General features: G+C 44.1%; 53 protein-coding genes, 1 tRNA gene and 1 riboswitch (2 of these 55 running past the window's edge). Of the genes, 30 read left to right on the top strand and 24 right to left on the bottom strand.

Going from position 1 to position 57671, the window contains the following annotated elements; all coding sequences use genetic code 11:
- Nucleotides 1-332 carry the 5' portion of a DUF4920 domain-containing protein gene (locus MVI27_RS06580; protein WP_246960014.1) on the bottom strand. It extends 175 nt beyond the left edge of the window, so the window shows 332 of its 507 coding nt (coding positions 1-332); its start codon is at nt 330-332; its stop codon lies beyond the left edge, outside the window.
- A 97-nt stretch (nt 333-429) separates the two neighbouring features.
- Entirely contained in the window at nt 430-990 is a 561-nt protein-coding gene (locus MVI27_RS11850; RefSeq protein ID WP_266213253.1) for a pentapeptide repeat-containing protein, read from the bottom strand.
- 110 nt (nt 991-1100) lie between these two features.
- Between MVI27_RS11850 and MVI27_RS06570 the strand changes: the two genes are divergently transcribed.
- Together MVI27_RS06570 and MVI27_RS06565 are read left to right on the top strand one after the other, a co-directional pair.
- Nucleotides 1101-1322 carry a hypothetical protein gene (locus MVI27_RS06570; RefSeq protein ID WP_246960012.1) on the top strand — a complete coding sequence of 74 codons (222 nt, stop codon included), beginning with the start codon at nt 1101-1103 and terminating at the stop codon, nt 1320-1322.
- 82 nt (nt 1323-1404) lie between these two features.
- Nucleotides 1405-1590, top strand: a riboswitch (cobalamin riboswitch).
- Nucleotides 1591-1670: 80 nt separating this feature from the next.
- Nucleotides 1671-2057 carry an acyl-CoA thioesterase gene (locus MVI27_RS06565; RefSeq protein WP_246960011.1) on the top strand — a complete coding sequence of 129 codons (387 nt, stop codon included), beginning with the start codon at nt 1671-1673 and terminating at the stop codon, nt 2055-2057.
- A gap of 132 nt (nt 2058-2189) precedes the next feature.
- Here MVI27_RS06565 and MVI27_RS06560 read toward each other — a convergent pair whose 3' ends face one another.
- The 11 genes from MVI27_RS06560 to MVI27_RS06510 form a co-directional block, all read right to left on the bottom strand.
- Complete coding sequence (locus MVI27_RS06560; RefSeq protein WP_246960010.1) at nt 2190-2789, bottom strand: TlpA family protein disulfide reductase; 600 nt, start codon at nt 2787-2789, stop codon at nt 2190-2192.
- Nucleotides 2790-2853: 64 nt separating this feature from the next.
- Complete coding sequence (locus tag MVI27_RS06555) at nt 2854-3213, bottom strand: hypothetical protein (protein ID WP_246960009.1); 360 nt, start codon at nt 3211-3213, stop codon at nt 2854-2856.
- Nucleotides 3214-3330: 117 nt separating this feature from the next.
- Nucleotides 3331-5109, bottom strand: coding sequence for an acyl-CoA dehydrogenase family protein (locus MVI27_RS06550; RefSeq protein WP_246960008.1), 1779 nt, complete (start codon nt 5107-5109; stop codon nt 3331-3333).
- Between the two features lie 107 nt (nt 5110-5216).
- Nucleotides 5217-5582 carry a four helix bundle protein gene (locus MVI27_RS06545; protein WP_246960007.1) on the bottom strand — a complete coding sequence of 122 codons (366 nt, stop codon included), beginning with the start codon at nt 5580-5582 and terminating at the stop codon, nt 5217-5219.
- A gap of 90 nt (nt 5583-5672) precedes the next feature.
- Entirely contained in the window at nt 5673-6851 is a 1179-nt protein-coding gene (locus tag MVI27_RS06540; RefSeq protein ID WP_246960006.1) for a thiolase family protein, read from the bottom strand.
- A 118-nt stretch (nt 6852-6969) separates the two neighbouring features.
- On the bottom strand, nt 6970-7332 hold the full coding sequence (locus tag MVI27_RS06535) for a four helix bundle protein (RefSeq protein ID WP_246960005.1): 363 nt from the start codon (nt 7330-7332) through the stop codon (nt 6970-6972).
- An 86-nt stretch (nt 7333-7418) separates the two neighbouring features.
- A complete protein-coding gene (locus MVI27_RS06530) occupies nt 7419-9812 on the bottom strand; it encodes a 3-hydroxyacyl-CoA dehydrogenase/enoyl-CoA hydratase family protein (protein WP_246960004.1) in 2394 nt (797 codons plus the stop codon).
- A 46-nt stretch (nt 9813-9858) separates the two neighbouring features.
- On the bottom strand, nt 9859-10299 hold the full coding sequence (locus MVI27_RS06525; RefSeq protein WP_246960003.1) for a MarR family winged helix-turn-helix transcriptional regulator: 441 nt from the start codon (nt 10297-10299) through the stop codon (nt 9859-9861).
- A gap of 162 nt (nt 10300-10461) precedes the next feature.
- On the bottom strand, nt 10462-11394 hold the full coding sequence (locus MVI27_RS06520; RefSeq protein WP_246960002.1) for an ABC transporter ATP-binding protein: 933 nt from the start codon (nt 11392-11394) through the stop codon (nt 10462-10464).
- A gap of 3 nt (nt 11395-11397) precedes the next feature.
- Complete coding sequence (locus MVI27_RS06515) at nt 11398-12369, bottom strand: iron ABC transporter permease (RefSeq protein WP_246960001.1); 972 nt, start codon at nt 12367-12369, stop codon at nt 11398-11400.
- 13 nt (nt 12370-12382) lie between these two features.
- Nucleotides 12383-12961: a TlpA family protein disulfide reductase gene (locus tag MVI27_RS06510; RefSeq protein WP_246960000.1), complete on the bottom strand. Its 579-nt coding sequence runs from the start codon at nt 12959-12961 to the stop codon at nt 12383-12385.
- 24 nt (nt 12962-12985) lie between these two features.
- Here MVI27_RS06510 and MVI27_RS06505 point away from each other — a divergent pair, with 24 nt between their 5' ends.
- The 18 genes from MVI27_RS06505 to MVI27_RS06420 all read left to right on the top strand — a co-directional run bounded on the left by MVI27_RS06505 (nt 12986) and on the right by MVI27_RS06420 (nt 30569).
- A complete protein-coding gene (locus tag MVI27_RS06505) occupies nt 12986-14119 on the top strand; it encodes a ferredoxin--NADP reductase (protein ID WP_246959999.1) in 1134 nt (377 codons plus the stop codon).
- A gap of 59 nt (nt 14120-14178) precedes the next feature.
- Complete coding sequence (locus tag MVI27_RS06500) at nt 14179-14736, top strand: SanA/YdcF family protein (RefSeq protein ID WP_246960382.1); 558 nt, start codon at nt 14179-14181, stop codon at nt 14734-14736.
- A 69-nt stretch (nt 14737-14805) separates the two neighbouring features.
- Nucleotides 14806-15423, top strand: coding sequence for a uridine kinase (udk, locus tag MVI27_RS06495; protein WP_246959998.1), 618 nt, complete (start codon nt 14806-14808; stop codon nt 15421-15423).
- The gene (locus MVI27_RS06490) at nt 15416-15775 is read left to right on the top strand and encodes an FtsB family cell division protein (RefSeq protein ID WP_246959997.1); all 360 of its coding nucleotides are present in this window, start codon (nt 15416-15418) and stop codon (nt 15773-15775) included. Before udk ends, MVI27_RS06490 begins: the two co-directional genes overlap by 8 nt.
- A gap of 26 nt (nt 15776-15801) precedes the next feature.
- Nucleotides 15802-16971, top strand: a complete 1170-nt coding sequence (locus tag MVI27_RS06485; RefSeq protein ID WP_246959996.1) for a methylmalonyl-CoA mutase family protein — start codon at nt 15802-15804, stop codon at nt 16969-16971.
- 12 nt (nt 16972-16983) lie between these two features.
- Entirely contained in the window at nt 16984-18138 is a 1155-nt protein-coding gene (locus MVI27_RS06480) for a class I SAM-dependent methyltransferase (protein ID WP_246959995.1), read from the top strand.
- A gap of 76 nt (nt 18139-18214) precedes the next feature.
- Nucleotides 18215-18508, top strand: a complete 294-nt coding sequence (locus tag MVI27_RS06475) for a hypothetical protein (protein ID WP_246959994.1) — start codon at nt 18215-18217, stop codon at nt 18506-18508.
- Between the two features lie 90 nt (nt 18509-18598).
- Complete coding sequence (locus tag MVI27_RS06470; protein WP_246959993.1) at nt 18599-19978, top strand: dipeptidase; 1380 nt, start codon at nt 18599-18601, stop codon at nt 19976-19978.
- Nucleotides 19979-20042: 64 nt separating this feature from the next.
- Nucleotides 20043-20747, top strand: a complete 705-nt coding sequence (locus MVI27_RS06465) for an SDR family oxidoreductase (RefSeq protein WP_246959992.1) — start codon at nt 20043-20045, stop codon at nt 20745-20747.
- Between the two features lie 93 nt (nt 20748-20840).
- A complete protein-coding gene (locus MVI27_RS06460; RefSeq protein ID WP_246959991.1) occupies nt 20841-21584 on the top strand; it encodes an electron transfer flavoprotein subunit beta/FixA family protein in 744 nt (247 codons plus the stop codon).
- A 30-nt stretch (nt 21585-21614) separates the two neighbouring features.
- Nucleotides 21615-22565 carry an electron transfer flavoprotein subunit alpha/FixB family protein gene (locus tag MVI27_RS06455; RefSeq protein WP_246959990.1) on the top strand — a complete coding sequence of 317 codons (951 nt, stop codon included), beginning with the start codon at nt 21615-21617 and terminating at the stop codon, nt 22563-22565.
- Nucleotides 22566-22676: 111 nt separating this feature from the next.
- Complete coding sequence (locus MVI27_RS06450) at nt 22677-23273, top strand: bifunctional nuclease family protein (protein ID WP_246959989.1); 597 nt, start codon at nt 22677-22679, stop codon at nt 23271-23273.
- Nucleotides 23274-23291: 18 nt separating this feature from the next.
- Nucleotides 23292-24614: a nucleoside permease gene (locus MVI27_RS06445; protein WP_246959988.1), complete on the top strand. Its 1323-nt coding sequence runs from the start codon at nt 23292-23294 to the stop codon at nt 24612-24614.
- Nucleotides 24615-24697: 83 nt separating this feature from the next.
- On the top strand, nt 24698-25876 hold the full coding sequence (locus MVI27_RS06440; RefSeq protein WP_246959987.1) for an acetyl-CoA C-acyltransferase: 1179 nt from the start codon (nt 24698-24700) through the stop codon (nt 25874-25876).
- Between the two features lie 97 nt (nt 25877-25973).
- Nucleotides 25974-27464 (top strand): MFS transporter, encoded by a 1491-nt coding sequence (locus tag MVI27_RS06435; protein WP_246959986.1) that lies wholly within the window; start codon nt 25974-25976, stop codon nt 27462-27464.
- 92 nt (nt 27465-27556) lie between these two features.
- Nucleotides 27557-28483: a mevalonate kinase family protein gene (locus tag MVI27_RS06430; protein WP_246960379.1), complete on the top strand. Its 927-nt coding sequence runs from the start codon at nt 27557-27559 to the stop codon at nt 28481-28483.
- 49 nt (nt 28484-28532) lie between these two features.
- Nucleotides 28533-29423 (top strand): UbiA family prenyltransferase, encoded by an 891-nt coding sequence (locus tag MVI27_RS06425; RefSeq protein ID WP_246959985.1) that lies wholly within the window; start codon nt 28533-28535, stop codon nt 29421-29423.
- A gap of 216 nt (nt 29424-29639) precedes the next feature.
- Nucleotides 29640-30569: a pseudouridine synthase gene (locus MVI27_RS06420; RefSeq protein WP_246960376.1), complete on the top strand. Its 930-nt coding sequence runs from the start codon at nt 29640-29642 to the stop codon at nt 30567-30569.
- Nucleotides 30570-30644: 75 nt separating this feature from the next.
- Here MVI27_RS06420 and MVI27_RS06415 read toward each other — a convergent pair whose 3' ends face one another.
- From MVI27_RS06415 to proS, 5 genes are all read right to left on the bottom strand, one after another.
- Nucleotides 30645-32864, bottom strand: coding sequence for an NADP-dependent isocitrate dehydrogenase (locus MVI27_RS06415; protein ID WP_246959984.1), 2220 nt, complete (start codon nt 32862-32864; stop codon nt 30645-30647).
- Nucleotides 32865-32992: 128 nt separating this feature from the next.
- Nucleotides 32993-34108: a molecular chaperone DnaJ gene (dnaJ, locus tag MVI27_RS06410; protein ID WP_246959983.1), complete on the bottom strand. Its 1116-nt coding sequence runs from the start codon at nt 34106-34108 to the stop codon at nt 32993-32995.
- Between the two features lie 50 nt (nt 34109-34158).
- Nucleotides 34159-34698, bottom strand: coding sequence for a nucleotide exchange factor GrpE (locus MVI27_RS06405; RefSeq protein ID WP_246959982.1), 540 nt, complete (start codon nt 34696-34698; stop codon nt 34159-34161).
- A 129-nt stretch (nt 34699-34827) separates the two neighbouring features.
- A complete protein-coding gene (locus MVI27_RS06400; protein ID WP_246959981.1) occupies nt 34828-36171 on the bottom strand; it encodes an OmpA family protein in 1344 nt (447 codons plus the stop codon).
- A 105-nt stretch (nt 36172-36276) separates the two neighbouring features.
- On the bottom strand, nt 36277-37752 hold the full coding sequence (gene proS, locus MVI27_RS06395) for a proline--tRNA ligase (RefSeq protein ID WP_246959980.1): 1476 nt from the start codon (nt 37750-37752) through the stop codon (nt 36277-36279).
- A 144-nt stretch (nt 37753-37896) separates the two neighbouring features.
- On the opposite strand from proS, the gene MVI27_RS06390 reads away from it, so the two are divergent.
- Complete coding sequence (locus tag MVI27_RS06390) at nt 37897-38817, top strand: prolyl-tRNA synthetase (RefSeq protein ID WP_246959979.1); 921 nt, start codon at nt 37897-37899, stop codon at nt 38815-38817.
- Between the two features lie 25 nt (nt 38818-38842).
- Nucleotides 38843-40243 (top strand): OmpP1/FadL family transporter, encoded by a 1401-nt coding sequence (locus MVI27_RS06385; protein WP_246959978.1) that lies wholly within the window; start codon nt 38843-38845, stop codon nt 40241-40243.
- A gap of 52 nt (nt 40244-40295) precedes the next feature.
- Here the strand turns inward: MVI27_RS06385 and MVI27_RS06380 are convergent, their stop codons facing one another.
- Entirely contained in the window at nt 40296-40988 is a 693-nt protein-coding gene (locus tag MVI27_RS06380; protein WP_246959977.1) for a ZIP family metal transporter, read from the bottom strand.
- A 6-nt stretch (nt 40989-40994) separates the two neighbouring features.
- Nucleotides 40995-41729 carry a class I SAM-dependent methyltransferase gene (locus MVI27_RS06375; protein WP_246959976.1) on the bottom strand — a complete coding sequence of 245 codons (735 nt, stop codon included), beginning with the start codon at nt 41727-41729 and terminating at the stop codon, nt 40995-40997.
- An 81-nt stretch (nt 41730-41810) separates the two neighbouring features.
- Between MVI27_RS06375 and MVI27_RS06370 the strand changes: the two genes are divergently transcribed.
- From MVI27_RS06370 to prmA, 3 genes are all read left to right on the top strand, one after another.
- Complete coding sequence (locus tag MVI27_RS06370) at nt 41811-42977, top strand: THUMP domain-containing class I SAM-dependent RNA methyltransferase (RefSeq protein ID WP_246959975.1); 1167 nt, start codon at nt 41811-41813, stop codon at nt 42975-42977.
- Between the two features lie 21 nt (nt 42978-42998).
- Nucleotides 42999-44000 (top strand): glycosyltransferase family 2 protein, encoded by a 1002-nt coding sequence (locus tag MVI27_RS06365; RefSeq protein ID WP_246959974.1) that lies wholly within the window; start codon nt 42999-43001, stop codon nt 43998-44000.
- A gap of 74 nt (nt 44001-44074) precedes the next feature.
- Nucleotides 44075-44902 (top strand): 50S ribosomal protein L11 methyltransferase, encoded by an 828-nt coding sequence (prmA, locus tag MVI27_RS06360; protein WP_246959973.1) that lies wholly within the window; start codon nt 44075-44077, stop codon nt 44900-44902.
- 28 nt (nt 44903-44930) lie between these two features.
- Here prmA and MVI27_RS06355 read toward each other — a convergent pair.
- Nucleotides 44931-45004: transfer RNA gene (locus tag MVI27_RS06355), tRNA-Arg, on the bottom strand.
- A 48-nt stretch (nt 45005-45052) separates the two neighbouring features.
- On the opposite strand from MVI27_RS06355, the gene MVI27_RS06350 reads away from it, so the two are divergent.
- From MVI27_RS06350 to MVI27_RS06340, 3 genes are read left to right on the top strand one after another with little or no spacing between them, the layout of a single operon-like run.
- Nucleotides 45053-46099, top strand: coding sequence for an ABC transporter substrate-binding protein (locus tag MVI27_RS06350; RefSeq protein ID WP_246959972.1), 1047 nt, complete (start codon nt 45053-45055; stop codon nt 46097-46099).
- Nucleotides 46100-46136: 37 nt separating this feature from the next.
- The gene (mtgA, locus tag MVI27_RS06345; protein WP_246959971.1) at nt 46137-46781 is read left to right on the top strand and encodes a monofunctional biosynthetic peptidoglycan transglycosylase; all 645 of its coding nucleotides are present in this window, start codon (nt 46137-46139) and stop codon (nt 46779-46781) included.
- Between the two features lie 18 nt (nt 46782-46799).
- Entirely contained in the window at nt 46800-48830 is a 2031-nt protein-coding gene (locus MVI27_RS06340; RefSeq protein WP_246959970.1) for a site-specific recombinase, read from the top strand.
- On the opposite strand, the gene MVI27_RS06335 is transcribed toward MVI27_RS06340, so the two are convergent.
- The 3 genes from MVI27_RS06335 to MVI27_RS06325 are packed head-to-tail and all read right to left on the bottom strand — an operon-like array spanning nt 48808 to nt 50942.
- On the bottom strand, nt 48808-49101 hold the full coding sequence (locus MVI27_RS06335; protein ID WP_246959969.1) for a DciA family protein: 294 nt from the start codon (nt 49099-49101) through the stop codon (nt 48808-48810). The genes MVI27_RS06340 and MVI27_RS06335 overlap by 23 nt on opposite strands.
- Nucleotides 49098-50180, bottom strand: a complete 1083-nt coding sequence (gene recF / locus MVI27_RS06330) for a DNA replication/repair protein RecF (RefSeq protein WP_246959968.1) — start codon at nt 50178-50180, stop codon at nt 49098-49100. The genes MVI27_RS06335 and recF overlap by 4 nt, the downstream gene beginning before the upstream one ends.
- A gap of 3 nt (nt 50181-50183) precedes the next feature.
- On the bottom strand, nt 50184-50942 hold the full coding sequence (locus tag MVI27_RS06325) for a UbiA prenyltransferase family protein (RefSeq protein WP_246959967.1): 759 nt from the start codon (nt 50940-50942) through the stop codon (nt 50184-50186).
- A gap of 54 nt (nt 50943-50996) precedes the next feature.
- Here MVI27_RS06325 and MVI27_RS06320 point away from each other — a divergent pair, with 54 nt between their 5' ends.
- Nucleotides 50997-56798, top strand: a complete 5802-nt coding sequence (locus MVI27_RS06320; protein ID WP_246959966.1) for an alpha-2-macroglobulin family protein — start codon at nt 50997-50999, stop codon at nt 56796-56798.
- Between the two features lie 171 nt (nt 56799-56969).
- On the top strand, nt 56970-57671 hold the 5' portion of the coding sequence (locus MVI27_RS06315; protein WP_246959965.1) for a TolC family protein. The gene runs 705 nt beyond the window's last position; only the first 702 of its 1407 coding nucleotides appear in the window; it begins with the start codon at nt 56970-56972; the stop codon falls past the right edge of the window.

The following is a 57671-nucleotide window of genomic DNA, read 5'->3' as shown; positions in this document are numbered from 1 at the left end:
GCGGTCGGAACAAAGAAGGCATAATCCTTCATTTTTACAAAAAATTTCTCATCGTTATCGGTCGCGACCGTCATCCAGCAGCCTTTTTTGTCACAAACTTCTGTAACTTTTCCTGTGACAGCCACGTTTGCAATCTTGTCTTCTTTCTTTAATTTCTTGGCCAGTTGCGCAGCCGTCATTGCTTTTTTTTCGGCTCCCGCTTTCACGGTTTGGCCGTAGGTGTCACCAACATTCGCATCGCCGGCAGGAGGACCCATTTTTTTTGCCTGCGACTGTTGTGCGGAAATTGTGCAGGTAATTACCATTGCGCACAGTAAAATTATTTTTTTCATTATCAATATTTTGGCAAATGTAGATATTTTAAATGGAATCCAATCAGAATGTTGCGCGCAGCTGCATTTTTTGTAAATGAGGCAGTAAAGGTAATTTTTATTCTACCTTTATTTTGAAATGTCGAAGAAGCGCCACACTTTGTTGCTGTTGAATTTTTAAGCCGTGAACTTTGTTTTCTTTTATATTGATATCAACATGTTCTGCCGTGCGCACATCGGCGTACTCCAGATTTGTGTGCTGAAATAGGGCACCCGCGAGGTTGCAGTTTATAAATATACCCTGCGTCAGATTCGTATCAGTGAAATCTGTTTCCTGTAATTCACAACTATCGAATCTCTGTTTTTTAAGTGAAAGGCCGTGGAAAGAACTGTGATTTAAATTGCATCCGCAAAAAGAAAAGGAAAGTCCGAAAGAACTGCAGTTGTCAAAGAAAATTCCGAGCATTTTGCAACCGGTAAATTTTGCGTGGCGAAATGAGGTATTGTTACAAATCACCAGACTTAGGTCACATTCTATAAATTCACAATCGATAAATTTTATATCTGATAATGGTAAGGAGGTGAATACGCAATTCTTAAACGTGCAGTTTTCATATTCAGCGAACTCCGGGTTGTGTTCAGTAAAATTAATTCCGATAAAAGTTTGGTCTTCGCACATAAATACAAAAGTACGGCATTCTGTTTTGTATACCTTAACTCCATTGCTTTCATAAAGTTGCACATCTTTTGCTGAAAACAAGTATTCATTAACACTAAAAAAACAATCCTATGAAAAAGTTATTAGTAAGCGCCGCCGTTATTTCTTTGTGTACGGTGGCGTGTTCCAAAAACAGCACCGAAGAAAGTACGCAACATGATTACGGCCCGGAGACGAGCCAGGGGCAGACGCAAAATTCTGAAATGAATTCTGCCTACAGCGACAGCACTGCCTCAGCGAGCGACCAGCCTGCAACGGTTGATTCTGCGGGCACGGAAGCCAATCAGCAGTAAATCGCTTTTGCGCTGTACGTAGCCAAACGATTTGATATCTGCCGCTGTTATTCAGCGGTTTTTCTTTTTAATGCAGTAACATTATATTTGCGCTTCCGTTGGTTGCCGAAGCAGATTGCTGAGGCATGAAAAGGGAACCGGGTTGAAGTCCCGGGCTGTTCCCGCAACTGTAAGCTACTATACTGCTGGTCCAGTGCCACTGCCCCCGGGCGGGAAGGCGGCCAGAACAGATGCAAGCCAGGAGACCTGCCACCGGAAGAAACCAGATAATCCTCGGGTAAAGGAAAAGGTGAGCCGGCAGCTTTCAACTTGTGCCGCAGCTTTTCCCTACCCATAAAACAAATAATTATGACCAGAGAAGAGCGAATCTTAAAGGCTGAAACACGAATTTTCAAAGCCGTATTCCCTAACACAACCAATCATTATGACACGCTGTTCGGCGGAACGGCCATGCAGCTGATGGACGAGGTGGCTTTTATCACCGCGACCCGCTACAGCCGCCAGCGAATGGTAACCGTTTCCAGTGATCGGATTGATTTTACCAAACCTATTGCCGCAGGAACTATTATCGAGTTGGTTGGCCGCGTGACCTACCTGGGGCGCACCAGCCTGAAAGTGCGGGTAGATATTTTCATGGAACAGATGTACAGCGACGTGCGCGAAAAAGCCGTAAGTGGCGAATTCACTTTTGTCGCAATTGACAGCGAGAAAAGACCGGTCGCAATTTTTTCGTAAATCTCCTGAAATACTCATTAATATACTTTTACAAAGTTTCGCAAACCTATGTATTAAAGCTATAAGAATTTCGAAAAAGAAGAAGCCGTTCTCAATTTACTGTGAACGCCTTTCTCATTAATATTAATTAAGCTAGGGGTGCATCGCACGGACTTCATTAAGGAAATCCACGATATCCTGTCCGGAGTAATCCGCCATCCCTTCTGTGATATGGGCAATGTTTCCTTGTTTATCCAAAATCACGGTTGTCGGCAAGCGACCGCGGAAGAATTCCTGCGGAATAGTGCCGGCCGGATAATATACGGGAAGTGTGAGTTTTTTACGTTCCATGAATTTCTCCGCTTTGTCCTTGCTTCCTTCGGCTTCCAGAATAACAAAAGCGACGTCGTCGTTCTCTTTAAATTTATCATATAAATTCTGGATAGACGGCATTTCGGCAATACACGGCGCACACCAGGTTGCCCAGAAATTTATAAAGACTACTTTGCCTTTCAGGTCGTCCAGTGTCACGGTTTTACCGCTCTGGTCTGTGAGGTTCATCGTGAAGTTTCCTGCCGTGGAAACGGTTTCTTTTTCAGCTTTAATTTCAGTAGTTGGCAACTGCGGCTGGAACAGGCCGGTTTTAATTAACGTATGCTGTACGCCAGCTTTCAGTTCGGGCACAAAGGCTACGCCTAATAACAGGGAAAACAGCGAAACGTTCCCTATTTTTTTTATAAGTTGAATATTCATCTTTTCTAAGATTAAAATTAAAGGATAGAGTTAAAAGTAACGGGATGCTGTGAGCATCAATATCTTAGAAAAGGAATGCACGCAACTGCTGATAGAGTATATACAGAGGTACTGACTGTGTTACACCATTGTAGCCCGATACATAATTAAGTAATACACCTAAATATTTCTCTGTATTAAAAAAGAAATGGTGAGAAGTGTTTTGAAGTTTTTGTGAAACTTCATCAGCGGCATTTAGTTGTTCTTTAGCTCGAACAAACTGGCAGCTGTTAATTGATGACCCCGATTTTGCACACAAGTTTTCTGCCTGAAAAACGGTTTTCAAAGACTGCTTTAAGCCGCAGGGCGAAAAGGCGAGTATGATTAAAAAGAACGAAATAATCGCGCGCTGCATTAGTGAAGAATATGTTGTGGGGAACTTCATCTTGGACAAAATTACAATGATAATCTGAGCTAAACGAATTTTTAACAAACCTTAAGTATTGCACTAAAAAAACGTCCCGAATGACTCAGGACGTTTAGAAGATAAATTGCAAACGTTTTAGAATGAACCTTTATCAATATAATGGGCAGCAATTTTTTCTGTAAATGCCACCACGTTCGGCATATTGGTGTATTTCGTAAATCTGCGTAGGCCGGACAGCATCATTCGCTGTTCATCACCCTCTGCAAAGGAAACGATTCCTTCTTTGGCCGCCTGTGTAATGGCTTCCACAGCTTTATACAAATTGAGCTGTGCCATCATAGCTTGCGGTGAATCCTGCTCGAAGTGCTTCTCGGCGCGCAGAATTGCGGATTCCGCCATGTAAATTTGGTTCAGAATTTCCGACGCGTTCAGCAGCAGGTGCTGTTGTTTTTCGATCTCGGTCATGTATTTCTGAAGAGCCGCCCCGGAAACCATCAAAAATACTTTTTTCAGGTTATGGATAATCGCTTTTTCTTCAGACATATATTCCGAGTAATCGGGAACGTCAAAGGAAGGAATGCCCATCAGTTCTTTGCTGATGCCCATCGCCGGTGTGAGTAAATCCAGTTCACCTTTCATGGCTTTTTTAATCAACATTCCTACGGAAAGTAAACGGTTGATTTCGTTGGTTCCTTCATAAATACGGCCGATACGGGCGTCGCGCCAGGCGGCTTCCATCGGAGCATCTTCCGAAAAGCCCATTCCGCCATAAATCTGAAGTCCTTCGTCTGCAATATGTTGTGTTAAATCCGAAACATAAACCTTTAAGATAGAACATTCCACGGCGAAGTTTTCCAGTGCTTTCATTTCGGCTTTTTCGTGCTCCATTCCGTCGGCAACCAGTTTTTCCACCATGTCCTCTACGTTTTTCGCGGCACGGTAAGCACCTGATTCCGATACAAAAATACCGGTGCACATTTCCGCTATTTTCTTTCTGATGGCACCGAAGGTTGAAATCGCAACTCCGAATTGTTTTCGCTCATTGGCGTAGGTAATCGCCAGGTCAGTGATACGTCTTTGCCCGTCCAAATTGGCTGCAGCGAGTTTGATTCGTCCTGCATTAAGAGCGTTCAGCGCAATTTTAAAACCGTTGTTTCTTTCGCCTAACAGGTTTTCCGCGGGGATCTTCATCTCATTAAAAAACACCTGGCGGGTGGAGGAGGAGCGGATGCCGAGCTTGTGTTCCTCAGCGCCCAAAGTCATGCTCTCCGGGTTTTCCAGTTCTGATCGGTTAATCACAAATCCGGTGATGTTCTTATCATCGCCAATCCGGGCAAATAAAGTGAAGGTATCTGCAAAACCGGCGTTGGAAATCCACATTTTCTGCCCATTGATGATGTAGTGTTTTCCATCTTCGGTGAGCGTAGCTTTCGTTTTTCCGGAGTTCGCATCGGAGCCGGCGTCAGGCTCAGTCAGACAGTATGCGCCAAACTTTTCGCCTGCCGCTAGAGCCGGCAGATATTTTTGTTTTTGTTCCTCATTTCCGTACAGCAGGATCGGAAGCGTCCCGATCCCGGTATGTGCGCCGTAAGCCGTTGCCAGGGAACCATTTGCGCCGGAAACTATATCGCACGCGAGCATGGTGGTAACGAAACCCATCCCCAGACCGCCATACGCTTCCGGCACAGCAATTCCGAGAATTCCCATTTCGCCAAGCTTGCGCATCAGTTCTTCTGTGAGTGCATAATCTTTTTGTTCAAAACGTTCGCGATTCGGAATTACTTCGCGCGCCATAAAATCACGCAGTGAATCGCGCAGCATTTTTTGTTCTTCATTCAGTTCTTCCAAACTGAAAATTTCCTGTGCAGGAATATCTTTAATGATAAATTCACCGCCTTGTATTGTGTTGGACATATTTTTTATTTTGTTTATAGGTTTGTATATGAGACTTAAATATGATAGATTTTAAGATTATAGACTTTTAATAAGGTATAATGTTATAAAAAGGTTCAACCGTGCAATTACGATTTCAAAGTATTTTGAAAAATCATTGTAGCTCTTTGGAAATTTTCAATTTTTTCTTCAAGTTCGCTAGCTTTTTCATCTTCAATATATGCTCTGCTTTTAGCCAGAATTAGTTGTGTTTGTAATTCATAAGATGAACCAAGAGATATATCCAAAAAATGAATAAATGACTTGTCTGATCTACTAGAACCTTCTACAATGTTAGAAGGAATTGAAATTGAAGACCTGTTCATTTGACTCTTTAGGCCATACATTTCGAACTGAGGAAATTCTGCAGAAATGGTGTAAACATCATTTGCGATATCCACACCCATCAACCAGATTTTCAGCTTTTTAAAATTATGTCTCTTTGGTAAATCCATAATTTAAATTTTTATAGCTGCTGAAGTCTATTATCTTTTCTTCTATTATCTTAAAGTCTATTTTCTTTCTCTTTTTTCTTTTCTCAGAAATCAAAGTAATTCAAATATACTCGCTGCTCCCTGGCCTGTTCCCACACACATGGTGACCATGCCGTATTTGTTGCCGCGTTTGCGCATTTCGTCGAGGAGCTGCACGGTCAGTTTGGTTCCGCTGCAGCCGAGTGGATGGCCGAGCGCGATGGCACCGCCGTTGACATTGAGAATATCCGGATTCAGACCGAGTTCTTTCTTCAGCGCAACCGATTGGCTGGCAAATGCCTCGTTCAGTTCGATCAGTTCGATATCCTGTAATTGCATGCCGGCTTGTTTTAAAACTTTCGGAACAGCATACAGTGGGCCCATCCCCATAATGCGCGGTTCCAGACCTGCGGCAGCATACGCAACCAGGCGTGCTTCTGGCTCAAGATTGAGTTCTTTTACCATCTCCTCAGACATGACAATCACGAAGGCGGCACCGTCGCTCATTTGCGATGAGTTGCCGGCAGTTACCGTTCCGCCGTTTGAAAAAACCGGACGCAGTTTCGCTAAACCTTCCAACGAAGTGTCTGCGCGTGGTCCTTCGTCGACAGCGAAATCGAATTTTTTGGTCTGCATTTTCTGGTTTTCATCCAGATAATTAAATTCAACGGGCACCGGCACAATTTGGTTTTTAAACCGGCCTTCGGCATTGGCGCGCAAAGCTTTTTGATGTGAGTCAAAAGCGAAGGCGTCCTGCTCCTCACGTGAAATATTAAACTCTTTGGCAACAGCTTCTGCGGTATAGCCCATGCCCCAGTAATAATCCGGATTGGATTTGGCGACATCGGTTTCAGGAACGGGTTTGTAACCGCCCATCGGGATGTAGGACATCGATTCTGTGCCCCCGGCAATAATGCAATCCGCCATGCCGGCCTGGATTTTGGCGGAAGCAATAGCGATAGCTTCACTTCCCGACGCGCAGTACCGGTTAACGGTAACGCCCGGAACCTGATCAGTTTTCAGGCCCATCAGCGAGATCAGACGAGCCACGTTTAACCCCTGTTCAGCTTCGGGCATGGCGTTCCCGACGATGAGGTCATCAATTCTGTTTTTATCAAGTTGTGGCACATCGGCCATTAATTTTTCAATTACGGTGGCGGCCATCACATCGGGCCGTGTAAATCGCAGGCTTCCCTTCGGGGCTTTCCCGACGGCCGTTCTGTAGCCTTTGATGATGTATGCTTGTTTCATTTTTATTAAATGTGTTATGGTTTTGTATAAAGTACAATGTATAAAGTATAAAGTATAAAGAATAAAGAATAAAGAATAAAGAATAAAGAATAAAGAATAATGTATAAAGTATCTAGTACTAGGTAGCGGATTCTTTTAACCGTGCAATGAGCCTGATCAGCATATTCTCAATATGTGTTATTTCCTCTTTAAGAGTATAAGACTCATGATCGCTCAAATAGTCCAGTCTGTCCGCAATTATAATTTGCGTTTCAAACTCAAATGCAGATCCCAGCGCAATTCCCAGGAATTGTACAAACTGTTTGCTAGAATCCCGGCCGGCACCTTCAGCAATATTAGAGGCAATCGAAACTACGCATCTGCGTGACTGCGATGTTAATCCAAAAATCTCCTCGCGCGGAAATGTTTTGGAACACTCATAATAAGTGGTTGCCAGCATAACGGCTTTTTTCCACACTTCCAATTCCCGAAAATTATGCATGAATCAAAAATTTAAACTGTCGACTGTGTATTGCCTATCATTATACTTTTTACATTGTACAAAGTACTGTGTGCACTGTACAAAAATTAATTCCTCAACGGTTTGCCCTTCTGCAGCATATGCTGAATTCTCTCCAGAGTTTTGCGTTCGCCGCAGAGTTGGAGGAAGGTTTCTCGTTCTAGGTTAAGTAGATATTGTTCGCTCACGACGGTGGCTTCGGACAGATTTCCACCTACCATGACATTCGCGAGTTTATCGGCGATAAGCTTGTCGTGTTCCGAGATGTAGTTCCCGGCCAGCATCTGATCGGTACCTACGTAGAACATTCCTAATGCGTCGCGGCCCAGGACCTTAACTTTCTGCTCAATCGGCTGGGTATATCCGTGCTCGGCCAGACTTAAAGCCAGCATTTTCGCCGTTTTAATTTGGTAGTTTTTGTTAACGCTGACAATATCTTTGTGTTCCTGGAGGATTCCCATATCGTAAGCCTCGTAAGCGGAAGTCGCAACTTTGCCCATGGCGATATTCATGAAGGCATCGCGCAGGCGGTTGGTTTTCACGTCATCTTTCTGGAAATCTTGCGAAGTGCGCAGGGTGAGTTCTTTCGTACCGCCACCGCCGGGAATTACGCCTACCCCGGTTTCCACCAGGCCGATATACGTTTCCGCAGCAGCTACCACACGGTCAGCATGCATGGTCATTTCGCAGCCTCCACCGAGCGTCATTCCGTGCGGAGCAACCACCACCGGAATTGAAGAGTAGCGCACGCGCATCATCGATTTCTGGAAGTACGCGATGGCCATATTTAAATCGTCCCAGTCCTGCTCAATGGCCATCATCAGAATCATGGCTAAGTTAGCACCTACCGAGAAATTGGCTCCCTGATTAGCGATCACGAGGCCATCGTATTCTTTTTCGGCCAGATCTATGGCTCGGTTGAGTCCGTCCAGTACCTCGCCGCCCAGAGAATTCATCTTGGAGCGTATTTCGAAATTGATGATACCGTCACCCAAATCCTGGATGGCTGCGCCCGAATTGCTCCAGAGTGTTCTGTTTTTGCGGATATTATCGAGATTAATTATCGATTCCTGTCCCGGAATCGCATGGTAATTCTGATCCTCTTTGCCATAGTATGTGGATTGTCCTTCATCATTCACTTTATAGAAAGAAGGTACTTCTTTCGCCCAGTCCGCGACCTGATAACCGGCTTCCTGCGCCAGTTCGATACCTTTCTGAATTCCGACTGCATCCCAGATTTCAAATGGACCGTTCTCCCAACCAAATCCGGCGCGCATGGCGTCATCTACTTTGTAAATATCATCAGAGATTTCCGGAACTTTATGCGAAATATACGCAAACAAAGCACCCAGAGATTTGCGGTACAGTTCACCGGCTTTATCTTTTCCGGTGATCAGCACTTTGAACCGGTCAATCGGCCGGTCAATATTCTTGGTAAGTTCCAGCGTTGGGAAATTTCCTTTAGGCTGCAACTCATATTCCATCGTATCCAGGTTCAATCCGTGGATTTCTGACTTACCTTCGGCGTTTTTAATTTTTTTATAAAATCCCTGTTGCGTTTTCGAACCCAGCCAGTTGTTGCTGACCATGGTTTCGATATAATCAGGAAGTTTAAAAACATCATTAAAATCATTGGCTTCTGCCTTACTGCCGCGCACGCCCTTGGCAACCATCACCAGTGTGTCCAGTCCGACTACATCCGCCGTTCGGAAAGTAGCGGATTTTGGGCGACCGATAATCGGGCCGGTGAGCTTATCGATATCAGAAACATTAAGTCGCAGATTCTTTACTTCATGCAGCAAATTCATCATGGAGAAAACCCCGATTCGGTTCGCGATAAACGCTGGTGTATCTTTCGCTTCTACTGTGGTCTTGCCCAGGAATTTTGCACCGTATTCCATATAGAATCTAGTCACTTCGGGGTCTGTGTCCGGTGTCGGAATCACTTCCAGCAAGGGCAGGTAGCGAACCGGATTAAAGAAGTGTGTTCCCGCGAAGTACTTTTTAAAATCGTCGCTGCGGCCTTCGGTCAGCAGGTGAATCGGAATTCCCGAGGTGTTGGAGGAAATCAGCGTGCCGGGCTTGCGGAATTGTTCCACCTTCTCGTACACAGATTTTTTAATTTCAATCTTTTCCACCACCACTTCAATGATCCAGTCGGTGTTCTTAATCTTCGGCAGATCATCATCGAAGTTGCCGGTCTGTATTCTGTCTGCAAATTCCGGAGAATAGAGCAGGGCAGGACTGGCCTTTTTCAGCTTAGCCAGATTTTCGTCAGCGATGCGGTTTCGCACAGCTTTGTGTTCTTTGGTGAGCCCTTTTTTCTGCTCAGCTTCAGAAAGTTCAAACGGCACGATGTCCAGCAGCAGCACCTGTACGCCAATGTTGGCAAAGTGCGCCGCGATTCCGGAACCCATTATCCCGGAACCGAGCACCGTGACATGCTTGATTCGTCGTTTCATATTGGTTTTTATTTTAATGGTTTGGTGGCAGCAGATTGCCGCCCTATTATTTCTTGTTATTCAGTTCCTGCGCGATTTTGAGGATATCGCTCATCACTTCCTTAAATATTTCCAGCTTTGCGGGTGCCACACGCTCCGCGACGGTACGGTTGAAGTTCACCACCGCCTCCTTGCTGATGTTTCGGGAGTTCAGTCCTTTCTCGGTAAGCTTAATAATTACTTCACGTTTGTCTGTAGAAGTTTTCTCCTTATATATATAACCGTTGTCTTCCAGCAGTTTAATAATTCGCGTCAGCGAAGTGGGTTCAATTGCCATCTTGGGGCCAAGATTGGTACTGCGCGTTCCTTCCTTTGGATCAATTTTCAACAGGGTTAGCGCCTGGACGGCGGTCGCATCATAATCCTGTGCCAGCTCCGAATACATCTTCGACACGGCCAGCCAGGTAGACTTCAAAATCAGGTCTACATTTTCAACTTTTTCAGGCATAGCTTTTTCCATAACAATTCATTAACTGATGAATTCAAATATAGAAAATATTATGCATGCATAGTATATTTGAAATGTTAATATTTTGTTAATAGTAAGAGGAATGTGTTTTCTTTATATTTTAAGTAAAGAAAATAATGCATTGCAGAGGATAATACATACTTATTTTATTTTATAAAAATATTCTGTTACTGCCTGAAAATTTTTGAACTGCTGAATGTTGTGATGGTTCGTCACAATCCATTGATCATCTTGGAACGTCACACTAAAAGAGGAAAGGTCGGTATTGCAGTTTTTTTGCAGGAAAGAGTAGAGAAGCTGCGCCTCCAATTGTGGCGCGCGAATGGTGGGTTCCTTGAAAAATTGATTCAGATTGAAAACGGTGGCATTCAGCATTTCCTTATGTTCATACAAAATATGCTCAGTATTGCCGGCGCTGAAGCTGCCGTCCTGCAGTAACCAGACTTCATCCGAAAACTCACGCGCGAGCCGCCAGTCGTGCGATGAAAATAAGATACATTTGTTTTGCTCTTTTGCAAGTTGCCGTAACAGCTGCAGAAGCATAATTTTATTATTCTCGTCGAGATGCGTGGTCGGTTCATCGAGAATAATAAGAGCTGCATCCTGGGCAAGTGCACGGCCGATGTATGCTTTTTGCAAATTACCGTCAGACAATTGATACAATGGTTTATCAGCGAGATGTGTTAAACTCAGCCAGTCGATGATATCGTTAACTTCCTGCTTGTCCTGAGTGTTGAGCTGAAAGTAAAAAGGATAATGGATAAATTTTCCCAGCGAAACCAAATCCCGAACCGTCATGTTTGCCGGTATGGGTGCTTTGGAGAAAACAACGGCTGTGGTTTTTGCAATTTCTGTTGTAGATAAAGAAGGGAGTGGTCTGCCAGCCAGTGTAATTTCTCCTTTCATTGGGGCTAACTGTTTAAGCAATGTCCGGATCAGGGTAGTTTTTCCCACGCCATTATTGCCGATCATCAGGCAGATATCTCCTGCGCTCAGTTGGGCCGTAATTCCGGTGATGAGCGGTTGCTTATAGCCGACAGAAACATTTTCCACTTGTAACAATGCATGCTCCATACGCTAATATTTTCTGCTTTTAAGCATCATCGCAAGGATGACCGGAATTCCGAATAAAGAAGTTATGACATTCAGCGGAAACTGAGTCCATTCCGAAACACAGGAAAATAACAGCATAATGGACGCACCCAGCAACATGTTCAGGATCCACTGCTGCCACAGATGGGAGGGATTATAAATCATTCTGGCGAAGTGCGGCACAACAATTCCGATAAAAAGCACCGGCCCGAGAAAAGCGGTCACAGAAGCAGATAAAATGGAAGAAGCGCAGATCACCGATATCTTCAGCGACGATAAATTGACGCCAATCGTTTGCGCATAAGCTTCTCCCAAAGCATTTCCAATCAGGGGCCGAATGGAACGAAAAGCGACCATCAGGCCAATGCAGACCAAAGCAGCCAGCACCCAGAGTTGCTGAGCAGACAACTGGTTATTAGCACCGAAACTCCATAAAACATAATTTTTCAGACTTTGATTTTCTGCATACAGTTGCATAACCGAAACCACTGCACCGGCCAAAGCGGAAACCAGAAATCCGAATATGATCAGGAAAGCGCCATCCTGAAATCTTTTGCTGAGCACTATCAAAACCAGCATCAGCAGTAAGCTGCCGGCAATGGCTGATATGCTTAATAAACTATTTTGCAGGAAAGACGGCAGAATAAAATCCTGTGAAACGAAAATATAAAGCGCCACGCTTAAACTCGCCACCGAAGTAATACCCAGCACGGAGGGTCCTGCCAACGGATTGCGAAAATATTCCTGCAGTAAAAAACCGCTGCTTGGAATAGAAACCCCGGCCAGCAGCATGGCCGCTACACGGTTCATTCGCATGGCGGCCAAAGAAGACTGTTCCGTTTCTGAAAAAAAATCTTTAAAACTTAAAGATAAAAATCCTGTATTAAGGTTGATCAACGCAATGCATGCGATGGCGATCACCAGGATTATTAAAAGAAAACGGAAACTTTTTTCCATAAAAAATGAGCAATTACAACGCAGGGCCCTGCATGCTGGTGATTTTGTCGCTCAGCATTTCTTTACTCATCATCCCCACGGTTTCATCCGTACGGTCGCCCTTGCGAATAAATGTAAAGGGAATTGAATTTCCGTCCCACTTTTTAAAATTAGCCGGGAAAAACTGTGGGGTCAGCGCAGCGCCATCAAGCAATACGGTATTGGCACCAATGCCGTGTTTCTCTGTGAAATTTTTCACCGTTTGGTCCCATTCCTTTTTATCGTCCAGACTCACGAACGTAAATTTCACCGGCTGGCCTTCCAGTTCCTGCATTTTTTCGCGGAAGTGCGGAAGCTCCTTAACACATGGTCCGCACCAAGTTGCAAAGAAATTGGTAACGTACAGTGTATCATTATCTTTGTTTGAAAGCATTTCAGTTGCCTGCTCCGGGGTTACCTCCACCTTGCGGAAAGGGCTCGCCGTTTCTTCAGTAATCACGTGGTCTTCCTGAACTTCAGAGGTCGCTGATTCATCCGTAATTGTCGTATCTTCTTTTTTATTGCACGCGGCCAGTACCAGCAGTGCAGCAGCGCTTGCGAAAAACTTTTTCATTTAATTTTATTAATTTTGAAACGTATGGAAAACGCTTTACCCAAGACCAGGCAGCACACGTTTTATCGGCTAAAATTAACGAAAAAGGTACAGGTAACCAAAAACACCTTTGCGGTGGAACTGGAAATTCCTCAGGAACTGCAAGATGTTTTTGCTTTTCAGGCGGGACAATATGTGACCCTGAAGTTTCTCTGGAATGATATAGAGGTTGAAAAAGATTTTTCCATGACCTCTGCTCCGTACGAAAATAAAATTGCGCTTGGCATAAAAACGTATGAAAGCGGCAGCCCGGCGACCGTTTTAATTAAGAACATTGAGATTGGCGACTTTATTGAAGTTTCAGCACCGCGTGGCCGGTTCACCATTGTGCAGAAGCCCCATGAGTTTCGCACTATTATTGCCTTTGCCGGCGGCATTGGAATTACACCCATCTTAAGTCATGTTAAAGACATCCTGCATCGCGAAAGCCGTACCCGGTTTTTCTTGTTTTATGGTAGCCGGAATAAAGATGAAATTGCCTTCCGCGAAGAATTAGAAGCGTTGCAGCAACAATACGGTGAGCGGTTGGAAGTATATTATTTTCTGTCTCAAGAGCGGGCCGGCAATCTGCTGTTTGAAGGACGCCTGGACCGGCATAAAGTCAACCTTATTATTAATCAGATCTTACAGCTGGATGACACGGATGAAGAAAGCACGATCTGGGATGCGGTGGATGAAGTCCTGATTTGCGGAAAAGGTGAAATGATCCGCGAACTGGCCAATGCCTGTTACCACCATGGTATTCCGAAGCGCAATATTCATTTTGAATTGTTTGAGGAATTTAACGAAGATATTTACCCGGTAGAAAAGGAATTTCCCGTCATTGAAAATATTGATGTGAAGTTCCGGCTGTTCAATCAGGATTACGAAACTACTTTGAAGGATAATAAAATGCGTTTGCTTCAGCAGTTGCTGATTCAGGGTTATCCTGTGCCGTACTCCTGCAAATCCGGCATCTGCGGCAGTTGTATCTGCACTTTATATGAAGGGGAAGTAGAGGTTCTCGAAAATGAATACCTAACTGAAAAAGAAGCCGCCGACGGGAAAATCCTTGCGTGCATGTCGGTGATGATGAGCAAGAATATTTCTGTGAATTTTGATTTACTGCCTGACCTTTGAGAAAGATTCTCGACATATTAAAAATTTTCTTTAATCTGACAGAACTCACACTGTTACTCATGATTCTGGCCAATATCTGGGTATTTGCTTTGACCAACGGCCGTACTTACACCCGTATTTCCAAAATACCACCTCGCGAAACTGCCTTGGTGCTGGGAACTTCGCCCAAAATGAGGTCCGGTATCTCCAATCCATATTTCACAGCCCGAATGGATGCGGCTGCCTTGTTGTACCATCACGGCAAAATCCGGAAAATTATTGTGAGCGGCGAGAAAAGCCAGGGATATGATGAACCTGCCGCGATGAAGAATTATCTCATTTATCAGGAAGGTGTGCCTGAACAAATTATTACCGAAGATCCGCACGGATTTAAAACCCAATCCAGCATCCGAAACTGTCTGGTAAAATATAACCAAAAGGATGTAATTATCGTTTCGCAGGGTTTCCACAACTTGCGCGCGTTGTTTTATGCGCAGAACAGTGGGATGAATGCACTGGGGTTTGATGCGCAGGATGTACTGGCTAATCAGAGTTTTTACCGTAACCAGTCGCGCGAGTTCCTGGCCAGAGTGCAGGCGGTTGTTTTCTATTTATTTAATATAGAAAACCGCGTCTGATTCCTTAAAACTGTCACTCCGCAGAGAGTCGGTTTGCCTTAAAATTATATCTTTGCAAAAACAAAATTTATGCTTGTTATTGGAATTGCCGGCGGTACCGGCTCCGGCAAAACCACGGTGGTGAACAAAATCCTGCAGCAACTCAACACAGAAGGTGTGAATGTGCTGTCGCAGGATAATTATTACCACGATAACCAGCATTTGACCTTGTCTGAGCGTGAAATGCTGAATTATGATCACCCGAAATCCATTGATTTTGAACTGCTTCTGAGCCATGTGAAGGCATTGAAGGAAGGGCAGGTGATTGAGCAGCCTTTGTACTCATTTGTAACACATTCCAGGACCGGTGATCACGTGTTGGTGGAGCCGCGCCGTGTTTTAATAGTGGAGGGAATCCTAGTGCTTTCCAATGCGGAATTATTAAAGGAATATGATTTAAAGGTTTTTGTGCACGCCGACTCCGATGAAAGACTGATCCGCCGGATCCGCCGGGACACACAGGAGCGAGGCCGGGATCTGCAGGAAGTGCTGCACCGCTATCAGACCACCTTAAAACCGATGCACCACGAGTTCATCGAGCCTTCCAAGAATAACGCCGACCTGATTGTTCCTAATATGAAACACAATACGGTGGCCATTGATTTTCTTTCCACTGTAATTAATAATTCCCTGAAAAAAAATGGCTGATCAGGAAGAGCTTATCAAGGATATCCAACCACGTACACAGGCCACCCGTTTTGTGCGGAAATACTTTGTGAACAAGTACTTCATAACGGTTTTTGTGTTCCTGATCTGGATGGTTTTTTTCGACAGTACTTCTTTTCTGGTTATTAATGAACTGAACAGTGAAGTGAAAAAATATGAGCAGCAGCTGGCATACTATAAAAACGAATATGAAAAAAATGATCAGTTCTATAAGAAACTGATGAACAATAAAGACGAAAAGGAAAAGTATGCACGCGAAAATTACTTTATGAAAAAACCGAACGAAGAAATTTTCATCCTTGTCGTAGATAGTGCTGCTTCCGGCAAGAAATAGCAGCATTATATATTAAATTTAATCGCATGTCATTTACACCGAAAAACTTGCAGGACTGGGAAACGCAGGTACAGAAGCAACTCAAGACCGACGATATTTACAGCCAACTTTCCAAGCCCAATCTGGAAGGGGTGAAGGTGCGCCCGTTTTACACGGATGATACAGACCGCTTGCCGGCTTTGCCGCGGATTGAAGAATCTACCCAACTTGTTTGCCGGTACTATGAAGAAGCGGATGAGCAGACCTTCGCTTTTTTGCTGAAAAATAATGTGGAAGGCCTGGAAGAAAAAAGCCTTTATATTGAAAATAAAGAACTTGCAGAACATATATCAGTTTCGAACGGCAATATGTGTTTCTCACTGATAGATGTTTTTTCGGAAGATTCCACCGGGAAAATAGACGAGCAACTGATACGTGAACTTCAGGCAAAACAGTTTGAGCGCGCGATTTGTATTGATACCGCGTTACATCAGAATGCTGGCGCGTCCATTGTCCAGCAACTGGCGATTGCGCTGGCAAAAGTGAAAGACCTGGCCGAAGTGGCCGGTCCGGAAATTTTGAAAGATCTTATATTCAGAGTCGCGGTCGGAAGCAATTACTTTTTTGAGATTGCCAAAATCCGTGCACTGAAATTGCTGTTCAACCAGCTAAGCCGTGAGTTTGGGTTCGATTTATTCCCATATATTTTTGCAGAAGATTCCCTTCGCAACAAATCTAAATTTGATCCGGAAAATAATCTGATCCGCTCTACGCTCGAGGTGGCTGGTGCTATGATTGCCGGTGCCGACGCGGTATATTGCAACGATTATCTTTTGGAGAACCGCACTTCGCTTTCGCAGGAAATTTCCTTTAAGCAGCAGATTGTGTTAGCCTATGAGAGCATCATTAATGTCTTCGAAGATGCAGCCGGCGGTAGCTATCTGGTGGATGATCTCACGCGTCAGTTGGCAGACCAGGCGTGGCAGTTGTTTACAACTTGGGAAGAGAACGGTGGCTATAGTGTTTTGTTAAAAGAAGGTAGTATCCAGAGACAAATTTTTGATCAGGCAGTTGCAGAACAGCAATGGGTCGCAGACGGAAACATAAAACTGATTGGCGTTAATATGTACCCGCAACGTGAGGCAACGCAACCTGTTTCAGAAATGTACGCCGAAGATGCAATCCGTCCTGTGCGCCTGTCCGAGATGTTTGAATAAAAACGTTTTCCGTTGAATCAATTTGTCCTCGCACCTGAAGTACAACAATTCATCTCAGATCATGAACAAGATGAGATAACTGCTGTGTTATTGAAAGGTTCTCCTTTTCCCCAGGTTACCGTGCAGGAACTGGCGCAGCAGATTCAGGGCAGAAAAATCGCGCGGCGCAAATTTCCCTTCCTGCTGAAGGAGCATATTCTGTTTCCTCCACATCTCAACCTTGAGCAATCTTCCTCTCAGGTAACTGCGGAATATAAAGCGGGTCTCATTTCGGGCAATCGCTTTTTGGATCTGACGGCCGGTTTCGGAATCGATGCCTTTTTTATGTCACAGTCTTTCTCCGATGTCACATTGGTAGAACAGAATACGGGATTACTGGATGTTGTTCGGCATAACTGGCAAACGCTCGGTAAAAACGCGACCTTCATCAATAGTCCGCTGCAGGATTTCATTAATACTGAAACAGACTCTTTCGATGTAGTTTTTCTGGACCCCGCGCGCCGTGATGATGCGCAGCGTAAGAAGTTTTTGCTCAGCGATCTTTCGCCGGATATTTTAACTATCAGGGATGAACTGTTGAAACTGGCACCGACGGTTGTTATTAAACTTTCACCTTTAATTGATATTTCTTATCTGCTTTCTGTTTTGGATTGCGTTTCGGATATTCACCTGATCGCCGTGAAAAATGAAATGAAGGAAGTTGTGGTGGTACTTAAAAAAGGCTGGACAGCGGAACCTGTCATCACCTGCGTAAATCTGGAAAGTCAGCAGCCGTCTTTTAATTTTTATGTAAAGGAAGAAATAAGTGCACAGCCTGAAATTTCGGAACCTTTAAACTATTTCTATCTGCCGAATGCAGCAGTACTGAAAGCGGGCGCTTTTAATCTGATATCGGAAAGATTTAAATTAAGAAAACTTCATCCGAACAGTCATTTATACACCTCTGGAAAACATATTCCGGACTTCCCGGGAAGATCCTGGTCTGCCGAATTGATTAAAGCCGGTGAATTAAAGAAGCGTACGCAGTATAACATTATATCGCGGAACCATCCGCTCACACCCGAACAGATCAAGAAAAAGTACGGTTTGCGCGATGGCGGTGACCTGTATCTCATCTTTACGCAATCGGTCGGCGGCAAACAAATTTTGCGTTGTACACCTGTTTGAAGAAATAAGATTGTGAAACAGCGTTATATTTCTTATTTTTGGACCTTTAATATTGATAATTAATCCCGATAACGATATGAAAAAAATTATTCTGGGCGTGGCAGTAGCCGGATTAGCGATGAGTTGCCAAAAAATTCAGGCTGGCGGAAACCAAGGGGTACTGCGCATGGAAGAGGGTGCAGAACACTGGAGTGATGTTGCAAGAAAAGATGCAACACCCACTGAAACTAAAAAAGTAGAAGAACAGGCTGTTGGCGGAATGATGACAGAAGGCAGTGACAACGAGGGGACGCAGCCAGTACAAAGTGATGTGCTCGACAGCGCAGCACAGGAAAAGCAGCAACCTGCATCGACCGAGCCCGCCAAATAATCACTTTTCTAAGCGTTAACAAAGTTTAAATGTCTTGCTTCGGCGGGACATTTTTTTTATTTTTACGAGATTACATTAAAAAAAGAAACAATGCAAGAAACCTTAGCGTATATCCAGGAGAACAAACAGCGGTATGTGGATGAGCTTTTTGAACTGTTGCGCATCGCGTCCATCAGTGCAGATCCGGCTTATAAAGATGAAGTTTTAAAGTGCGCTGACAGTGTCGCCGACTTTTTAAAAAAAGCGGGTGCCGATTCAGTGGAAGTTTGTCCTACCGAAGGGTATCCTGTTGTGTACGGTGAAAAAATGCTTGATCCCAAATTGCCGACTGTACTCGTATATGGCCATTATGATGTGCAGCCACCTGATCCGCTTGATCTTTGGAAAAAGCCGCCGTTCGAGCCTTATATTGAAAAAACCGAACTTCACCCTGAAGGTGCTATTTTCGCGCGTGGTTCGGCAGATGACAAGGGACAGTTCTTTATGCATATCAAAGCGTTTGAAGCGATGATGCAAACTAATACTCTGCCTTGCAACGTGAAATTTATCTTTGAAGGGGAAGAGGAAGTGGGCTCCAAAAGTCTGGAAGGCTTTGTGAAATCCAACCGCGAGAAACTTTCCTGTGATGTGATTCTGATTTCAGATACGCATATTTATTCCAATGAGCAGCCAACGGTTACCACCGGCCTGCGCGGTTTAAGTTATGTGGAAGTGGAAGTAAAAGGTCCGAACCGCGATTTGCATTCCGGTTTGTATGGCGGCGCCGTACCGAATCCTATTCACGTGCTGTCGCGCATGATTGCGAAGCTTATTGATGAAAATGGTCATATTACCATTGATGGTTTTTATGATAATGTGGAAGTCGTTTCTGATGAAGAGCGCGCCGAGATGAATAAACTCAAAGATGATCCGGAGCAATTCAAGAAATCCATCGGTTTGAAAGGAGTGGAAGGAGAGAAAGGATACACTACGCTGGAAAGAACTTCTATCCGTCCGACGCTGGACTGCAACGGAATCTGGGGAGGATACACTGGAGAAGGCGCAAAAACCGTAATCCCTTCAAAGGCGTATGCTAAAATTTCCATGCGTTTGGTCCCGTATCAGACACCTGAGGAAATTACCGAAAAGTTCACTCAATATTTTGAAAAAATAGCGCCGGATAATGTAAAGGTAAAAGTATCTCCACATCACGGAGGAATGCCATACGTATTACCAGGCGACACCAAAGAATTCCAGGCCGCGAAGAAGGCGATGGAACAGGCGTTCGGAAAAGAAGTGCTGCCGTACCGCAGCGGCGGGAGTATTCCGATTACCGCCATGTTCGAGGAAGTATTGGAAGCAAAATCTGTACTGATGGGCTTTGGACTGGATTCAGATGCCATTCATTCACCTAATGAGCATTACGGGCTTTACAATTTCTATAAGGGAATTGAAAGTATTCCGCTCTTCTTCGAAAACTACGCAAAATAATAACGTAACCTGATACACGTCCGGACTTTCATTTCCGGGCGTGTTTTTGTTTTAATTAAATCATATGAAAAATAAAGTAGCTTATATTACAGGCGGTACCAAAGGTATTGGTTTAGGAATCGCTAAAGCGCTGCATGAGCAGGGCGTTAAAGTAGCCATTTCCGGACGCAACCATGAGGAAGCCGTTGCTGCTGTCAGACAAATTTCTGAAGATTCTTCTATGGCGATGGGCCTTGCCTCCGATGTTCGAAATCCTGATGATGAACAAAAGGCAGTACAGGAAATAACAAATCGCTTCGGACAAATTGATTTCGTGATCGCCAACGCCGGTGTCGGGATCTTTAAACCCGTCGATCAACTCTCCGAGGACGATTGGCAGGCCATGATTGATACCAATCTCACCGGTATTTACCGCACCTTGAAAGCCACAGTGGAGGACCTTAAAAAAACACAGGGATATTTCATTACCATTTCCAGTCTGGCGGGGACCAACTTTTTCGAGAACGGTACCGGCTATAATGCCTCAAAATTCGGCGCGGTCGGCTTTACCCAAGCGGCCATGCTCGACCTGAGAAAATATAACATTAAAGTGTCCACCATTATGCCGGGCTCCGTTGCTACGCATTTTAACGGGAATACGCCATCTGAAAAAGACAACTGGAAAATTCAGCCGGAAGACATTGGCCAGCTGGTCGTGGATCTGCTGGAAATGAATCCGCGCGCACTGCCGAGCAAGGTGGAAATCCGTCCGGCACAAACCGGAAAATAACTTTTCAAGGCATAGTAATTCCTAAAAATATTATGCATGCATACTATCTTTTTTACTTATCTTAGCACATGCTAAACAAATAAATCACAGCAAATGAAAATATTAGTTTGTATCAGTAGTGTTCCCGATACTACGTCTAAAATTAATTTTACGGCAGATAAAACAGCCTTTGATAAAAACGGAATTCAGTGGGTAATTAATCCGCTGGATGAATTTGCACTGACGAAAGCAGTGAAGCTGCAAGCGCAGGGTGCCACCGTTACCGTGGTGAATGTAGGTGAAGCTGCGACTGAACCCGTAATCCGCAAAGCGCTGGCCGTAGGTGCAAATGACGCCATCCGTATTAATACCGATCCGAAAGACAGTTTTTCTGTGGCGCAGGAAATTGCAGCCGTAGCGAAAGAAGGAAACTATGATATGATTCTTTGTGGCAAGGAATCCATTGATTATAATGGTGGTGCTGTTCCCGGAATGGTAGCGCAATTGCTGGATCAGCCTTTCGTGAACGCGTGCGTTGGTCTGGAAGTAGAAGGTTCCGAAGCGAAAGCGGTTCGTGAAATTGAAGGAGGAAAAGAAACCATCTCCGTTAAACTTCCGGCGGTGATCGCAGGACAAAAGGGAATGGTTGATGAGAAGGATCTGATTATCCCGAATATGCGCGGAATCATGTCAGCCCGTACCAAGCCTTTAACAGTGAAAGAACCCGCGGCGGCTGACGTTAAAGTGGAAGCAGTTTCCTATGACTCTGTACCGGCACGCGCGGCGGTAAAAATGATTCCTGCTAACAATCTGGACGAACTGGTGAGACTGTTGCACGAAGAGGCAAAAGTGATTTAATTCGTCTGTAATCTTAAAACTTAAAATATTATGGCAATATTCGTATATGCAGAAAATATAAACGGGACGTATAAGAAAGCTGCTTTTGAGGCAGTATCGTATGCGAAAGCAATTGCAGGTCAGAAAGGTGATACTGTAACTGCTGTTTCTGTGAACCCTACTGATTCTTCTGAACTGCTTTGTAAATATGGTGCAGATAAAGTGATCTGCATCGAAGATGAAGGACTTAAAAATTTCAGTGCTAAAGCGTACGCTCAGGCATTGAATGAGGTGATCGACGGAAACATCATCGTGTTCCCGCATACCACCGATGCGTCCTCCGTAGCACCGATGCTGTCCGTGATGAAGCAGTTTGCACTGATCACCAACGCACTCGAGGCACCGGAAAGTCTGGAGCCCTTCCAGGTGAAAAGACGCGCTTTCTCCGGTAAGGGAGTGATGCACGCGAAGTCTGATGCGTCCGGTGTTATCGTAACGGTTTCCCAAAACGCTTTTGGTGTGAAAGAAAATCCGGCCAGTGGTACAGAGGAGAAAAAGAACTTAACCATCGCAAATGAGGACACCAAAGTAATCTCTCATGAGCAGAGTTCCGGAAAGCTGGACCTGAAAGAAGCTGAAGTTGTGGTATCTGCCGGACGTGGGATGAAAGATCCGTCTAAATGGGGAATGATCGAAGATCTGGCGGAAACATTAGGCGCAGCAACTGCCTGCTCCAAACCGGTTTCCGATATCGGCTGGAGGCCGCACTCTGAACACGTAGGGCAAACCGGTAAAGCGATTGCACCTAACTTATATGTGGCAGTTGGAATCTCCGGTGCAATTCAGCACTTGGCCGGGGTGAACTCCTCCAAAACCATCGTAGTAATCAACAGCGATCCGGAAGCTCCCTTCTTCAAGTCGGCTGATTATGGCGTAGTAGGCGATGCTTTTGAAATCGTTCCGGAATTGACAGAGAAAATTAAAGCATTTAAAAATTCTTAATTGCTGATTTTAATACCAAACCCGGAGCATGCTTCGGGTTTTTTTATGATTTTTTACCAAAATAATCCGGTGCAAATATGTGGTCTGAAAAATTGAATTATATTTGTACTTATGGATTATAAAAGACTGACCATTCGCGGCATTTCGTACAGCCAGACCCAATCCGGCGCTTATGCATTGCTGATGGAACATGAAGAAACGAATATTAAGCTCCCGGTAGTTATTGGCAATTTCGAAGCACAGGCGATTTCGCTCGGCCTTGAAAAAGATATCCATCCGCCGCGACCGCTGACCCATGATTTATTTTCCAAATTCGTAATATCTGCCAACTACGAACTGAGTTCGGTGATCATCTATCAGATCATCGACGGCGTTTTCTTTTCCAATCTTAACTTTAAGCATTCCGAAACCGGCGAGGAATTGATTCTCGATGCCCGTACGTCCGATGCTGTGGCAATGGCAGTTCGCTTCGAAGCACCTATTTACACAACCGAACAAGTGTTAAGTGAAGCCGGGATTTTGCTGGAACTGGAAGAAGTGAATCCTCAGCCAGAAACATACGAAGAAGTTGCTGCAGAAGGAAATCTGTCCTCACTCGCCATGGCGGACCTGCAGAAAATGCTGGACGAAGCGGTGAAAGAAGAGGACTTTGATGCTGCACTGGCCATCCAGGAGGAGATCAAGCGCCGCAAGAAAAAAATCGACTAATTTTTTCAACATCCGATAATGAATCTAAAATTAAGACTGACGCTGCTGTCCTTCCTGCAATTTTTTGTGTGGGGTGCGTGGCTCACAACCCTGGGAACGTACGGGTTTGCTTATAAGCAATGGAGCGGCGCGGAATTCGGCGCTGTATTTTCTACGCTGGGCATCGCCTCCATCTTTATGCCTGCCCTCATGGGAATTGTCGCAGATAAATGGATCAACGCTGAAAAGCTTTACGGCATGCTGCACATTTTGTATGGTGTGACCTTATTTCTGCTCGCAAAAACCGATGACCCAACGCATTTCTTTTGGATTCTCCTCGCCGGAATGTGTTTTTATATGCCAACGTTGTCTTTGTCTAATTCTATTTCCTATAAATTATTAAAAGACCAGAATTATGATGTAGTAAAAGTGTTTCCGCCGATCCGCGTGTGGGGAACTGTTGGTTTTATCGCAGCGATGTGGATTACAAATATTTTCAGTGATCAGCAGTCATTTTCAGAAGTCGGGAAGAGCATCGGAACACAGATCGCTTCTTTTTTCAATAATTCGCTGAATGCTAATCAGTTTTATTTTGCCGGCATTGTAGCAGCCTGCCTTGGGATTTTTGCCTTCTTTTTGCCGGCCTGTCCGCCACCGAGACTCATCCGCAAAGAAGCAAACTGGACTGAAAAACTGGGCCTTGATGCCTTTAAACTTTTTACATCGAGAAAAATGGCACTGTTCTTTTTCTTCTCTATGTTCTTGGGCGCTGCACTGCAGTTAACGAATATGTACGGTGACACTTTCCTGAAAGATTTTGGCCAGGTTGAAGCGTACAAAGACAGCGCGGTGGTGCACTATTCCACCATGATTATTTCGATTTCCCAGATTTCAGAAACCCTCTTCATTCTGGCAATTCCTTTCTTCCTGCACCGTTTTGGTATTAAGAAGGTCATGCTGATTTCAATGGCTGCCTGGGTGCTTCGTTTTGGCTTTTTCTCGTACGGCGCGCCGGAAGGTTTCGGCCTCTTACTGATTATTATGTCCAATATTATTTACGGAATGGCCTTTGACTTTTTCAATATTTCGGGCTCTTTATTTGTGGAAAGTACAACCGACAGTAAAATCAGGTCTTCTGCGCAGGGTGTCTTTATGATGATGACCAACGGCTTTGGTGCCATTCTCGGAAGTTCCGTTAGTGGTACTTTAATTTCAGGATATTTCACCAATGCCGACGGAACAAAAATGTGGCATGAGATCTGGCTGTATTTTGCTTTATATGCTTTGGTAATCGCCATTTTATTTTCTATTCTTTTTAAGCATAAACACGATCCGAAAGCGGTCGCAGACTTTCAGCATTAAAAGCTAATCAACATAGCACACTTCTTCGGGAGTGTGTTTTTTTTTGTAATTTGGCATATTCTTAAAAAATCAATCTGAATATAATGAAAGAAGTATTTATCGTATCTGCTGCACGCACACCGATGGGCAGTTTTCTAGGCAGTCTTGCTTCCGTGCCCGCTACCAAGCTTGGTTCTGTAGCCATTAAAGGTGCTCTGGATAAAATCAATCTGGATCCGGCGCAGGTACAGGAAGTGTATATGGGAAATGTACTGCAGGCAGGTGAGGGACAGGCCCCCGCACGCCAGGCAGCAATGGGTGCTGGTTTAAGCAAAGAAACGCCAGCCACTACTATTAATAAAGTTTGTGCTTCCGGGATGAAGGCGGTAATGATGGCCGCACAGTCTATTAAGGCAGGTGATCAGGAGGTGATTGTAGCCGGAGGTATGGAAAACATGTCTTCTGTTCCTCATTATTATAATGCCAGAAAAGCCGTAAAGCTTGGCGATGTGAAAATGCAGGACGGAATGGTACTCGATGGTCTGACAGATGTGTACGGAAAAGTTCACATGGGAGTCTGCGCTGAAAAATGCGCTGCTGAAAACGGACACTCCCGTGAAGAGCAGGATAATTTCGCGATCGAATCCTACAAGCGTTCCGCGAAAGCCTGGGAAGAAGGCAAATTTAATGAGGAAGTAGTTCCGGTAGAAATTCCGCAGCGAAAAGGGGAGCCAATAGTTTTTAAAGAAGATGAAGAATATAAATCTGTAAACTTTGATCGCATCGGATCTTTGCCAACGGTCTTTCAGAAAGAAAACGGAACAGTTACGGCAGCCAACGCTTCTACTTTGAATGACGGTGCATCCGCCTTAGTACTGATGTCTGGTGAGAAAGTAAAAGAATTAGGTCTGAAACCTTTGGCTAAAATTGTTTCTTATGCCGATGCCGCGCAGGATCCGGAATGGTTTACTACGGCTCCGGCCAAAGCACTGCCGATTGCACTGAAAAAAGCCAATATGGAATTGTCGGAAATCGATTATTTCGAGTTCAATGAAGCCTTTTCCGTTGTAGGGCTGGCAAATAATAAAATTCTCGGCCTCGATGCTGCCAAAGTAAACGTAAACGGTGGCGCAGTTTCGCTGGGACATCCGCTGGGCAGTTCAGGTTCCCGCATTATTGTTACGCTTATTAATGTACTGAAACAAAACGGCGGAAAATTCGGAGCGGCAGCGATCTGCAACGGCGGTGGCGGCGCGTCGGCGATTGTGATTGAAAATATGTGATTTTTTAGTATAATTTTAATTTAAACCATTGGGAATGGCTGCTTCATATGCAGCATCTCAATGGTTTTCTTATTTTTGTTTCTTAATAAACTATCCTATGGCGGAAACCGACGTTACAACCCGGCAGAATATTAAAAACAATCCCAAGATAATGAAAGCCTGGGCATTGTATGACTGGGCAAATTCTGTGTATTCGCTGGTGATTACGTCCACCATTTTCCCTATTTATTATTCCATTCTCACCACGATTGAGGAGAAAAAGGAATATGTGCAGGAAACCGGCCAGTGGATTGATGTGCCGGTGCGTCATATGATCCGCGTTTTCGGAAAAGAATATCAGCCGGACGCCATTTATGGTTACTCGCTGACGCTTTCTTTTTTTATAGTGGTACTGCTTTCGCCCTTTCTCTCCTCGCTGGCCGATACCATCGGGAACAAAAAGTCCTTCCTGCAGTTTTTCTGTTATCTCGGCGCCACGTCCTGTATGGGTCTGGCTATGTTCACGGGCATGGATACTGTTTTCCTCGGATTATTATTTAGTATTACGGCGAGCGTCGGCTTCTGGGGTAGTTTGGTTTTTTACAACAGTTTTCTGCCGGATATCGCTACGCCGGATAAGCAGGATGCACTTTCTGCGACAGGGTATGTGTATGGTTATTTAGGCTCTGTTTTGCTGGTGATCATTTGCCTGGTGCTGATTCAGGTGTTGGCGAAAGATGCGGAGCAGGCGAAAATGTATACCCGGATTTCATTTTTGTTGACCGGAGCGTGGTGGTTTGGCTTTTCGCAATATACGTTTAAACATTTGCCCCAATTTGGATTGGTGAAAGAACAATTGCCGAAAGATCTGGTGCTGCTTAACTATAAAAATATTTTCAAGAAACATCAGGAGCAGGGCGGTGTTTGGGTCGTGCTGAAGGATAATATTAAATTCTATCTGGATGTCGCAAAACAAAGTTTCCGCGAATTGTTTAAAGTCGGCAATACTTTATTCCGCGATCGCAATCTGAAGTTTTTTCTGTCCAGTTTCTTTTTCTACAGCGTCGGGATGCAGACCATTTTTCTGATGGCTACGCTTTTCGGCAAAAGTGAAATTAATCTCGAGCAGGACAAACTGATTATGACTTTGCTCGTTATTCAGATTGAAGCCATTATTGGCGCGGTTGTATTTTCGAGACTGTCACGCCGCATTGGAAACAAGAATGTGATTTCCATTGCCATCGTGCTTTGGATTGTAGCCTGCCTTTCTGCGTACTATTTAAACAAAGAAAATCCGAATGTGGAGTATCAGTTTTATGGTATTGCCGCCATCATTGGCCTGGTCATGGGCGGCCTGCAGGCGATGTCCCGCTCCACATACAGTAAATTACTGCCGGGCAACGGAATGGATAACACCACCTTCTTCAGTTTTTACGACGTGCTGGAAAAGATCGCAATCATCATCGGAACTTTCATTTTTGCGACCATGATTGAGAAGTACCACAACATGCGCTTCTCGGCTTTATCCATGTCGATATTTTTTGCGGTTGGACTAATATTAATTCGCTTTCTGAAAACCAAAATCAATTCCGATAAAGATATTTTGTAATATAACCCTTGCTACGGTGCAATAATTGCTTTAATTATAATATCTACAGGAAATTCCGTAAATTTGCAGTGGAAAACTTATCAGAAACACAGATGGCCAATCCTTTATTTTACGCTAAAATTCTGCTTTTCGGTGAATACGGAATCATCGAGGATTCGCAGGGGCTTACTTTGCCGTACAGTTTTTATAAAGGAACTCTAAAGTTTTCCTCGCTCGAAAATGAGTTTGAGAAAAAATCAAATGAGTCTTTGCGACAGTACGCTGACTTTCTGCAAACGCTTACTTTGCCGGAAATTTACCAACTCAATCTGTTGCAGTTACGCACTGATTTAGATAATGGTTTGTTCTTCGATTCCAATATTCCTCAGGGATACGGTGTTGGGAGTTCCGGTGCTTTGGTAGCCGCGATTTTCGAAAAATATTCGGTGCAGGAAAGAACGCCGGAATCAGTTTCCAAAGACGAACTCAAAGAACTAAAAGTAGTTTTCGGCCAGATGGAAAGTTATTTCCATGGCAAGAGTTCCGGAATTGATCCGCTCATTTGCTATATGAACCTGCCCATTCTGATCGAAAATAAAAACAGCGTTGATAAAGTAAATGTGCCCGCAAGCCAGGAAGGAAAAGGAGCAATTTTCCTCATCGACTCAGGTGTTACCGGCGAAACGGGACCGATGGTGCAGATTTTCTTTGAGAAAATGAAGACCGAAGGTTTCCGCAAAACATTGCAGGAAGAATTTATTCGCTACAACAATGCCTGTATTGACGCCTTCCTGAAAAAGGAAATGACGCCACTGTTCCGGAATCTTAAGAAACTTTCCGTCTGGGCGTACGAACATTTTAAACCGATGATTCCTGAAGGTCTGTATAATGCCTGGAAAAAAGGACTGGATACCAATGCCTATTATCTGAAACTTTGCGGCAGCGGTGGTGGTGGCTATATTCTGGGTTTTACCAAAGATTACGAAAAAGCGGAACAAATGCTGCCCGGCTTTCACAAAGAAGTTATTTACAGGTTTTAAACACAATTTTCAGGCAAGGCTTTTGCAACCGTAGAGATTTCTGTTCTTTATGAAAAAAACATTTTCTTATCGGTTATCGCAGTTGCTGGGTTTTTTGCTGGGCGCGCGCGTACCGGTAACAGCGCTGCTGGCTTTTGCACTGTATGTTTCCACATTTTTTCTTTTTAATCAGGAAGAAAGTTTGCGCGCTTTTGTTTTTGATCTTCGCGTGCACGGTATTATTTTCTGTGCAATCCTGAGCATTTTAGCCGGCGGTATTATCAATCAGTTTTATGACCGCGAAAAGGATCAGATCGTGAAACCCTTTCGGAGCCGGATTCAGAACTTCTTTGAACAGAAGTATTTTCTCTATGCTTATATTATTTTGAATGCGGTTTCGCTGTCCGTGGCAGCTGCCATTTCAATTCAGGTCTTTTTCTTTTTTCTGATTTATCAGTTTTTGATGTGGTTGTACAGCCATAAACTGAGCCGGCTGGTTATTATTAATAATGTCACCTTCGTGCTTCTGTCCCTGTATCCGTTTTTTGGAATGCTGGTGTATTACCGCACTTTTTCGGTAACTATTTTTTTGATGTCGCTGTTTCTCTTCTTTCTTCTGCTGGTTATAGATGTAGTGAAAGATATGATTACGCGCAATGCAGACCGCATTTTTGGTTATCATACAATTCCCAATAGCTTTTCACCAGTAGCCACACGGTTGGTCGTGCTGTCTTTGCTAGTAGTCAATACCTTTGTAGCTGCGCTCTTATTTTTGATTTTAAAGGCTGCCGTAATGCAGTTGTATTTTCTGCTGAGTGTTTTTGTCTTTGCGTTTGGGATAGTATTATTGTATCGTAAACGGGCAAACAGCCGGTTCCTGTTGTTAAATCTGTTCAGGCTTTGGATCTTTGCCGGCGTTTTGGCGATGCTTTTAAATGGGATTCGGCAGTATTTGGACTAAAATTCAGCACTTCAGCCAAACCCTTCCTTATTTTCTGTGCTTAAAAATACTGTATCTTTGCATAAATTATAATTATAAATGAGCAGAGACAAATCATCCCGTCCGGGTAATAACCGTTTTTCACCAAAAGGAAAACCAACTTCGCCACGTGGCAGCAGCCGTCGGGAAGAGGCTGACAATTCCGGCGAAACACGCAAACCAAGAGAGCCGCGGCTGATGTCTGAGTCAGAAGCCCGTTCATTTGACCGTTCGCAAGCTTCAGGACGAAATAAAAGCCGGGGCGGCAAAAACTTTGATGTTCGCACCAAATATGAAAAAGGAGAACGCACTGGCGGACCGAGAAAACCTGGAAAATTTGGCAGGGAAGCAGATGCCGACCGTACACGTTCTTATGTACAGAAACGTCGCCTGGAAAAAATTTCTAAAGAAACACCGAAAGAATCCATTCGGCTTAATAAATATATCGCCAATTCCGGAATATGCTCCCGCCGCGAAGCTGACGAACTGATCACGCAAGGCCTGGTGGAGGTTAACGGTAAAGTGGTTACCGAAATGGGATATCAGGTACAGAAGACTGATAAAGTTATTTTCGACGGCCAGGGGATAACGCCTGAGAAACCAGTATATGTTTTATTAAATAAACCGAAAGGCTACATTTCAACCACAAAAGATGAAAAGGCACGTAAAACAGTTCTGGATCTGGTAGCCAACGCGTCGCCGTACCGTTTATTTCCGGTTGGTCGCCTGGATCGTTCCACAACAGGAGTAATTCTTTTGACCAATGATGGACATCTCACGAAAAAACTGACACACCCTTCTTTTAATATGAAGAAGATTTATCATGTAACACTGGACAGAAAACTGGACCGCGCCGATCTTAATGCGATTGCGGAAGGGATTCGTCTGGAAGAAGGTGTAGCCGGTGTCGACAGTATTTCATACATCGAAGGAAAACCTAAAAATGAAATCGGCATTGAGATTCATATCGGCTGGAACCGGGTTATTCGCCGGATTTTTCAGAAGCTCGGCTATGAGGTGGAAGCGCTGGATCGTGTAATGTTCGCCGGTTTAACAAAGAAAAATATTAAAAGAGGACACTGGCGTATTCTCACGGAACTGGAAGTAAACAATCTGAAAATGCTTTAGCATTTTATTTTAATCCTAAAACTAAAAAAGGTTTCCACAGCTGCGGAAACCTTTTTTTATAATAAAGAGTGACTATTAAATCGAATCGATAATTTGATTTAAAGTTTGAGAAGGACGCATTGCTGCATATGTCATTTCGTGACTTGGCTGGTAATAACCGCCAATATCCTGCGGCTGACCTTGCGCACCGATGAGCTCTTCATTGATTTTATTTTCCTGCTGATGCATTTGTTCCGCAATCTGCCCGAACTGTTTCGCCAGCTCAGCATCTTTGGTTTGTGCGGCCAGTGCTTCTGCCCAGTACATCGCAAGATAGAAATGAGAACCGCGGTTATCGATAGAACCTACTTTACGGGCAGGAGATTTATCGTTAGCCAGGAATTTCTCATTTGCCAGGTCAAGTGCATCTGCCAGGATTTGTGCTTTCGCGTTTTCCTGTGTTTGAGCCAAATGTTCCAGACTTGCCTGCAAGGCCATAAATTCTCCCAGAGAATCCCAGCGCAGATATCCTTCTTTCAGGAATTGTTCCACGTGCTTCGGTGCAGAACCGCCCGCACCGGTTTCAAACAAACCACCGCCGTTCATTAGGGGAACAATGGACAACATCTTCGCAGAAGTTCCCAGTTCCAGAATAGGGAAGAGGTCCGTCAGGTAATCACGCAGAACGTTACCGGACACAGAAATGGTATCCAGTCCTTCGCGAATGCGCTGCAGAGTATAGGTCATCGCATCTTCAATATTCATAATGCGAATGTCCAGCCCTTCGGTATCGTAATCTTTCAGGTATTCCTGAACTTTTTTAATCATTTCGCGGTCGTGTGCACGCTTATCATCCAGCCAGAATACAGCAGGTGTTTCAGATAATCTTGCACGGTTGACGGCCAGTTTCACCCAGTCGCGGATTGCGGCATCCTTCACCTGACTCATTCGGAAAATGTCGCCGGATTCCACTGGCTGTTCCATCAGTACATTTCCGTTTTCATCTACCACCAGAACTTTACCTTCGGCCTGCAACTGGAATGTTTTATCATGCGAACCGTATTCTTCCGCCTTTTGGGCCATCAAACCTACGTTCGGCACGGAACCCATAGTTTTAGGATCCAGCGCGCCATTCTTTTTCATGTCATCAATGGCTGCCTGATAAAATCCTGCATAATTCCGGTCTGGGATCATTGCAATGGTATCTTCTTCCTTGCCTTCCTTGTTCCACATTTTTCCGCCGCCACGGATCAGGGCGGCCATAGAAGCATCTACAATTACATCCGAGGAAACGTGGAAATTGGTAATTCCGTTATCAGAATTCACCATTGCCACGGCAGGTCCGTTTTCCATCGCTTTTGCGATATCAGCCTTGATTTCTGCCTCCTGTGGCAAACCTTTAATTTTCTCAAACAAAGTCGCTAAACCGAAGTTTGGATTGATGTCTTGTTCTTTGAATACATCTGCATATTTTTCAAATACATCTTTAAAATAAGTCTGTACGATAGCGCCGAAGATAATAGGATCAGAAATCTTCATCATCGTTGCTTTCAGGTGTGCTGAGAGCAGAACGCCGGCTGCTTTCGCTTCGGCAATCGCATCTGCCACAAATCCTTTCAGTGCATTTAAGTTCATCACAGAACTGTCGATGATTTCTCCCTCTTTTAAAGGCGCGAGGCTTTTCAGCGTTTGTTCCGATCCATCACTTCCTTTAAAGATAATCTGATATTGTCCGTCTTTAGAAACAGTTACAGATTTCTCCGTTCCGTAAAAGTCGCCTTTGCTCATATGCGCGACTTTCGTCTTGGAGTCGGAAGACCACTCGCCCATACGGTGCGGATTGGCCTTTGCATAATTTTTAACGGCTCTCGGTGCACGGCGGTCAGAGTTTCCTTCGCGCAGGACAGGGTTCACAGCGCTTCCCAACACTTTTGCGTAAGCACTTCGGATTTCTTCTTCTTTCTCATCCTTGGGCTCAGCCGGGTAATTGGGAACAGCATATCCGTGTTTCTGTAATTCTGCAATGGCAGCCGTAAGTTGCGGAACAGAGGCAGAGATATTCGGAAGTTTAATAATGTTGGCTTCAGGCTGCGTAGCGAGCTGGCCTAATTCGGCCAATGCATCTTCCACCTTTTGGTCTTCTTTCAGATACTGCGGAAAGTTTGCCAGGATTCGCCCGGACAGGGATATATCTTTAGGAACAATTTCTACATCTGCAGTTTTCGCGAAGGCCTGCACAATCGGTAAAAAGGAATGTGTCGCCAGCATGGGAGCCTCATCGGTCCAGGTATAAACAATCTTTGATTTTTCTGCCATTACAGGAAGTTTTTTTAGGATTAAGTATTACAAAAATAAGGAAAATTTCAGCCAATCGAAACTGCAATCTGCGGTTCGGTCAGCTTCTGCAAAAAAACAAAGGCTCCCGAAAGAAGCCTTTGCCTATATTAATTAAAAAGGTCGCGGACCTTGTCGAAAAAAGTCTTTTCATGACCGGATGGTTCTGCAACCATCTCTCCATTCGTTAGTTGTTTTTCAAAGAATTCCCGCTGTTCTTTAGAAAGGGTTTGCGGAGTCCAAACATTTATATGAACGAACATGTCGCCTTTGCCATAACTGTCGATGCTTGGTAAACCTTTACCGGAAAGGCGCAGGATTTTACCGCTCTGTGTGCCGGCTTCTACCTTGATTTTAACTTTGCCGCCTACGGTCGGGATTTCTTTATGTGTTCCTAATGCCGCTTCAGCAAAAGAAATATAGAGCTCCTGGTGCAGATTATCGCCTTCGCGCTTGATATGAGCATCCACTTCTTCTTCCACTACAACGAGCAGGTCACCTGCGGTGCCACCGAAAGGCGCGTCATTTCCTTTGCCGCGTACGTTCAGCTGAATTCCTTCGCGTGCTCCGGCCGGAATATTAATCACCACTTCCTCGTCTTCTTTAATGAGACCCTGAGCGTTAGCTCCCGCGGGAATTTTGTCGGCCACTTTACCGATTCCCTGGCAGGTTCCGCAGTGTGCCTGGGTCTGCATCTGGCCGAACATAGTGTTCATTACTTTGATCTGCACACCGGATCCGTTACACGTCGGGCAAGTTTTGGAAGTAGTTCCGGGCGCTACTTTCATCTTTTTCACCTTGATGGTTTTCTGCGTGCCGTTCAACATTTCCTCCAGGGTAAGCTTAATGCGCACCCGCAGGTTACTGCCGCGGGATTGCTGCCTCTGTTGCCCGCCGCCACCGAAACCACCGAAGTGACCGCCGAAAATATCGCCGAATTGGGAGAAAATATCCTCCATGTTCATGCCGCCGCCAAAACCGCCGCCGCCGTATCCGCCACCGCCCATACCGGCGTGGCCAAACTGATCATAGCGTGCTTTTTTCTGGCTGTCGCTCAGGACTTCGTAAGCTTCCGCAGCTTCCTTAAATTTTTCTTCGGCTTCCTTATCACCGGGGTTTTTATCGGGGTGATATTTAATAGCCATCTTTCGGTAGGCTTTCTTAATCTCCTCGCCGGAAGCACTTTTGGAAACTTCGAGTACTTCGTAATAATCTCTTTTTGTCATAAGTTTATTGCTGACCTTACAGCTAACACTTTTTTAAATATTCTTCTGAATTAGTTTCCTGTTACCACCTTCGCAAAACGGATGACCCGGTCATGCAGTTGATAACCGGTTTCAATCACATCCACAATCTTTCCTTTAAGCTCAGGAGAAGGTGCCGGAATCTGGGTGACAGCCTCATGAAAATCCACATCAAAAGAGTCTCCCGGATTCACCTCAATTGGTTTCAAGCCTTTGTCTGCCAGTTTGTTTTTTAACTTTTGATAAATCAGTTCCACGCCTTTTAAGTCTGCTTCATTTCCATTCTTAGATATTTCTTTCAGGGCACGCTCAAAATCGTCCAGCACATCCAACATGGAAATCATCAGATCCTGATTGGCATACTGGAAGAACTCCATTTTTTCTTTGGTGGTTCTTTTCTTGTAATTCTCGAACTCTGCAAAAAGACGGATATAGCGGTCTTTCTCCTCTGCCAAAAGGTCCTTTTCAGATGGCTGCTCTGTCACATTCTCCGTATTCTCAGGCTGCTCCGGCTGAAGGTTTTCTTCCTGCTTATCAAAATTTTCCTCGTGATTATGGTTGTTTTCAGACATAATTTATATTTTAATATCCACTGATTCACAAACAATTTGCCAACTTGCAGGATTGGACAATTAGGCAGTGGCCTCTTTATAAAAAGAAAACCCGGCAATGGCCGGGCTTATACATTATAGTTATAATAATTATTTGGTAAAACGAATTGCCATATCGCGGTCCGTTGCCCGTTCCGCATCTGAAGCCGAGGCCGGCTCTTTTGCAAATTCATTGCTGTATCCTTCAGTTCCTGTTACCTGATTTCCGACACCAAGTTTTTCCAGTTCAGCTTTAATAAAGTTTGCTCTTTTATCTGATAGCTCCTGATTTACAGCGTCACCGCCTGTATTATCCGCATAGCCACCGATTTTAATTTTCGCATCGGGATAGGCTTTTAAGATTTGCGCCAGGTTTTCGATCTGAGCCATAGAGCCGGATTCCAGTTCTGTAGCTTCATTCATTTTGAAGTTCACATTATCGAATTCAAACCATTTGTTTTTCAGTTCTTCATCAGAAGATGCGTTTTGGTAAGCACCGGACTTCAGATATTCAACAATACGGGATTCCATTCCCCCTTCGTATCCTCTGAGCATTTTGCCGTTGAGGTCAATGTCGGACATCGTACGTTCATTGGCGGTAGTCATTGTATCAGCGTACGTGTTATCTGTAGTAGCAGTACTGTCAACCTGCTCATTTATCGCTGTTGTAGTAGTTCCGTCATTGCATTGCTTCCATAGAAAATAACCTGCGAGCAGCACCAAAATCAATGGCAATAACCATTTCCAGATCGAGCCACCATCATTTGCAGCAGGTGGGGTACCGGTCACGTGTGTTTGACCTGCGCGCGTAACCTCCGGTTCGGGTTCTGTGATGGGTGAACTCACAGGCTCGGCTGCAGGCGGAATATTTGTATTGGTCGTCGTATAAGACGGACTTTCTGTTATGCTACCTGTTCCGGTGGACAAAATATCGTCCGTATTTGTATTTCCGGCCATACCGAGTGAAACCAGAGACATTCCTGCCGGAAGAAGTGAGGTCACCATTCCTTTCTGTTCTTTCAGCATTTCCGAAACCTGCGTTTTATCCAGGTTATTATCTGATGCATGTCTGGAGACAGAGCCCATGGCGGCAGCAGTTACCATCGCCAGCAGCGATTGTGCAGAACTTTCTTTAATTCCTGAATAGGAAGCGGTTGTATCCACCACGGTATTCATATTATTCCCGAAAATAGCAGCCAAAACTGTTGAAATATTTTCGTTGCTGGACATCAGCGACTGCAGGTTACCCAACATGTTGACTGAGGCAGGTTCCTTTACGCTGTCCATGACCACGGGCTGATCAGCATGGTCTGCCATTCCTCCCAATACAGCAGGAAGCAGAACACTAATTGCTTTGGAAACCGCTGATTCGCTTTCTCCCAGTTGTGTCGCCGTTTGGGAAACGAGCGCCGGCCCAAGTTGCCCCTTGATAAGTTCAATGATGTTTAAAGCCATAATTTTATTATTTTAATGTTATGTTTCGCTGTAGATGCAAAATTTAATCCAAGTACAAAAAAAGCCCACAAAATTGCGGACTTCTTTTTTGAATTATTGAAATTTTTAATAGGCTTTAGCAAAAATTACGCGCTGCGCTGAAGGCTTCCCGGTAATCATTGACACTCCTTCTTCAAGTTCATTATCTAAAGGAATGCAACGAATCGTAGCTTTGGTTTCATTTTTAATCTGTTCTTCTTCTTCGGCCGTACCATCCCAGTGTGCAGCAATAAACCCGCCTTTGGTTTCAAGGATTTCCTTAAATTCAGCATAACTGTCTGCCTTTGTAATGTGCGTGTCGCGATACTCACGCGCACGGTTGTAAATATCTTTCTGTATCGTTTGCAGCAAATCGGAAATGTATTGATCCAGATTTTCCAGCGGCATGGTTTCTTTAGTCAGCGTATCGCGGCGTGCAATTTCCGCGGTTCCGTTTTCCAGATCTCGTGCGCCTAATGCAATGCGAACCGGCACCCCTTTCAATTCATACTCTGCAAATTTCCAGCCCGGTTTATATTCAGTTCTGTCATCATATTTCACAGAGATTCCTTTTGCACCCAGTGCTTTTTGCAACGCTTCGGCTTTTTCAGAGATCATCGCCAGCTGTTCTTCTCCTTTAAAAATAGGTACAATGACCACTTGAATTGGTGCCAGGGTCGGAGGTAAAACCAATCCCTGATCGTCAGAATGCGTCATAATCAGAGCGCCCATCAATCGGGTAGAGGTGCCCCAGGACGTTGCCCACGCGTATTCCAGCGTCCCTTCCTTAGTTGCAAATTTCACATCAAATGCTTTGGAGAAGTTTTGTCCCAGGAAGTGGGAGGTTCCTGCCTGCAGAGCTTTTCCGTCCTGCATCAAGGCTTCAATACAATAGGTTTCATCTGCGCCGGCAAAACGCTCAGACGGTGTTTTGATTCCTTTAATGACCGGAATTGCCATAAAGTTTTCTGCAAAGTCGGCGTAAATGTCGAGCATTTGTTCAGTTTCCTCGATCGCTTCCTGTTTGGTGGCATGTGCAGTGTGACCTTCCTGCCAAAGGAATTCTGCGGTACGCAGAAACAGGCGTGTACGCATTTCCCAGCGCACTACATTTGCCCATTGATTGATCAATACAGGAAGATCACGATAAGACTGAATCCAGTTTTTGTACGTGCTCCAGATAATTGCTTCTGACGTAGGACGCACAATGAGTTCTTCTTCCAATTTTGCTTCCGGGTCCACGATCAGTTTTTTCGGATTATCCGGGTCTGTTTTCAGACGGTAATGGGTTACGACAGCACATTCTTTCGCAAAACCTTCGGCGTTTTGTTCTTCAGCTTCAAAATAGCTTTTCGGGATAAAAATGGGGAAGTAAGCGTTCTGGTGTCCGGTTTCCTTGAATTTTTTATCCATCTCATCGCGCATTTTTTCCCAGATTGCGTATCCGTAGGGCTTAATTACCATACATCCGCGCACACCGGAATTTTCAGCCAGATCGGCTTTCACAACGAGTTCATTGTACCATTTGCTGTAGTCCTCTTTCCGAGAGGTAAGTTTTGCCATTATATAACGCCTTTTAGTTTAACTTTTTGCCGCTTTTCCTATCCAAAGTAAAAAGTGTATTTTTACTCGAAATTATGCCCGTTGAATGGTATAATTTTGGTGCGGGATGCAAAGATAAATTAATTATAACTTTTTCGCTATATCATGAAAAATATAAACTTTAAAAATTTCCGTGAATTGTTCAGAGCCGGTTCGGTTTTGGCGGTTGCGGCAGCCATGTTGGTTTCCTGCGGTGCTGTAGGAGGTTATACTGAAACAGACGGCGTGTATTATGATCCAAACCGGGATACCCTGCCAACAGGAATAATGGCACATGAGGGGAATGAGGTAGGGTCTTACTATGATTACCAAAACCATGACGGCCAGAATAAATACCTTAATTCTGAAAACCGCGGTTCCAGATGGCAGGACTCGGGCTCTGACTGGGGAACCTATACAGGAACAGAAACCTATTATAATGACAACTGGGGTTCGCCGTTTGGTTTTTACCCGGGTTTCAGTATGAGTTTCGGCTGGGGACTCGGCGGATACTACAGTCCATGGGGCTTTGGATATAGTCCGTTTTACAGTTATTACAGCCCGTACTACGGCTACTACAATCCGTACTTTGGTTATAATCCATATTATTCACCTTACTATGGATATGGCGGATATTACGGTGGCGGTTATTATTATCCGGTAGGACCGGGTTACAATTCGTACAACGCTCCTTCCTTCAAAAGAAGCGGCGCTACGGGTGGTTTCCGCAATACCAATACGGTTCAGCAAGGTAACAGATATCAGAATAATGGTTTCAGAAATGAAAACAGCAACCGAAATTATTCTGCACCGAACAGAAATGACACCCGTTACTATCCGCGAAATGAAACGCCGCGCTACCGCAGTGTTCCGCAGAATAACACACCAAGACAAAGCGTGCCACAGCGCCAGTACACGCCGGATTATAACAATCAGCCAAGATACAGAAGCAATGACAGTGGTTTCCGTTCGGGCAGCAGTGGCGGGTTCAACAGCGGGTCATCAAACTCAGGTTCTACCCGTTCCTCTGGTGGTTTCAGAAGATAAATTACAGCTAACAACGTAACAGAATATGTTTAAAAAGTCTTTAATAGTACTCAGCATCGGTGCAGCCTACCTTTTGCAGGCGCAGGATGTGTCCACTTTAAAAAATACAGCAGATATTTACGCCGGAAGTTCACTTCCGGGTTCTGCTAAATATAATGCCATGGCCGGATCCATGGGCGCACTGGGCGGCGAGGCTTCTGTGCTAAACAGTAACCCGGCCGGAATCGGTGTTGCCATTGCAAGTGATCTTTCTGCAACATTAAATATCGATAAGGTTCGCAATACCAGCACGCTTGCGGGACAACAACTGGATTATACCCTTAAAAATACCGATCTCGGAAATGTTGGTGGAATTGCTTCGTTTCAGGTCAGCGGTAATTCCCCGTGGAGATTTGTAAACGTGGGTGTGAACTACAGTAACATCAGCACCGAAGATTATGTGGAAACTCCCGGTAATGCGGCGATAAATTTTGATATCTCTGATGGAACCGGTGTTATCGATAACCTGACTTTTGCGGGACATGCTTATAACCGTTATGGAAATATGTCCAAAATGAGTCTGGGCGTCGGTGGTAATTATGATAACCGTCTATATGTCGGGGCAGGGCTGAATTTTCACTCCTCAGCGTTGGATCAGTATGATTCTGCTGCGTTTACTTCAGCGGCCGACGGAACTACGGATGTGTATAATAAGCAATACACTCCCTATTCTGAATCTTCAGACGGATTTTCCGCTTCGGTGGGTGTGATTGCGAAAGTTAATCCAAAGTTCCGGGTGGGTGCTGCCATAGAAACACCAACGTGGTGGACGATCAACAGGGTATATCGTGAATACGAAAACCCGGCGGACGGTACCTATGCAGAGGACAGAAAATTAAGCACTCCACTGAAAGCAGCTTTAAGTGCGGCGTTTGTTCCTAATAAAAATTTCGCGTTGAACGTTGATTATGTTTTAGGACTTTCTAAAACTAAGTTTAAGGAATATGGCATAGCCGAACAGGAACTGAATAACTTCTATAGTGACTATGGCCGCAATGTTTCGGAAATTAAAGCTGGTGCGGAATATCGCTATGAAGGATTCCGTCTGCGTGGCGGTTACGGATACGCCGCCGGTGCCTTTAAGGATGTGAGCATCTTAACCTTTGGTGATCAGGGAGCAGTACAATCAACGTCTGCCGGTTCACTTTTAGCCGGAAATCGTTCTACGATCGGAGCGGGTATTGGATATGATTTTAAATCCTTCTATATCGATGCCGCTTACCAGAATGTGAAAGCTAATTACAGCAGTCCATTTCTCGCAGGTTCAGAAAACCTGAATACCGGATATTTCTCTGACCGATATATTGTGAACTCAGATGCATCAGCCGTGTCGGATGTTGATATGAAACGTGACCAGTTTTTTATTACACTGGGCTGGAAGTTTTAAGACCAATTATCATAAAAATGAAATCCGCTTTACAAAAATAAAGCGGATTTTTTTAATGAGTATGAAATAGGTGACTACCCAAAGCGAGCAACACTCCCAAGAGGACAAGACCAATTTTAGTCCAGTCGGTATTATGGTTTTTGCTGCTTTCGAAAATAATCACCGAAGAAATGTGCAGGAAGATTCCGCCGACGATGGCCAGAAAATACGGCTCCAGTGCCGGATTAAAATATTTTCCGAGTACGACTCCCAGCGGAGAAGCAAGTGCAAAAAAGGCAATGATTAGATAGGCCGAAGAAGAAAACTTTTTATTCTTAACTAAAAAAGAACCCAGAATAAAAGAAATGGGAATATTGTGAACCACAATACCAAGGAGAAAGGGATTATGAATATCCGAATCATTTGCCAAAGGTATTCCCTCCAGAAAAGCATGCACAAAAAGACCAAACATTAATGCGAGCGGAAGAATGTTCTTCTTATCGCTTTTGTGATGAAAATGTCCGTGTTCAAAACCTTTAGTTAAGTTTTCCAGCAAAATCTGCAGCAGGACACCGCCGATAACCCACAGACCAATATTCGAATCTCCGGCGTGATACACTTCCGGAAAAACCTCATTAATACAAATGGTGATCAGAAATCCCGCACTCAGAATCAGCATATATTTGGCGAGAGCCTGCCGTTCGCCAAGAATTTTTCCGAGCAAAGCTCCCGTGAGGACACTCAGAATCAATAGTATAATAACCATACGCAGTTAGTTTTTGCGGAATACCATAATGCAACGTGGTGAACTGCTGCTGAATTCACGAAGTTCGTAATCACCATATGCTTTTTCGAAGCTGAATCCTGCATCTCCTGCGTACTGCTGAATCGTTTCAGGCGCATGCAGTTTCACTTTTTCATAAAAATGATAAGGCTTTCCTTCATCTTCAAAGCGTATATCTTTGATAACAAAATTGTCTTCAATCTTTTTATGAAGCGAAAAATTAATATGTTCTTTCTGCACTTTTTCTACCGGTACAAGCGTGTTCCGTACCCATTCCGCATTCAGATAATCCAGGACGAAATATCCGCCGCTTTTTAAAACTTCCGAAATACTGCTGAACACCGAACGGTCATCCGCCGGATCCTCAAAATAACCGAAACTGGTAAACAAGTTAAAAACCGCATCCTGCTTTTCGCTTGTTACATCAGGATAAATAGGCTTTCGCATATCGTGTACCGCAAAATGAAGATTGGCATTTTCAAACTGCTGATTATGCGTAATGCTCTGTGGCGACAGGTCCAGTCCTAAAACTTCATACCCCAGCCTATTCAAAAAAACAGAATGCCGGCCTTTTCCACAGGCCAGATCGATGATTTTGCTTTCCTGCGGCAATGCCAGATCAGCTACGAGCAACCGGATGAATTTTTCCGCTTCAGCGAAATCTCTGTCTTTATATAAAATGTGATAATAAGGAGTATCAAACCATGTTTCAAACCATGCCATTGTGCAAAAATAACTAAATTTGCGCAACCTCCGCGCTGTAATCCTTTTATTAATACGGCCGGGCGTAAAATTTAATACCCTATGAACTCAGATAATTACGCAATACAAATTAAAACATTTTTCGGCCTGGAAGAAGTGCTCGCCAATGAACTGAGAGCCCTCGGCGGAAAAGATGTAACGATCAAAAACAGAGCGGTTAACTGCGAGGGAGATCTGGGCTTTCTGTATAAAGCAACCTATTCCTTACGAACAGCTTTAAAAATTCTGGTGCCGGTTCATACTTTTAAAGCTTGGAATGAAAATCGTTTTTATGATAAATTGTTTGCGTTTGCCTGGGATCAGTATTTAAAACCGGAGCAAACTTTCGCCATTGATACTACGGTTTATTCAGAACGTTTTCCGCATTCGCGCTTTATGGCTTTAAAAATGAAAGATGCCATTGTGGATTTCTTTAAAATGAATTACCGCCAAAGACCCAATGTTGATACCGAAAATCCCGATATTAAATTTCATCTGCACATTGACCGTGAATTGGTGACTATTTCTTTAGACGCCTCTGGTGATCCGCTGTTTAAAAGAGGATACCGAAAAGAGCAGGGGAAAGCACCGCTGAATGAGGTATTGGCCTCCGGTATGCTGCAGCTGGCCGGCTGGGATGGAAAGGGGAATTTTCTGGATCCGATGTGCGGCTCCGGGACGTTGCTGATCGAGGCCGCAATGATTGCAATGAATCTTCCGGCACAAATTTTTCGCAAAGATTTCGGTTTTCAGAACTGGAAGAATTATGATGCGCAGTTGTTTCAAAAAATAAAAGAAGTACGACTGAACCGGATTAAAGAATTTGACTGCAAAATTGTAGGGTATGATATTGATGAGCAAATGCTGAGCGCGGCCCGCCGCAATATTGAATCAGCAGAACTGGAGGATGTTATCGAATTGAAATGCCAGAACTTTTTTGATTCGCAAAAGGAATTATTCCCGCTTACGATGGTATTTAACCCGCCTTATGATGAACGGCTTGCCATTTCAGATGATGCATTTTATACAAAAATTGGTGATACCTTTAAGAAAGGATATCCGAATACACTGGCGTGGTTAATCTCTGCCGATCTGGAAGCTGCTAAGAAGATCGGATTGCGCCCTTCCCGTCGTATTAAATTATTTAACGGTAAACTGGAATGCAGATTTATGCAGTATGAAATGTACGAGGGTACGAAGAAAGTACACAAGTTAAACCCGGGAGCTTAATTGAACACAAAAACTGCAGGTTTGACGTCGATTTCAATAATCATCGCTATTTTCAACCGGAAGGATGAACTATTTGAATTGCTGAGTTCGCTTTCGCGACAAAATGATGCTGATTTTGAAGTAATTATTGTGGACGATGGGTCTTCGGTGGATTTGCTTCCCACGATTGCCATTTTCGAAAAAATGCTGCAGATCAAATTTTTCCGGAAATCGAACTCCGGTCCAGGTTTATCACGAAATTACGGTGCCGGCAGATCAGAAAGTGACTGGCTTATTTTTCTGGACTCAGATGTTATTGTGCCGGAAAGCTATATCGCGAATGTGAAAAGGAATATTCAGGAAAAGCCCTGCGATGCTTTCGGCGGCGCTGATATGGCACATCGCGGTTTTAATCTGGTGCAGAAAGCAATTTCGTATGCAATGACTTCCGTTTTCACAACAGGCGGCATTCGCGGCAGTAAAAAAGCGGTGACCCGGTTTCAGCCACGCAGTTTTAATATGGGTGTGCGGAAAGCAGCCTTTGACGCCGTCGGAGGTTTTTCCGAAATGAGGGTAGGGGAAGATCCGGACCTTTCCATGACACTTTGGGAAAAGGGTTTTACCACGGCCTATTTTGACGATATTGCCGTGTTTCACAAAAGAAGAGTTGATTTTGGTAAGTTTTCCAAGCAGGTTTATCAGTTTGGGTGTGCGCGGCCTATTCTTAATCAGCGTCATCCCAGGTATGTGAAACTTTCTTTTGCGTTTCCGTCTTTGTTTCTGCTGGGATATTTCGTCGGTGTGCTTCAATATTATTTGTATGGTAACGGTTTACTGCTGGCGTTGTACGGCTTCTATACCTTCATCATCTTTTTTCATGCTTTATTTAAAACTAAAAATATCAGCATCGCTGCTTTTGCCATCGTCGCAGCCTACGTACAGCTGTTTTCATACGGTTATGGTTTTTTAAAATCCTGGATTTTGCTTAATATATTCCGGCGCAAACCGCAGGATGCATTTCCCCATCATTTCCACCAAAATTAAATCTTGGTCCACTAATCTTTTTAGGCTTTAAAACAGATCGGAGGTAAAACTGTACTTTTGCAAAAATCATTTTTATGCAGAACTACCTGGAATTTACCTTTAAAATACAACCTCCTGCGCCCTGGAGTGAAATCCTGATGGCCCAACTAATCGACGCCGGCTTTGATAGCTTTACCGAAGAACACGACGGGATCCTGGCTTATATTCAGAAAGATATTTTTAATGAAGATTTGCTGCAGTCAGTAGCGCTGCTGCAAAATGCGGAAGTTAAAATTTCCTACTCTTACACCGAAATGCCAAACATTAACTGGAACGAGGAATGGGAGAAGAACTTCACACCGATTAACATTGAAGATCAGGTGGCCATTCGTGCAGAATTTCACGAGAGCCTAGGCTTGCCGCATGAGATTATTATTCAGCCTAAAATGTCTTTCGGCACCGGCCATCACGCCACGACTTACCTGATGATTCAGCAAATGCTCGACATGGATTTCACTGGCAAGAATGTGCTGGATATGGGCTGCGGTACATCTGTCCTGGCAATTTATGCAAAACAGCGCGGTGCTGCAGAGGTAACCGCTATCGATATCGATGAGTGGTCCGTAGAAAATTCGATTGAGAATGCTGAAAGAAACGGTGTGCAGTTGAACATCAGTCAGGGAACCGCGGAAAGTCTTGGGAGTGAACAGTTTGATATTATTCTGGCCAATATCAACCGCAATATTTTGCTGTCCGATATTCCGGTGTATAACAGTGTGTTGAAAGAAGGCGGGGAATTATTGCTGTCCGGGCTTTGCTTTTTTGATGTAACTGATATTATGAAGGTGTGCCAGGAACAAAACCTGCAACTGGAGCGTAGCCTTCAGCGCGAAGAATGGATGTCGCTGAGATTACAGAAATAAAAAAACCCTGCAAAAGCAGGGTTTTCAGTGACCTCGACAGGATTCAAACCTGTAACCTTCTGAGCCGTAATCAGATGCGCTATTCAGTTGCGCCACGAGGCCTTCGTTTATTGAGCTGCAAATATATAACTTTTTTATAATGTTCCAAACATGAAACGTACTTTTTTTGCTTTTTTCTGCCTTTTATTTTTTCTCGCCTGCGAAAAGAAATCGCCTGCCACAGCGGATCAGCGCACGGTAGTAAGCCCGAATCTTTCCTATGGTATTGATAATCAAATGCTCTGTTTGCAGAGTGGCAAATTTACCTATGAAATTCCGCGCGAAAAGCTGCCGTTGAAAAAAGTGGTCCTGCTGAATGCGAGTCTGGTCGGCTATTTTACCGAACTAGATCTCGAGGACAGAATCGTGGGAATCTCCAGTCCGGGTTTTGTGTATTCACCGAAAATTCAGCAAAAAGTTTCGTCCGGAGCTGTTGCGGACGTCGGGAATGAGCAAAAGTATAATGTAGAAAAAATTGTCGCACTGAAACCAGATGCTATTTTTACGAATTATATTTCCACTTTCGAGAACACGTATGAATTAATCCGCCAGCAGGGCATTGAAATTATTTTCCTCGATGAGTATCTGGAACATCAGCCGCTTGATAAGACCCGTTATCTGTTGCTTTTTGGTGAACTTTTCAATCAGCAGGAAAAAGCCGCAGTCAGATATGAGCAGATTGCGTCCAACTATAATGATTTAAAGAAAACAGCCGCGACAGCAAAAATGCAGCCTGTCGTACTCGCCAATGAAATGTACGGAAACCAATGGTACCTGCCGGGAGGAAAATCCCTTCTTGCCAATATGCTGAAAGATGCAAACGCTGACTATATTAATGCAAACAGTCCCGAAAAAGGTGCTACACCGATGAGTTTTGAAGAGGTTGCCGCGAAATCGAAACATGCAAAATTCTGGGTAAATGTTGGCAATCAGTCCTCACGCAAGAATATGCTGCAAATTAATCCCAATTATCAGCAGCTACCGGTTTTTCGGGAGGGGAAGTTGTATTCGGTTAGCGGACGGGAAAAAGAGCGCAGCAATGATTATTTTGAAAGTGGTGTGGTGCGCGCCGATGTTCTTTTGCGGGACTACGTACTGATTTTCCATCCGGAATTACTGCCGGGTACAGAATTAACATATCTGCAAGAGATTCCGTAAATAAAAATTCTATTTTTGCAGCTTTAATAACCCGCTCATGTGGAAACTGATTAAACGCCTGATTCTTTATATTTTCCTTTTTAATGTGGCTTACATTATCTGGGGGAAATTCTTTAATCCGCCGGCAACCCTCACGCAGATCGGCAGTTTTATCGAATATAAGAAACTGAAAAGAAGCTATGTTTCCTACGAAGAGATGGGAGCACCAATCAAAAAGGCAGTTTTAGCATCGGAAGACCAGGCATTTTTCGTACACAACGGTTTTGATTTTAGATCGATTGAAAAGGCCTATAAACATAACAAAAAAGGAAAGACAGTTCGTGGCGGCAGCACCATTTCCCAGCAAACGGCTAAAAATGTTTTCCTGTGGCAGGGCAGAAGCTGGGTTCGCAAAGGACTGGAAGCAATTTATACCTTTATCATTGAAAAATTCTGGGGAAAGGAAGTGATTCTGGAGCGTTATCTGAATTCGGTTGAAATGGGGCAGGGCGTTTTCGGAGTTCAGGCCGCTGCTCAGTACTATTTTAAAAAAGATGTTTCACGGCTCAGTAATAATGAAGCAGCCTGGATTGCCGCCGTGCTGCCTAATCCAAAGAAATATGATCCGCATCATCCGAGCGCCTATCTGACTCGCAAGCACGGCTGGATCCTGCGCCAGATGCGGAATATTCGTTTGAATTAGCCTATATATACCGCAATTATGGCATTTGGATTTCGAACCCGAGAGTCGTTTGAGACTTTACTGACGAAGTATTTCAGTTTCAGGAATGAAACAAAAGCGCTGGAACCGCTCATTCAGCTGATGCGCAGTCTGCGTGCGGAGCGCTTCGATCATATTCTGACTTTTCTAAAAGAAAATCCTGAGATCACGGATAACTTTTCCTATTATCTTCATCAGGTTTTTGCCGGAAAACCTTTCAATTTATCGCTCACGGAAGCCAACATCCTTTCGGAAAATGCCTTTTATCCGGAACTGAAAAAGCGCCTGCTGGACAAAGTTTTGCCGAGCGTCGAAAATGAAGAAACAGTCTGGTATATGGTGGATACCATTTCCGTGCGCCCAAAGAGCGACCTTGCCTATTTCCGGCAGTTGGAGTCTCAGCAGTTGGATGAAGCTTTCCAATTACTTAAAATCGATCAGCTTATTACCCATCCAGGGGTGAAACGCGAATTGTTATTTTCGCTAAACATTCTGGCCTGGCGCATTATCGGTACCGCACTGGATGTGCAGGTGGTTAATATGGCACCGGAATATCGAAACTTTGACAATCCGTTTCTGGCGCTGCAGAATGAAATTGATCTTCTCAACCAGAGCTATAAAGATCCGGATTTCCATCTGACTTCGAAGGATACCGTTTATAAACAGATTAAAATATACCTGAAACAATGCCGTGATTTTGTTGCGCTGGCGTTTAAGAATTCCAGTAAGTACGGCATCTCCGGAAAGATTAATCAGGCGCTGCTGAAAGTTCGTCAGCAGCTGGAGCGGATGCAGGATATTCTATCCATCATGGTGTATGATCAACCGGAGGAAGTTCTCGAAAAATCGAAAAAGCTGGTTCTCAATATTCTCGATTATAAGTCCCACAAAAATAACCTGCGGGAATTACTGTACGACAGCACGACACTGAAATCGCATCTCATTACGAATCACACGGCAGAAACCGGCACGCATTATATTACAAGCAACCGCAAGGACTATTGGCAAATGTTTCTGCGGGCGAGCGGCGGTGGTGTCATTGTGGGAGCTTTGTGTGTCTTAAAACTGCTGTACGGATACTTTCCGGGAAGTGGTTTTCTGCATGCGTTTTTGTATTCCTTCAATTATGCCATGGGTTTCATTATGATTTATCTGATGAATTATACCCTGGCGACAAAGCAGCCGGCGATGACCGCTGCGACGATGGCAAAAGTATTGTCTGATGGACAGAATAGGAAGAAAAACTATGTGGACTTTGCACACCTGGTTTCCCGGTTATTTAGAACGCAGTTCATTGCTTTCATGGGAAATGTGTTGCTGGCGTTCCCGATTGCCTTGGCAATTATCTACGGAATGGATGTTTTTTTCCAGCAGAATTTTGCCACCGAAAAATCGGAAACATTGTTGCGTGATCTGGATCCGGTTCGGTCAAAAGCGATTTTCCATGCCTGTATTGCAGGTTTCTTCCTTTTTATTTCGGGAATTATTTCGGGAAACATTGGGAACAGCAGCGTATTTTACCGGATACCGCGGCGAATTGAAAAAAATCCTTTTTTAAATTATTTCTTTGGTAAAAATGTTGCGAAAGGATTGTCAGGATATTACGCACGAAACTGGGCAGGCATCGTATCGAACTTCTGGTTTGGGATATTTCTGGGTGCGACCGGGCCGATTGGCCTGTTCCTGGGTTTAGATCTGGATATTCGTCACATTACCTTTGCCTCCGGGAACTTTGCGTTGGGCTTGTACGGCGCTGACTTTTCAGTTGCATTTTCCACTTTCTGGATTGCCTTTATCACTGTTTTCCTGATTGGGTTCTTCAACTTCGCTGTAAGTTTTGGCTTGTCGATGATGCTAGCTTTCCGCTCCAGAAAAGTAAACGCTATGGAACTGCGCGAAATCTATCGCGAAATCTGGCGCTACTTTCTGCAAAATCCGTTGCGCTTTTTCTTGCCGTTACGATCCCGGTTGGATCAGCGCGCAACCGAAATGGTGGACAATACGGTGGTTACAAAACCAGAAGATCAGTAAAAAGGTCTTCGCCGAACTCTTCCCGGAAACGGGTGAGGTATACCGTTTTTCGCATTTGAAAATCATGACGAAGCAAAGGTGATTTCACGCGGATTTCTAAAACTTTATTACGAAGATTTACCGACTCAATATCATTAAAAAGATTTTCGTTTAAATATTCGCGCAGATAATCTTTCACTTCGAAGGCGAGCAGTTTTTCTTCAAAACCATGAATTTTCGCAAAGGCCCGCACCAATTCCGAGGATTGAAATTCTCTTTTCTTGCGGCTCATGATAAATGGAAAATTTTAGATTCTTCGCTGATGCGTTTTACGATGCTTTCGGTGCGCTGGGGATCTGTGTCCGTGATGAACATCTGGCCAAACTCTTCTTTATTCACCAGCTCAATTAAATGTGAAACGCGGCGGTCATCCAGCTTATCGAAAATATCATCCAGCAGGAGAATGGGTGTTTTGCCGGTAAGCTCGCGGATACGGCTCATTTGTGCCAGCTTCAGTGCAATCAGAAAGGACTTCTGCTGTCCCTGACTGGAGGTTTTTTTCATCAAACTGTCATTCATCAGGAATAATAAATCATCCTTGTGCACGCCTTTGCTGGTGTAGGTTACCGCGCGGTCTTTTTCCTGATTTTGCAGTAATAAATCTGCCATGCTGGTGGTGCTCAGGTCCGAGGCATAATCCACGGAAACCATTTCATGTCCGCCGGATATCAGTTCGTAATAATGCTGCACCAGCGGTAAAAGATCACGGGTAAAGGCTTTTCTTTTTTCAAAAATTTCTGTGGCAAATGTGATCAGGGGCGCATCGTAAATTTCTAAGCTTTCTGCATCGAAGTAGCGGTTGCGCGCAAAGTTTTTGAGCAGCGCATTTCTTTGTTGCAGTGTTTTCTGATACTGAATTAAAGAATGAAGATAGTCATGATCCGTTTGTGAAATCATGGAATCCAAAAACTTCCGGCGACTTTCCCCTGAATCCGAAATTAAATTAGAATCATACGGCGAAATAATGACGCTTGGCAAAAATCCCACATGATCGGAAATGCGGTCATAGGTTTTATCATTTTTCTTTATGATCTTCTTTGCGTCGCGCGGCTGCTGAACTTTGATCACCGTTTCTTTTTCCTCACCGGCGATGGTTCCCCGAATCGCAAAAAAATCCGCTTCCGACTGAATATTGAGCAGGTCCGTATTGGGCAAAAAACTTTTGGCCACGGAGAGATAATAGAGTGCGTCAAGCACATTGGTTTTGCCAACGCCGTTATTGCCCACAAAACAATTAATCTGCGCCGAGAATATGAATTGACGGCTCGTGTGATTTTTAAAATTAGTCAGCGTAAGGTCGCGTATTATCATGTTTCAAAAATACTTTATTAAAACGATAACTAAAAACGGCACGACCGAAGAGGCTTCCAGCCAGAAATTAAAATAAGAAAGCGTACTGTGCGGAAAAGCACATAGGGTGAGGATACTTCCATACAGGCAGGCTGCTGTTAGTGCAAGCGCAATACTTTGTTCAAAATAAGAGAACGACAGGGCGGTAGTAATCCCAAACAGCAGAACAGCAAAAACTTTGGTAGCAACCATGCCAATCAGTCGCGGAAAAGTAACGATATCATCTGTTTCCATATCACGAATATCAAATGGCAAGATGAGCGCGGCTACAAAGAGTACGGTGACTATAAAAATATCTAAACGAAAATATTCTGTAATCAGCCAGGAGTTCATTAATCCCCACACAATTCCTACATAAAATATTTTAAATAAAGGAATTCTGCGCAAGGCGCCACTGAGAAAAAAACTATTGTACAACAAGCCCAGCACGACAATCACCAGCCACCGGAAAAGCCTTTGTTCATTATGGTTGTGCAAAATCAGAACAGCGCAGAAAACGGCAGAAATGGCATTGAAAAAAATGATCTTTCGCAGCATAGGTTGCTGACCCTGGTATTTTGTGTATAAATAACCACAGATGTATGTTGTAAATATCAGGAGGATGGTCGGAATTTTGATAATATTGCTCTCTATCATGAAAAAGACCGCCAGCGAAGTTCCGGCAAGGGAAACAAAGATCTGATTCTCTATGATATTTTTTTGAAATACAGTTGAATAACTCATGTATATAATTAGTGGCAGGGCACATTCCGGCCTTTGTAAAATTTTTTGAATAGTATGAAAAAAACAGTTTTATTTCTTTTGTTGCTCATCACAATTTCAGTGTGCGGCCAGCAAAAATATGACCAACTCTGGACAAAAATTAAAAGCGAGCAGAAGGCCGGAAAGTTAAAGTCCACGCTTCCGGCCATTTTACAAATTCAGGATATGGCAAAAAAAGACCAAAATGCGGAACAGCTGATTAAAGCACTTCAGTACGAATTCAGCATCATTAACCGCACGCAGGATGATGAACAAAATGAAGTTGCAAACCAGTTTTTCCGGAAGCTTGAAACTACCACTGCATCTTTAGAAGGTGACAGTAAATTACTACTTGAAGCGTTAACACCCGTATTTGTGCAGGATTACTTCGCTATGCATCAATGGAAAATCAGGCAGCAAACCAATGTGAGCCAACCCGAAACAGCGGCCATTGAGAGCTGGAGTACACAGGATTTTAAAAAATATTTGCTTCAGCAATATTCGATAGCAGTTACTAAAAAACAGCAATACCAAAATATAAAAATCAGCAAAATCATCGACGTTTTCGAAAAACGGGACGGCATTAATTATATCAACTCCGTATATGAATGGTTAGCAGTAAGACATATTCAATTCCTTAAAAATCAGCAATTCTTTACGCCGGCAGAACGCAGAGTTAATCAGGATATAATTACTGAAACATACGATGAACTCATTGCAGCAGCTACCGGCAGTGCGCGTTTGTATTTCGCGCATCTAAAACTGAACGATCAGTGTACCTTCACCAACTGCAAAGACAAACTGCAGCAACTGCGGCAATTATTAGCAACGGCAGATCCCGCTGACGATTATCAGCTGATGATTCGCGAGGATATCGTACAGCAGCTTATCGGGAAAGAAGAATATGTACAGGCGGTGCAGGAAATTTCGCTGGCAAAGAAAATGTTTCCGAAATCTACCTTGCTTAATGGACTGTTGAACAGAGAAAAAGAAATTAAAAATCCGCTGGTTACGGTTCATTTTGAAAATTACATAGAGGCGGGCAAACCGGCACATTTGGTTGCTGAATCCAAAAATGCCAGCAGTTTTACGCTGCAATTGTATCAGATTACCGATGATGTGGCCAACTTTTTAAAATATCAAAGAAAGTCATATGATGAAAAACTTTTCCGCTCACTGAAGAAGAAGCAAATCCGCAAAGCAAATTTTCAAACACCGGCTGCTCCTGATTATAAACTACACAGGACTTCTTTCAAATTAGAAGCGCTGCCCGCCGGGCTGTATGCCGGTGAATATCAGATCGGAGCTGAAAAAACAAAGTTTTTCACTTTCATCGTTGCAGAGTCTGTTGCCCTGCCTTATAAAACCGAAAACAAACGTGAAAGCCAATATCAACTCTTGCTGCGTGAAAATGGACTGCTACTGCCAAATCGGGCGCTTTCTTTTTACGAATTTAATGGTAAAACAACGTCTGTAAGCACCGGCCGCACTGACAAAGCCGGAATCTTCAGTTTGCCGAAATCGAAAAATAAAGATAATTACCGGCATATGCTTATACACGACGTAGCCGGGAACAGTTTTCAGTATCTGGAACTGTATGGTGATGACAGAAGCGAGCCGGTATTTCCTAATTATGATAATGGTCAACTGACTAAAACACAATCACAGATTTTCATCGACCGTCAGATTTTTCGGCCGGGTCAACGAGTGTATTTTAAAGTAATTAGTACCCAACTGCAAGGTAACAGAAAAACTGTAGTTGCCAACCTTCGTCAAAAGATATTTCTGTATGATGCCAATGGCGATGAGATTTCTTCTCAGGAATTTGTAACCAATGAATTTGGTTCTTATCATGGCAGTTTCACTCTGCCTGTGCGCAAACTTACCGGCCAGTTTTCATTGCAAACAGACAGCAGGAAATCCGGCAGAAAATATTTCAGTGTGGAAGAATACAAACGGCTCAATTTCGAAATATCTTTTTCTCCTTTAACCGGGGAATATGCGTACGGACAAAAAATTGAACTTCAGGGAAAAGCGACCACCTATTCCGGCGTGCCTTTGATCAACAGCCGCGTGCAGTATGAAATTAAGAAACGAAATATCCGCTGGCGTTATTTCTGGTGGTATCCGCCGGTTAGTGAGAACGAGAACTCCATTCTCGGGGAAACCGTAACCGATGCGAGCGGTAATTTTACCATTCCGGTCATGCTTGAAAAAGACGAAACGTTGGAGGGAATCCAGATTGACAATTATGAGTTCACAGCCTCGGTGACGGATATCAGCGGTGAAACACAAACGGCAACGGAATCGATCACGGTTTCTTCCGTCTCGCATTATTTAACGGCTGATCTTCCTGAAAACAACTTTAGCAACGAGAAAATTGAGGTGAAAGCAGAAGCTTTAAATTATAATAATCAGAAACTGGACAAACCTTACCAAGTTAATTTGGTGAAACTTGCTGCGCCTTCGCGTGTTTTCCGGTCCACTTTTGAAGAGTATATCCAGGATGTCCCGGTTATGGCCAAGGATGAGTTTGTACGAAATTTCCCACATGATTATTATAACAAACAGGAAAAAGTACGCCCCGCCGAAAAAGTGCTGATGCAATCAGTTCGTAAAACCGGCAATACCTTTTCGCTGGGGATGCTGCAACCAGGTAACTACCGCTTGGAAATATTTAATATCGAAGGAAAAGACACCATCCGAACAGTGAAAGATTTTGATGTGTATAGTAAACGGTTTCTGCAGGATGCCCAAAAACCTTTTCTGAAAGTAATTCCGGGAAAGAAGAGCTGGAAGCGCAATGAAAAAGCGCAGCTCTTTATTTATTCTGCCGTGCCCAATGCAGCTGTTGCCATTTTCACACAAAACGGTACAGGTGACGTGGAAGTGCAAGAAAAAAAACTGAACAACGGCATTTTGATTCATGAGGTGGCGCTTCCGCAAAATCAAAGCATACATCAAATTGATGTGCAGGTGCGGCTGACGGCTTTTAATGAAACGGAGACACAGGAAGTGACTTTACCTATTGAACCAGACCAACTTCCACTGAAAATAGAAACGGTCAGTTTCCGGGACAAGATGCAGCCGGGTCAGACAGAGAAATGGACTTTAAAAATAACAGGTACCGCCGGCGAAAAAGTAAATGCAGAATTGCTGGCTGCGATGTATGATCAGTCCCTGGATCAGTTTCAGCCAAACAATTTCGGCTGGGAAACGCTGAAGCGAAATTTTTATAATATTGTGTCGTACCGTTATGATGAAAACCTGCAGTCGTTGTATTATGCGAAAAGAATAGAAAGGCTTCCTGAAACGTATTTTACGATCCCGTCATTTTCCTGGTACGGCAATCGCCAATTTTACAGTGGAAATATTATGCTTCGCGGTGCCGCCCGCCAGCAAATGGTAATGGCGGAAGCTGCCGTAGCGCCCCTAGTGGAAACGTCAATGGCTGACAGTGCCGCAAAAAAAGATGCTGCGAATGCGGTCGCTGATGCTACTCTTGAAAAAGTTCCCGTACGGAATAACCTGAATGAAACTGCTTTCTTCTACCCGCAACTGAGAACCAATGACCGCGGTGAGGTCATGTTTGAATTCACCGCACCGGAAGCACTTACACGCTGGAAAGCTATGTTCCTGGCACATACTAAAGACGCGCGCGCTGCTACGCTAGAGCAATCGGTCGTTACGCAAAAGGAACTTTCGGTTACGCCAAACTACCCTCGTTTTTTGCGGGAAGGCGATCAGCTTGTTTTTAAAACGCGAATTTCCAGTTTAGTAAATCAAACGTTAAAAGGACAGGCTGTGGTGAGCATTTTAGATGCCGTAACTGAAGTAGATGTCACCGCCTTATTTATAAAAGAAAATTCGCTACACAAAGACTTTTTACTGGATGCTAAAGGTGCTCAGGTTATTACGTGGACGCTGCAGGTGCCGGAAAACCAAAGTGCCGTTATTTTTAAAGTGGTGGCCAAGGCTGGAAACTTCAGCGATGGTGAACAGAAAGCGATCGCTATTTTACCAAACCGAATGCTGGTCACGGAGGCCATCCCGGTTTTTGTGAAACAAGGCGAATCCAAAACCTTTACCTTCGATAAACTATTGAATCAGAAATCAGGCTCAGCAGTGACTAAAAATCTTACCCTGGAACTTTCCACCAATCCAATTTGGGAGATTTTATTTGCCTTGCCCTCTATTAAATATGACAGCAATCAGTCCGCTGATGTCATTTTTGACAAATGGTTCGCTGATGTGCTGGCTGCGGAAATCTTCAAAGCCAATCCAAAACTACAGACGGTATTTGATGAGTATCAGAAAAAAGAATTGCTCACCTCACCGCTGGAAAAAAATCAGGAGTTGAAACAATTGCTCTTGGAGGAAACGCCCTGGCTGATGGAAAGCAGAAATGAAGCTGAACAGATGCAGCAAATTGCCCGCCTGTTCGACGCCAATACCATGCGCAATTCCTTGCAGAGCGACTGGCAACAGTTGCAGCAACTGCAAAATCCGGATGGTGGTTTTTCCTGGTATACCGGCAGTCCGAGTTCGTATCCGACTTCGCTTTATATTCTGAAAAATTTAGGAAAAATAAAAGAGTGGCTGGGAGAAGATGCCAATCGGTATGCTGGCTCCGACCCCGAACAACTGACGAAAGCTTTAATTCAGTATGTCGATAAAGAGTTCAACCGCCTCATGATTACGGAAACTTTTAAACCTAATAACTTCTGGAGTAATATGGTTCTAAATTATCTGGACACCCGCCGCTATTTTGAACAGCAGTATCCACTCGCCCAAAAAGCAAAAGAAGCGAAAGCAAAAGTTACAGAATACGCACCAAAAGTTAAACTGCAGGATTTTACTTTCTATGGCTTGCATCGCTCTGCCTTACTGCTCAATGCGTATGGTGAGAAACAGCTGGCAAAAAAGTTCATGACCTACCTTAAAGAAACTTCGGTAGAATCTAAACTGCAGGGCGCCTACTGGAAGCAGAATGCGAATGGCTGGGGTTGGTATCAGTCCGAAGTTATCAATCACGCAGGCGCTCTGGAAGCGTTTGAAAAAATAACGCCGGAAGATCATAAGTTTATTGAGGAGCTGAAAATCTGGCTGGCAACTCAGAAGGAAACCGGTTCCTGGGGTCCTTCCCGTGCGACGGCAGAAGTGATTTTCACCATGCTGAACAGCGGAACCTCCTGGACCACCAGCGCAAGCGATCGCGCTGCCATTACCTGGGGCGGCAAAGCGATTGCTCCCGATACAGAAGCGACCGGCTTTATTAAAAAAACAATAAGCGGTGCAGATGTTAAGCCTCCTTTTGGTAAGCTTACAGTTTCCAAACCAGGACCCGGGCTGGTACAGGGCGGCTTATACTGGCAGTATTTTGAAGACTATAATAAGGTAACCGCCGCTGCAAACTACGTATCGGTACAGCGTGAACTATACCGCAAAGTAAAAACCGAAAACGGTGAAGAACTACGGTTGTTGCAGCCGGGCGAAACCTTCAAAATAGGGGACAGGGTCACCGTGCGCCTCATCCTGAACACCGACCGGAATATGGAATACATTCATTTGAAAGACCTGCGGCCGGCTGGCCTGGAACCGCTGAATGTCCTTTCGGTTTATCACTGGAAAAACGGTTTGGGATATTACCAGGCGACCAAAGACGCCTCAGAAAACTTTTACATCGAACAGATGCCGAAGGGAAAGCATGTCTTCGAATCGGATTATATCGCGAATGCTGCCGGAACTTTCAGCGGCGCAATCACGACCTTGCAGAATTACTACGCACCGCAGATGAGCTCGCATACCAAAGGAGAGATGATTATAATTACTGAGTAAGTCGAACAATTTGGCGCGGCGCGTTATTTAATTTATTTTAATACATGTTTTATGGAAATCCGCCCTACTAGTTAATGCTAATTTTCTTCCATTTAGTAATTTTTGATAAATATCAAAGGAATCGTGCGTTGACTTTCGGAACTTTGCACATGTAAATAAACAAACATCGATATGAAAACTTTGTTCAATCTGTTCGGACCATTCTTACTGCTTTTTCCAACAGCATTCTTTGCGCAGGAAGCGCCGGACCTGCAGGAACTTATTAATGCCGCGCTGGCGAATGATGGCACCCTGGCCCAGCAAGTGCTGGAGAACAAATACACGAAATTAGACGACCAAAAGCTGAAAGATATTTTTCTGCCTAGAGTCGAAATTTCCGGAAAGACCGGATATCTGTATGCGAACGCCCGCTTGAAATCGCCTCAAATCGCCATTCCGGCAATTCCGGGGTATTTTCCCGGCGCGATGGTCCCCGAGGGCCAATTAACTACGGATTTAGGTGTTTCAGGTATTTCAGCTTTGGCAAAAACAGAAGCAAGCATGCTGCTGTATTCTGGCGGGAAAATCAAATACCTGAAAGAAGCCAATCGCGAAAAAAATATTTCCGAAAATCTGCTCATGGAGAAAAGTCGCGATGAAATCATTACCGAAGTCTCAAAAGCGTACGATCAAATGGCGCTCATTCATGAATCCGGAAAAGTGCTGGATGAAGCGAAAAAACGGTTGGACATTAACAGAAAGACAGCCAACAAAGCGCTGGGGTACGGGCTCATTACACCTTATGACCATAAAAAAATTGAACTAGCACAGGCGACTTTAGACTCAAAACTCGTGGAATATGAAGGAAAAAAAGAACTGCTCATCACGCAGCTT

It is taken from the genome of Chryseobacterium salipaludis (assembly GCF_022968825.1).
Lineage (GTDB): Bacteria > Bacteroidota > Bacteroidia > Flavobacteriales > Weeksellaceae > Kaistella > Kaistella salipaludis.
The sequence above is the reverse complement of the archived record's forward strand: the minus strand, read 5'-3'. Positions and strand labels throughout refer to the sequence as shown.

Bases quoted from the DNA above. Each gene is read 5' to 3' on its own strand.
- MVI27_RS11850 (WP_266213253.1), bottom strand. From the start codon at position 990: ATGTGCGAAGACCAAACTTTTATCGGAATTAATTTTACTGAACACAAC.
- MVI27_RS06570 (WP_246960012.1), top strand. From the start codon at position 1,101: ATGAAAAAGTTATTAGTAAGCGCCGCCGTTATTTCTTTGTGTACGGTG.
- MVI27_RS06565 (WP_246960011.1), top strand. From the start codon at position 1,671: ATGACCAGAGAAGAGCGAATCTTAAAGGCTGAAACACGAATTTTCAAA.
- MVI27_RS06560 (WP_246960010.1), bottom strand. From the start codon at position 2,789: ATGAATATTCAACTTATAAAAAAAATAGGGAACGTTTCGCTGTTTTCC.
- MVI27_RS06555 (WP_246960009.1), bottom strand. From the start codon at position 3,213: ATGAAGTTCCCCACAACATATTCTTCACTAATGCAGCGCGCGATTATT.
- MVI27_RS06550 (WP_246960008.1), bottom strand. From the start codon at position 5,109: ATGTCCAACACAATACAAGGCGGTGAATTTATCATTAAAGATATTCCT.
- MVI27_RS06545 (WP_246960007.1), bottom strand. From the start codon at position 5,582: ATGGATTTACCAAAGAGACATAATTTTAAAAAGCTGAAAATCTGGTTG.
- MVI27_RS06540 (WP_246960006.1), bottom strand. From the start codon at position 6,851: ATGAAACAAGCATACATCATCAAAGGCTACAGAACGGCCGTCGGGAAA.
- MVI27_RS06535 (WP_246960005.1), bottom strand. From the start codon at position 7,332: ATGCATAATTTTCGGGAATTGGAAGTGTGGAAAAAAGCCGTTATGCTG.
- MVI27_RS06530 (WP_246960004.1), bottom strand. From the start codon at position 9,812: ATGAAACGACGAATCAAGCATGTCACGGTGCTCGGTTCCGGGATAATG.
- MVI27_RS06525 (WP_246960003.1), bottom strand. From the start codon at position 10,299: ATGCCTGAAAAAGTTGAAAATGTAGACCTGATTTTGAAGTCTACCTGG.
- MVI27_RS06520 (WP_246960002.1), bottom strand. From the start codon at position 11,394: ATGGAGCATGCATTGTTACAAGTGGAAAATGTTTCTGTCGGCTATAAG.
- MVI27_RS06515 (WP_246960001.1), bottom strand. From the start codon at position 12,369: ATGGAAAAAAGTTTCCGTTTTCTTTTAATAATCCTGGTGATCGCCATC.
- MVI27_RS06510 (WP_246960000.1), bottom strand. From the start codon at position 12,961: ATGAAAAAGTTTTTCGCAAGCGCTGCTGCACTGCTGGTACTGGCCGCG.
- MVI27_RS06505 (WP_246959999.1), top strand. From the start codon at position 12,986: ATGGAAAACGCTTTACCCAAGACCAGGCAGCACACGTTTTATCGGCTA.
- MVI27_RS06500 (WP_246960382.1), top strand. From the start codon at position 14,179: ATGATTCTGGCCAATATCTGGGTATTTGCTTTGACCAACGGCCGTACT.
- udk (WP_246959998.1), top strand. From the start codon at position 14,806: ATGCTTGTTATTGGAATTGCCGGCGGTACCGGCTCCGGCAAAACCACG.
- MVI27_RS06490 (WP_246959997.1), top strand. From the start codon at position 15,416: ATGGCTGATCAGGAAGAGCTTATCAAGGATATCCAACCACGTACACAG.
- MVI27_RS06485 (WP_246959996.1), top strand. From the start codon at position 15,802: ATGTCATTTACACCGAAAAACTTGCAGGACTGGGAAACGCAGGTACAG.
- MVI27_RS06475 (WP_246959994.1), top strand. From the start codon at position 18,215: ATGAAAAAAATTATTCTGGGCGTGGCAGTAGCCGGATTAGCGATGAGT.
- MVI27_RS06470 (WP_246959993.1), top strand. From the start codon at position 18,599: ATGCAAGAAACCTTAGCGTATATCCAGGAGAACAAACAGCGGTATGTG.
- MVI27_RS06465 (WP_246959992.1), top strand. From the start codon at position 20,043: ATGAAAAATAAAGTAGCTTATATTACAGGCGGTACCAAAGGTATTGGT.
- MVI27_RS06460 (WP_246959991.1), top strand. From the start codon at position 20,841: ATGAAAATATTAGTTTGTATCAGTAGTGTTCCCGATACTACGTCTAAA.
- MVI27_RS06455 (WP_246959990.1), top strand. From the start codon at position 21,615: ATGGCAATATTCGTATATGCAGAAAATATAAACGGGACGTATAAGAAA.
- MVI27_RS06450 (WP_246959989.1), top strand. From the start codon at position 22,677: ATGGATTATAAAAGACTGACCATTCGCGGCATTTCGTACAGCCAGACC.
- MVI27_RS06445 (WP_246959988.1), top strand. From the start codon at position 23,292: ATGAATCTAAAATTAAGACTGACGCTGCTGTCCTTCCTGCAATTTTTT.
- MVI27_RS06440 (WP_246959987.1), top strand. From the start codon at position 24,698: ATGAAAGAAGTATTTATCGTATCTGCTGCACGCACACCGATGGGCAGT.
- MVI27_RS06435 (WP_246959986.1), top strand. From the start codon at position 25,974: ATGGCGGAAACCGACGTTACAACCCGGCAGAATATTAAAAACAATCCC.
- MVI27_RS06430 (WP_246960379.1), top strand. From the start codon at position 27,557: ATGGCCAATCCTTTATTTTACGCTAAAATTCTGCTTTTCGGTGAATAC.
- MVI27_RS06425 (WP_246959985.1), top strand. From the start codon at position 28,533: ATGAAAAAAACATTTTCTTATCGGTTATCGCAGTTGCTGGGTTTTTTG.
- MVI27_RS06420 (WP_246960376.1), top strand. From the start codon at position 29,640: ATGTCTGAGTCAGAAGCCCGTTCATTTGACCGTTCGCAAGCTTCAGGA.
- MVI27_RS06415 (WP_246959984.1), bottom strand. From the start codon at position 32,864: ATGGCAGAAAAATCAAAGATTGTTTATACCTGGACCGATGAGGCTCCC.
- dnaJ (WP_246959983.1), bottom strand. From the start codon at position 34,108: ATGACAAAAAGAGATTATTACGAAGTACTCGAAGTTTCCAAAAGTGCT.
- MVI27_RS06405 (WP_246959982.1), bottom strand. From the start codon at position 34,698: ATGTCTGAAAACAACCATAATCACGAGGAAAATTTTGATAAGCAGGAA.
- MVI27_RS06400 (WP_246959981.1), bottom strand. From the start codon at position 36,171: ATGGCTTTAAACATCATTGAACTTATCAAGGGGCAACTTGGGCCGGCG.
- proS (WP_246959980.1), bottom strand. From the start codon at position 37,752: ATGGCAAAACTTACCTCTCGGAAAGAGGACTACAGCAAATGGTACAAT.
- MVI27_RS06390 (WP_246959979.1), top strand. From the start codon at position 37,897: ATGAAAAATATAAACTTTAAAAATTTCCGTGAATTGTTCAGAGCCGGT.
- MVI27_RS06385 (WP_246959978.1), top strand. From the start codon at position 38,843: ATGTTTAAAAAGTCTTTAATAGTACTCAGCATCGGTGCAGCCTACCTT.
- MVI27_RS06380 (WP_246959977.1), bottom strand. From the start codon at position 40,988: ATGGTTATTATACTATTGATTCTGAGTGTCCTCACGGGAGCTTTGCTC.
- MVI27_RS06375 (WP_246959976.1), bottom strand. From the start codon at position 41,729: ATGGCATGGTTTGAAACATGGTTTGATACTCCTTATTATCACATTTTA.
- MVI27_RS06370 (WP_246959975.1), top strand. From the start codon at position 41,811: ATGAACTCAGATAATTACGCAATACAAATTAAAACATTTTTCGGCCTG.
- prmA (WP_246959973.1), top strand. From the start codon at position 44,075: ATGCAGAACTACCTGGAATTTACCTTTAAAATACAACCTCCTGCGCCC.
- MVI27_RS06350 (WP_246959972.1), top strand. From the start codon at position 45,053: ATGAAACGTACTTTTTTTGCTTTTTTCTGCCTTTTATTTTTTCTCGCC.
- mtgA (WP_246959971.1), top strand. From the start codon at position 46,137: ATGTGGAAACTGATTAAACGCCTGATTCTTTATATTTTCCTTTTTAAT.
- MVI27_RS06340 (WP_246959970.1), top strand. From the start codon at position 46,800: ATGGCATTTGGATTTCGAACCCGAGAGTCGTTTGAGACTTTACTGACG.
- MVI27_RS06335 (WP_246959969.1), bottom strand. From the start codon at position 49,101: ATGAGCCGCAAGAAAAGAGAATTTCAATCCTCGGAATTGGTGCGGGCC.
- recF (WP_246959968.1), bottom strand. From the start codon at position 50,180: ATGATAATACGCGACCTTACGCTGACTAATTTTAAAAATCACACGAGC.
- MVI27_RS06325 (WP_246959967.1), bottom strand. From the start codon at position 50,942: ATGAGTTATTCAACTGTATTTCAAAAAAATATCATAGAGAATCAGATC.
- MVI27_RS06320 (WP_246959966.1), top strand. From the start codon at position 50,997: ATGAAAAAAACAGTTTTATTTCTTTTGTTGCTCATCACAATTTCAGTG.